Here is a 44773-nt window from a genome sequence, read left to right on the forward strand (position 1 = left end):
ATCTTCCGGTCAAGGCCAAGGCGGTCGAATACGTGAAGATCTGTTCGCTCTATGGCGCGGGTTTCTACTACATCCCGGGCAGCGACACCTGCATCAAGCTGGGCGGCTATCTGCGTGCCGAAGTGGCGCTCAATGCCGGCGGCAACTACAGCGCTCAGTACAACGGCGTCTTCGCGGCGAACAACCGCCTGACGAACTACTACTCGATGCGCGCTCGTGAGGATCTCAACATCGATACGCGCACCGCGACTGAGTACGGCGTGGTCCGCACCTATTTCGATGCGGTCTTCACCTGGACGACCGGCAGCTATGTCGGCACCGGCTCTGCCACAGGTGCGACCGGCTACAGTGCCACGACTGCTGGCTCGTCCACCATCAACCCGACGGACGGCGGCATCTCGGGCGGATCGCTCGGCGTCTACTACGCCTTCATCCAATTCGCCGGCTTCACCATGGGTAAGTCCGTGTCGCAGTTCGACGCGCCCTGGATCAATTATCCCGGCAACAACTTCGACCAGCTGGTCGGCGGCAGCGGCTCGACCAACGGCGTCGCCCAGTTCACCTACACGGCTGATTTCGGCCAAGGCGTGTCGGCGACGATCTCGGCGCAGGACCAGACTCAGTTCTTCACGACCAACATCTGGAACACGGCCGGCATGAGCACCACCGGCGTCCTCGGCGGCGCTTACGGCTCGAACGACATCGGCGGCACCCGGTCGCCCGACATCGTCGGCGTCGTCCGTGTCGACCAGGCCTGGGGCCTGTTCCAGGCGTCGGTCGCCGCGCACGACAATCACGTCGGCTACTACGGCGCCACTGAAGTCACCGGTCATCCGGAAGACAAGTGGGGCTGGGCCGTCCAGCTCGCTCTGTCGATCAAGAACATTCCGACCGGCGCAGGTGACGTGATCAACGTGTCGGGCGTCTACACCGAAGGCGCGAGCCGCTACAACTTCCAGTCGCTGGCTGCGACCAGCTACTCGATGTTCGGCAGCTCGAATGCGGCGTATCAGAGCATCGGCTTCGCCGGCGTGTCTGACGCGGTGTTCGGCCCCGGCGGCAACCTCGAGCTGACCAAGACCTACGGCTTCCGTGGTGCCTACACCCACAACTGGAGCCCCTACTGGAACACGGCGCTCTACGGCGCGTGGGCTGCGGTCAACCACAGCGGCACGGCGAAGGGTCTGATCTGCGGCAGCGCCGCGTTCGCGACCCTGACCGGCACCTGCAACCCGGACTTCAACATTGGCCAGGTCGGTGTCATCACCCGCTGGACGCCGGTGAAGAACCTGACGTTCTCGGCCGACTTCACCTACAGCCATCTCGACCAGAAATATTCGGGCGTGATCACGACCGGAGCGCTGACGAGTGTCGCCAAGCCCGCGGCGACGTATGAGCTGAAGGACCAGGACACCTACAGCCTGCTGCTGCGCGCCCAGCGCAACTGGTAAGCGCGCTCTTCGGACATGAAGCAGCCCCGGCGGGAAACCGCCGGGGCTTTTGTTACGAGAGGAATTCGGAAATCCGGCAAACACGCAGTCGATGAAGACGAGCCATGCGATTCGATCGTCCTCAGACTTATTTACTTACCTGAGTTACTAAGCTATATTGGTTCTCAGCCGATTACGAAAGTTGCGGCTCTTAGCTTCGCGCTAAGCCTCCAGAAACCTCCGGTGATGCCCCGCCGGAGGTTTTTCGTTTTGGGAATGGCTGTTTCAGCCGCGCATGGCGCGGCTGCGCGAGTTCGGCCGGTAGGCGAGGCGGCTGTGGCCGGCGCAGTAGGACTGGCCGTCGGGTGCAGCATTGCCGCAGAAGCAGAAATCGTCTTCGCCCGGCGTCGAGATCGGCCAGCGGCAGCAATTCTCGGAAAGCTCCAGCAGCGAGCAGCGGTTGGCCTCATCGATCGGCCCTGCGACCACGGGCATGTCGGTCTCGCCGTAAATCGTGGCGAGCATCTCATATTGCAGCCGCGGCACGGCCCTCGTCGCGCGCGCCGGCGCAAAGCCCCTGTCGTGAACCTTGCGCTCGTCGGCCGTCCGGCCCCGCGTCAGGTTTAATCGGGACAGCTTGCCGATCACGGCGTTGCGGCTGACGCCGATGTCGGCGGCGATCTCGCGGCAGGAGAGGCCGGCCTCGAAATGCCGCTTCAAGAGTTTAATGCGTTCGTCGGTCCAAGTCTGTGAAGCAGTCTGTGAAGCAGTCGGGGAAACAGCAGGCATGTGTCACGGTCCCAGGTTGCGAGATGTCGGCCATCCGCCTCTCGAGATCGGTCCGCCTCACGTCCGGCGCGCGCTCACGTCCTGCCATTGTCGCGGATCGACAAAAGCCCGTCCTTGATGGCGAGACGGATGCCTTCCTCGATCAAGGTACGGGCGACGCCGGGGACGCTGGTGCCGTGGGTGCCCTGTCTCACCAGTTTCTCCAGATAGGTGATGGTCGAGAGCGCCAAGGTTACGGGAATACGGTCAGTCTCGGCTTTTTCGGTGGCCATGGCCCGAACGCTAGCCTCTTACTCGGGTACATAAAAGTAACGATTAAGACTCTATTTAGGTTCGGGGGCGGAAGTCAAATCCGGGCCAGACCGGTGCACCAGCCCATTGGAATCGCTGGAGAAGTTCGGGCATGGCGCGGCGCGCCGCCCGAACGCCGGGCGGCGGGATGCATCGACACGTCAGGGAAGGGTGGCCGGCTCAGCCGTGCACGATCGCCTTTTCGATCATGCAATGGATGCCCTTGGCGCCGTTGACGGTCTGCGTCACCCGCAGATCGGCGGCTAGGCTGCACAGCGTGTAGGCGTCCTCGCGCGACAGGTTTCGCGTCTCGCCGAGCAGCGCGATCATGTCGCGCAGCGCGCGCACCACGCACTGGTCGAGGTCGGGGTCCATCGCCATGGTCATGTAGTGCGTCGCCGTCTCGGCGCGGGGATAGTCGAACTTGAGGTCCTTGCGCAGCGTCAGGCGGAAGCGGCCCCGGAGTGCGGTCTCGATCGCAGTGACGCAGACCTCGCCGTCGCCTTGCACGCCGTGGCCGTCGCCGCAGGAGAACAATGCGCCCGGCACGAACACCGGCAAATAGAGCGTCGCACCCGCACCTAACTCCTTGTTGTCGAGATTGCCGCCCATCGCACGCGGAATCAGCGAGGAGATGCGGCCCCAGCTAGGTGGCGGCGACACGCCCATCACGCCGAAGAACGGTTTGAGCGGCAGGTCCAGGCCCCATGGCATGCGACCGACCATTCGCGACCGGTCGAGCGGGATGTTCAGGATCCGCGTCTCGTGGAAATCGGCGGGCAGGGTGCCGGACAGCGGCTTGATCATGTTCCAGCCCCAATCCTGCCGGAGCTGGACGTCGAGGATCTCGACCGCGAGCACGTCGCCTGGCTCGGCGCCTTCGACCGCGATGGGGCCGGTGAGGATGTGGCCGGGTAGCATGCGCTCGTTCCTGGCATGAACCTCGAACATCTCCGGCGGAATGTGAAACTTGTTGCGGTCGGGCAGCATGTCCGGACCGCCGCTGATGGTGTCGACCGTCACCTCATCGCCGCTGGCGACGGTGAGGACGGGCTTGAGCGCAGCTTCGAAGAAGCCCCAATGACAGGTTTCGGGGCTGGAATGCAGGTGGTGATGGGTCATTTGCCGCGTCCGGTTGGTTTCATCGGCCGCGGGCTTGACCCGGCGATCGATCCTCTTTCAAGAAGATTTCTGAAGAAGGCCGGGCCGGTCAAGCCCGCGCATGACAGGCACGATCATTTCAGCGAGGCTCCCCTGTTTTTCGCTCTTTCCAAGACCCTCGGCGTCGCGCTGCTGCCGATCAATCTCCTGGCCGAGCTCGGAATCCTGTCTGTCGTGCTGATGGCGACGCGCTTTGCTGCGCTCGGCCGCAAGCTCGCCGTGACGACGCTGGTTCTGCTGGCGCTCGCGGCGTTCTCGCCGCTGGGCAATCTCCTGATCTATCCGCTGGAGTCGCGCTTTGCGCCGTGGGATCCGTCGCGCGGTGCGCCCGATGGCATCATCGTGCTCGGCGGCTCGGTCGACACCGATCTGTCGGCGGCGCATCGGACGTCAGTCGTCGCGCACGCGGCCGATCGTCTATTTGCGCCGGCCGAGCTTGCCCGCCGCTATCCCAATGCGCGCATCGTCTTCACCGGGGGCACGTCGAACCTGGTCTCGACCAACGCGAGGGAAGCAGATTATTCCGCGCCAGTCCTGGAGAATACCGGCATCGCGAAGGAACGCCTGATCCTCGAGCGGGACTCCCGCAACACCTGGGAGAATGCCATCTTCACGAAGCAATTGGTGTCACCGAAGCCAGGCGAGCGCTGGCTCCTGGTGACGTCGGCCTTCCATATGCCGCGCTCGATGGGAATCTTCCGCAAGGCCGGATTTGACGTCGAAGCCTATCCGGTGGACTGGCGAATGGGCGGGCGTGACGATCTCTTCTCCTTCACCAAGATGGGCGCGGACGGCCTTGGCCGAACTGACGTCGCCGTGCGCGAGTGGATCGGCCTCGTGGCCTACCGCCTGATGGGCAGGACCGGCGAGTTGCTTCCGGGACCCACCAAGGACTAGAACGAGAGCCGCAAAACAAGACAGACGGCGCGCGATCGCCGGCTCGGAGGACGCCATGCAACAGCAGAGTGCGGACAGGATCGATCTTGCCGGCCTCGTCGCCGATCTCAACAGCCTGCTGCGGCTGAAGACGACGGTGATCGGCATGAAACTGTTCGCGCGCGCCGCGGACATGGAGGCGATCCCAAAAATCCGGCGGCCGAACGCGATCCACACCACCGACCAGATCGTCAGCATGGCCGCGCGTCTGGGATGGACCGTCGGCATCACGGCCGACGATCTCGTGGGTGCGCAATGCCGCGCGGTTATCGGTCTTGCGCCGCAGGATGAAAAATGGCTCGCCGGCGAAAATTACGTCGGCGTGTGGCACGGCACGGCGGAAGATGCACGCAAGCGTCAGGAAGCGCTGGACGTTGTGCCGTTCGGGCAGTATCAGGCGCTCGCCGTCAGTCCGCTGGCGAGCGGCCGGCTCGATCCGCCCGACATCTGCCTCGTCTATGCGACGCCCGGGCAGATGATCATCCTGATCAACGGGCTGCAATATACCGGCTACAAGAAGTTCGAATGGGGCGTGGTCGGGGAGACCGCTTGCGCGGATTCCTGGGGGCGGGCGCTCAAGTCCGGCGAGCCCAGCCTGTCCTTGCCATGCTATGCCGAACGGCGCTATGGCGGCGTGCCGGACGAGGAGATGCTGATGGCCTTGAAGCCCGCGCATCTTGCGAAGGCGATTGAGGGCATGAAGGCGCTGGCCAAGAACGGCCTGCGCTATCCGATCCCGCCCTATGGCATTCAAAGCGACGTCCGCGCCGGCATGGGCGTGAGCTACGCGAAAAAGTAAAGGCCGATCATGAGCTCTGCGAAATTCGACATCGTGGTCTATGGCGCGACCGGTTTCACCGGCCAGCTCGTCGCCGAATATCTGGCGGCGCATTACAAGGACGACAAGGCGCTGAAATGGGCGATGGCGGGCCGCAGCCTCGACAAGCTGAAGTCCGTGCGCGAGGCGATCGGCGCGCCAGCGGATACGCCGCTGATCGTGGCAGATGCGGCCGATCCTGCATCGCTGAAGGCGATGGTGGCGCAGACCAAGTCGGTAATCACGACGGTCGGTCCGTACCAATTCTATGGCGAGGGCTTGCTCGCGGCCTGCGTCGCCGCGGGTGCGGATTATTTCGATCTCTGCGGCGAGCCGGTCTGGATGCGGCAGATGATCGACAAGTACGATGCCGCGGCCAAGGCGAGCGGCGCGCGCATCGTGTTTTCCTGCGGCTATGATTCCGTACCGTTCGAGCTTGGCACCTTCTTTGTGCAGGAAGAGGCCAAGCGCGTGTTCGGCGCGCCGGCAGCGCGCGTGAAGGGCCGCGTGCGCGACATGCGCGGCACGCTGTCAGGCGGCACCGCGGCGAGTGCGAAAGCGACCTTCGATGCGGTTGCCAAGGACCTCAGCCTTGTCGCCATTCTCAACGACCATTTTGCGCTGACGCCAGGCTTCACCGGTCCGAAGCAGCCGAAGGGCAACAGGGCGTCCTATGAGGAGGATCTGCAATCCTGGGCCGCACCGTTCATGATGGCGCTGATCAACACCCGCAACGTCCATCGTTCCAACATGCTGATGGGCTTTCCCTACGGCAGGGAGTTCGTCTACGACGAGATGGTTCTGACCGGTCCCGGCGAGAAGGGCGAGGCCAACGCGAAGCGCGTGATGGCGGCCAATGCCGAGAAGACCGGCCCGAACGCACCGAAGCCGGGCGAGGGGCCATCGAAGGAGGAGCGCGAGAACGGTCTCTTCAATCTGCTCTATGTTGCCATCGCACCGGACGGCCGCCAGGTGCGCGCCGGCGTCACCGGCGATCGCGATCCCGGCTACGGCTCCACCTCGAAGATGATCTCCGAATGCGCGATCTGCTTGCTGCGCGATGCGGCCGACGTTCCGGCCGGCTTCTGGACGCCGGGCGCAGCGATGCAGCACAAGCTGATCAAGCGGCTGGTCGAGAACGCGGGGCTGAGGTTCGGGGTGGAAGCCTAGGCGCAGTATCGTAGGGTGGGCAAAGCGGAGCGTGCCCACCACCTACGAAGCGATATTGCGGAGAGATGGTGGGCACGGCGCTTTGCGCCTTTGCCCACCCTACGGCAGCTGACATTTTAGGTAGAGAGTTAAGCGCGACGTGCGCGCCCAAATGACGGTGTCATCGTCCGGCTTGACCGGACGATCCAGTATTCCAGAGAAGGCATTGATTGAATCGAGAGGCCGCGGCGTACTGGATGCCCCGCCCGCCTTCGCGGGGCATGACAGCGTCCGCCGTCACACCGCCCGCGCGTCATACGCATACATGAAGTCCATGCCCTTGGCGCCGAGCGGCAGGAGCCATTTCAGCATCTGATTTCTGATCCACGCACCGGTCGCGCTGAACTCGCGCTTGCTGTTGCCGTTGCGGCGGGCCATGGCGACGATCTTTTCGGTGCGCGGGCGCCGCTCGGCCTCGAACGCCTGGAAGGTGGCGCTGAGCTCCTGGCCTTCCTGCATCAGCCGCGCGAGCCGCATCGCGTCCTCGAGCGCGAGCGAGGCGCCCTGGCCGGCATGGGGGCTGGTCGCATGCGCGGCATCGCCGATCAAGAGCGAGCGCTTGCGCGACCAGGTCGGTAAGGTCGCGACGTCGAGCGTGTCGGTGACGACGATGTTCTCGGCTGCTTCGATGATGTCGGGAATCGGATCGTGCCAGTCGCGGTGGAAACCGCGCAGATGCTGCTTCAGCGTCGCTGGGTCGAGCGCGCGGAACATCGCGGCGTCCATGCCGAGCGCCGGCTGCGTGCTCCACCACATCACGCCGTCGTTCGGATCGGAACTGCAATAGCCGTAACCGAAGAAGCCGCTTTGTCCGAACGTGGTCTCGACGTGCCGGCCGATCGGCCTGCCGTCGAGCACCACGTGCGGGACGAAGCCGCCGAAGCCGATCAGTCCGGTGTTGAACGGCTGCGGCCCGTCCGGCACCACCTGACGGCGCGCCACCGAGTGCACGCCGTCGGCGCCGATCAGGAAGTCGCCTTCGGCCGTGGTGCCGTCGGCGAAGTAGGCGATGATCGGCTGGTCGCCGCGGTCCTCGATCTTGATCAGGCGCTTCTCGAAATAGAGCGAGACGCAGGCACACCAGGCCTTGTCGATCAGGATTTCGTTCAGCGTGGCGCGACAGATGTTCACGGCCGGCTGGCCGAAGCGACGCGCCAAGTCGCGGTTAATCGAGCCCAGCTTCTCGCCGCCTTGCGAATAGAAATCGAAGGCCTCCGCGACCGAGCCGCGGCTGATCAGTTCGTTCGCGAGGCCGATCTCGTCCATGACGTGCATGCCGTTCGGCGCGATCTGGAGGCCGCCGCCGATGCCTTTCGAATAGGGCCAAGCCTCATAGATCGCGGACTCGATGCCGGCGCGGCGCAGCAGGATGGCGGCCACGGGCCCGGCGATGCCGGCGCCGATGATCAGGGCCTTGCGGGGACGGCTGGACATGGCTTGCTCCCGAGGTTTCCGTGGTGCTAGGAGAAATTACGGCCGCCAAATCTCTTAGTGGCTAAGATATATAATCGAGTAAGAGAAGAGGCCGACCTTGTCAAGGACGAAGGCGCGCACGGCGTTGTTGCAGGAGCTCGAGGCGGCGATGCGCAGGTCGTCCGCGCAGGGCGTGCTCTACGGCCAGACCGTTGCGAATGTTGCCGGAATTGCCAATTCCGACCTGGAATGCATGGACATCCTCTATCTCGAAGGCCGCGTCACCGCGGGCCGGCTCGCCGAGGTCACGGGCCTCACGACGGGCGCGATCACGGGCGTGGTGGACCGGCTCGAAAAGGCAGGGCTGGTGCGCCGCGAGCGGGACGAGACCGATCGCCGGAAGGTTTTCATCGCGGTCGTGCCGGACGCGGCGATGAAGATCGGTCAGTTCTACGTGCCGATGCAGCAAGCGATGGAGAAGGTGTTCGGCGGCTATACCGACGAGGAATTGCGCTTGCTGCTACGCTTCGCCAATGATGGCTACAAGGGCGTGCTCGCAGCCACAGAGGCGCTCAAGAGCCTGCTCGACACGCCGCCGGAAAAGCGGCCCTCTCTCAAGCTGAAGAAGCTTCGTCGCTAGCCGTCTTGTAGACCTGCGCGGCCGCGATCATGCCCCACATCGCGCCCAGCATCATCCAGAAGTGCCGCCAGTGGTCGGTGTCGATCACAAAACTTTCGCCGACAGTGCCGACGAAGGCGGAAAAGATCGCGAGATAGGCGCGCTGCCAGGGCACGCGGACGAAGACGTGGCGGAAGCCCATGATGAGGGTGGTGAAGACCAGCGCGGGATAGCATACGCCGGAGAGCCAGCCGCCGGACATGAAGGCGTTGAGGTAGGAGTTGTGGGTGTCCTCGGGGAAGTAGCGGTGGAATTGCAGGGGGCCGATGCCGAACGGCAGGTCGAGCGCCATCTCCGCACCGAGGATGTGGCGGCCGAACCTGCCGAAGCGGCCCTCGTCATAGCTCTGGTCGAAGCTCGCGCGCTGCTTGAACATCTCGGCAGTGGAGTCGAATGACAGCAGTGCTGCGATCAGCGCCAGCCCTAGCACCGCGGCGACGATCGCCATGACGATGATGCGCGAGCGCTGTGCGTTGGTGCGGCTGGTCAGCACCATCAGCGCCAGCATGAAGGCGGAGGTCAGCACCAGCCCGCCCCAGGCGGCACGGGAGAAGGCGAGCAGGATCGCCAGCGACATGATGCCGAAGGCGATGACGTTGCGGAAGGCCTTGCCCAGCTTGTCCGAAACCACGCTCTGGAGCGCAAACAGCGCCGGCAGGATCAGGAAGGCGCCGAGCACGTTCGGGTCTTTGAACGTGCCGCGCGCGCGTCCGTAGAGCGTGAGGAGGTCGTTGCCCCCGGGAACCAGGTGGAAGTAGCCGGCGACCGCCAATAGCGAGGCGACCATGGCGCCGACCACGAGCCCGCGGCGGAGCATGTCGAGCCGGGCCGCCGTATCCTCCGAGGTGACCATCGCGAAGAACACCACGGTCACCGCCATGTACCAGGAGGTCGCGATCCAGCTCACCACCTCGGACTGCTCGAACAGCGGGATCGCGCTGATCGTGTAACCGACATTGAGCAGGACCAGCAGTGCTAGCAGCGGCATCAGCGCGAGCCTCAGCCGCAGGCCGGTGGCGAAGAAGGCGACGGTCGCGAGCAGCGTCGCGATCTCGTAGGGGCTCGGCTCGATGAACACGATCGCGCCGGACGCGCCGACCAGCCACACCAGCGCGCGCTGCAGCGCCAGCACGCCGGGCGCAGCCGGTGCGGCTAATTTCACTTCACCGGCTATCGCCGCATAGGCCATCACACGCTCATACGCTTACGCTACTCGTCGTCACAACTTCCGCTGTCATGCTCCGCGAAAGCGGGGCATCCAGTACTCCGAGCCGTTCGTGGCAGTTCTCGCTGCCGGTGATTACTGGATCGCCCGGTCGAGCCGGGCGATGACAGCGTGGCTCGGGGGTAGCAACCTCAATACGCGTTCTCGTTCTTGGTCAGCAGCGAGATCGGCGTCTTCAGGAGAATGTAGAGGTCGAATAGCACCGACCAGTTCTCGATGTAGTAGAGGTCGAACTCGACGCGTTTCTGGATCTTCTCTTCATTGTCGATCTCGCCGCGCCAGCCGTTGATCTGGGCCCAGCCGGTGATGCCGGGCTTGACCCGGTGGCGGGCGAAATAGCCGTCGACGGCTTCGTCGAACAGCCGGCTCTGGAGCTTGCCCTGCACCGCATGCGGACGCGGGCCGACCAGCGAGAGATTGCCGGAGAGCACCACGTTGAAGAGCTGCGGCAGCTCGTCGAGGCTGGTCTTGCGGATGAAGCGGCCGACGCGGGTGACGCGTGGATCGTTCTTGGTCACGACCTTCGAGGCGGTCGGATCGGCCTGATGGTGGTACATCGAGCGGAACTTGTAGACGTCGATCCGTTCGTTGTTGAAGCCGAAACGCTTCTGGCGGAACAGCACCGGGCCGGGGCTGTCGAGCTTCACCGCCAGCGCCACCAATCCCATCACCGGCAGGGCGGCGAGCAGCGCGAGGCTGCCGACGATGCGATCGAACAGCCACTTCATCACCAGATCCCAGTCGGTGATCGGTGCCTCGAACACGTCCAGCGTCGGCACCTCGCCGAGATAGGAATAGGAGCGGGGACGGAAGCGCAGCTTGTTGGTGTGCGCCGAGAGGCGAATGTCGACCGGCAGCACCCAGAGCTTCTTCAGCATCTCCAGAATGCGCGTCTCCGCCGAGATCGGCAATGCGAACAGCACGAGGTCGACGCGGGTGCGGCGGGCGAACTCGACGATGTCGTCGACCTTGCCGAGCTTGCGCGCGCCGGCGCAGGTGTCGAGCGCGCGGCTATCGTTGCGGTCGTCGAATACGCCGAGCACGTGGATGTCGGAATCCTCCTGCGCCTTCAGCGCCTCGACGAGCTGCTCGCCGTTGCTGTCGGAGCCGACGATAATGGTCCGGCGGTCGAGCCGACCCTCGCGCGCCCAGGCGCGCACCAGCGAGCGCAGGACGAGACGCTCGGCCATGAGGGCGGCGAGCCCGAGGAAGTAAAAGGCGGCAAGCCACAGCCGCGACACTTCGCTGCCGAACTTGGCGAAGAACGAGATGCCGATGAACAGCAGGAAGACGACCGACCAGGACGAGATCATCCGCGTCAGCTGCCGGAGCTGCCCGCGGAACAACTGCACCTGATAGATGTCGGCGGCCTGGAAACAGACCACGGCGGCGACCGCCACCGCGATGATCTCCGCAGGATAGACCCAGCTGAAGGCACCGGCGAGCGGCATGACATAGCCGACATAGAGCGCAATGCCGACGAGGCTGAGCAGCGCGAAGTCAGCCAGGCGGACGAAGCCGGCGATCACGATCGGCGAATAGGCGCGGGCGACCTTCTGATTGACGACCTCGAGCGCAGCGGGCGAGAGCCGGCGGCGGCGCTCCACAAAGGGTTGGGCAGCGGGCGTCGCCGCGGCGCTGGCCGCGGCATCGAGCATCGAGCGTGCGTTGAGCGGTTCCACGGGCGTCCACGTCCATTCCAAAGCCCCGCGGCACGGCCTTGCGCGCCCGGGCGAGCATCCCCTGGGCCTTCGATTATCGAACAAATCGGAAGATTTTCTAAAGCGGGCTTAAGGATGGTTAATGATCGGCAAATGCGTCGCGATAGGCGGCGAGCACGCCGTCGACCATCGCGGCTTGCGAAAAATGCGCCGAGATGCGCGCGCGCAAGGCGGCCGCGCGCTGCGCCGTTGCTTGCGGATCGTCGAGGGCGGCCGCGATCGCCTCGGCCATGGCCTCTGAATTGCTCGGTGCGAACAGGGCCGGACTCTCAGCCCCGAAGATCTCGGGAATGCCGCCGATCCGGGACGCGATCATGGGAATGCCGGCCGCACCCGCTTCGATCACGACATAGGGCATGGAATCGCCGCGCGAGGGGACGACCAGCAACCGCCCCTTGGAGAAGCCGTAGCGCGCCTTGACATGGCCGATGAAGCGGATGGCCGTGGAAAGGCCGAGCCTCTCGACCTGAGACTTCAGCGCCGCGGTTTCCTCGCCATCGCCGCCGAGCGTCAGCGTGACCTTCTTGCCGCCCTCATGCAGGCGCGCCACGGCATCGACCAGCAGATCCGCGCCCTTGATGTGCCTGAACTCGCCGACATAGGCGAGGTCGGTGGCATCGTCGGCGATCACGACGGGCTCGAACTCTTCCGGGGTGACACCGTTGAAGACGCAATGGACCACACCCTTGGGCGTGCCGACGATGCGTTGATAGGTGTCGCGGGCAAAGGCGCTCTCGAACAGAAACAGGTCGGTCGCGTCCATCAGCGTGCGCTCGAGCCGCGCGTAGAACTCGCCCTTGAAGGTGTTGAGGGGATAGTGCAGCGAGCCGCCATGCGGGGTGTAGATGCGGATGGTGTCGTCCGAGCGCCGCCGCATGCGGATGAAGGCGCCGGCCTTGGCGCCGTGGCCGTGCATGACGTCGGGCTTGAGGGTGGCGATCAGGCGCCGCATGCGAAGCCACACCAGAACATCGCCAGGTGACGGTTCGCGGTGGATCGCGAGCCGGTGCACGCCGAGCTTCAGCCGCGGCGCGAGCTCAGCAAGCGCCTTGTCGGCGCGCTCGCCGCCGGTGAGGCTGTCGGCGAGGACGCCGACATGATGGCCGCGGTCGACCTGGCCATTGGCGACGTCGAGGATATGGCGGAAGATGCCGCCAACGGGTGCGCGCACGGCGTGCAGAATGCGAAGCGGCCGGTCGGGAGAGGGGGGCATGATCAAAACCAGCGCTCGACGGCGGCTACCGAACAATTCTCGCGAAATAATCGAGATGGATTAAGGGGCCTCGTGGTTAACAAACGGTGACTAGCGCGCGTGCGCCGGTCGCCGGACGTTGCGATTAACCCAGCGGCAACCTTAATGGAGTGTAATCGCTCCGGTTGAGATAGAGTCGCAGCGTTGCCCTGCGGGAGTGTTCGATGCGTTTAGCGTTCTGGCGTGCCGGCAAGGACAAGGCTGTGATCGAGCGGGCCGTCTCGAGGTCCAAAGCCGAAGCCGCGCCCAAGATCGAAGCCAAGATCGCAGCAGGGCCTGCGCCCGTTGTCGCGAAGCAGGCGCCAGTCGAATCCGGCGACATCGATTTGCATGCGCTCGGCGCGGCATTGGCGCGCAAGCGCGGCTGGATCGTCGTGCCGACGGTCCTGGTGCTCGTCGCATCCATCGCCACCGTCAACCTCGTCACGCCGCGCTATAAGTCCGAAGCCCGCATCCTGATCGACGGACGCGAGAACGTGTTCCTGCGCCCGAACAGCGATCGCACCGAGGAGCGGCAGGCGCTCGACGCCGAAGCCGTCACCAGCCAGGTGCAGCTCGTGCTGTCGCGCGATCTCGCGCGCGAGATCATCAAGAAGAACAAGCTCGCGGAGCGGCCTGAATTCGATCCGGTGCTGCAAGGCATCTCGCCGCTGAAATCGCTGGCGGCACTGGTCGGCATCGGCCGCGATCCGTTCTCGATGACGCCGGAAGAGCGCGTGCTGGATGCCTATTACGAGCGCCTCCAGGCTTACGCCGTCGACAAGTCGCGCGTGATCGTGGTCGAATTCCAGTCCGCCGATCCCGAGCTCGCCGCGCGTGTCGCCAACTCTATTGCCGACGGCTATCTCGTGCTCCAGCAAGGTGTACGCCAGGAGCAGGCCAAGAACGCCAGCCAGTGGCTCGCGGGCGAGATCGAGACTTTGCGCAAGAAGGTCTCCGACGCCGAGGCCAGGGTCGAGGATTTTCGTTCCAAGTCGAGCCTGTTCGTCGGCACCAACAACACCACACTGTCGAACCAGCAGATGGGCGAGATCAATACCCAGCTCAACAACGCACGCTCGATCAAGGCCGACGCAGAATCCAAGGCGCGTCTGATCCGCGAAATGCTCCAGAGCGGAAAGCCGATCGAGGCATCGGAGGTGGTGAACTCCGAATTGATGCGGCGGCTGTCGGAGCAGCGGGTGACGCTGCGTGCGCAGCTTGCCGAGCAGTCGTCCACGCTGCTCGGCAATCACCCGCGGATCAAGGAGTTGAAGGCGCAGCTTGGCGATCTCGACAACCAGATCCGCGACGAGGCCGGCAAGATTTCGCGTTCGCTCGAAAACGACGCTCGAATCGCCAGCGGCCGGGTCGACGGGCTGACGGCGAGTCTCGAGCAGCTCAAGAAGCAGGCTGCATCCACCAACGGCCAGGACGTGCAGCTCCGCGCGCTGGAGCGCGAAGCCAAGGCGCAGCGCGACCTCTTGGAAACCTATCTCGCCAAGTACCGCGAGGCCAACACTCGCGAGACCATCGATACCGCGCCGACGGATGGCCGCATCATTTCGCGCGGCATCGTCTCGAACACGCCGGCCTATCCGAAGAAGCTGCCGATCGTGCTGATCGCGACGATCGCGACGCTGCTGCTGTCGTCCGGTGTCGTCGTCACCGGCGAGCTGTTGCGCCAGACCGCGCCGCGCGCGGTAGCTGCGGTCCTCCCGTCGCGGGCTACGCTGCGTCATGAGCCGGTGGTCGAGCCGATGGTCGATCCGGTCGTCGACGAGCCCGGGCCGCTTCAACCAGCGATGACGGCTGAGGCCGACATCACCGAACTCGCCGAGATCGAGCAGCTGGCCGAGCGCCTGCGCGCAGCGGGCGCGGCGGCGAAGAAGATCACGGTGCTGGGCACCGCGGCCGGCACATCGATCACGCTCTCGGCGCTGACGCTCGCCCGGCATCTCGCGCGTGACGCACGTGTCGTCGTGGTCGATCTCGCCGCGTCCTCGCCGACCATTGCCGCGGTGGCTGTCGATGCCTCTGCGCCTGGCCTTACCGAGCTGATGCAGGGCGAAGCGTCTTTCGCGCAAATCATCACCCGGGACAAGCTGTCGCGGCTGCATCTGGTCCTGGCCGGCCGCCCCGGCTTCGATCGCAGCTTGCTGCAGTCGCCGCGGGTGACGCTCGCGATCGATGCGCTGCTCCGCGCTTACGACCACGTGCTGCTGGATGCCGGCAGCGCCTCCGACCTGCCGGCGGAATTGCTGACGACCCATGCCCGAGCCGTCGTGGTGCCTGAGGCGTCGATGGCGCCGGATGCGCGCACGCTGATGTGCGAGCAGCTGAGCGCCGTCGGCTTCAGCGACGTGACGATGCTGAGCAAGCCGGTGCAGCCGACGGATGCGATGCAGGCGCCGCGCGTCGTGGCGGCGTAGGCTTTTCTTTCTCTCTCCGCGCGCTCGGAATCGTAGGGTGGGCAAAGGCGCGCTTGCGCCGTGCCCACCGTCGATCCAATACCGCAACAGAAGTGGTGGGCACGCTTCGCTTTGCCCACCCTACGATACTTTCCTTTGCGGGAGCAGGGCAGCTCGCAAGCGGAGAATTGCTACCCGAACGCCTGCCGCAGCCTGCGCGCAAAATCGAACAGCATCTGGTTCTGCTTGACCATTCGCTTACCGCGGCTCAGTGAGGACATCGCCATCGCCGCGAGCTTTCCGCGTGAGGTCAACGGGACGAAGCTGTCGAAAATCTCTTCGTCGTCCTTGCAGAACATCCGCTTGTAGTCGTCCGAGCCGATGCCGAGGTCGAGCGAGCAATAACCGCGCTCGGCGCAGGCGTCGATGATGTAGCGCATCAGGATCAGGCCCGGGCTGTAGCGGGCGTGCTCGGACATCGTGTAGGTGTTGAACATCATCGAGAGGCGCTGGCCGTCGGCGACGCCGGCGAAGATCGCGATCACGTCCTCGTCGCATTCGAGCGCGTGGATGTCGACCACGCGTCCATCTCCGCGCCGGGCAAGGCAGGCGCTGCGGATGAACTGTTCGACGCCCGGTTCGGCGAAGACGTTCGGCAGCTTCTGCTCCGCCATCCGCGCCGGCTTGACGCGGAAGAACCAGTCGAGCAGGCGCACGATGTCCGCATCCTCGGTCGCAAGGTGGTAGCGGTAGCCGGCGAGGGCCTGGAGCTTCTTCTCCTTGCTCTTGAGACGGCGGCGGAAGGAATTGCTGATCCGCGATGCGGGCGGGCCGGCCGGCTCCATCGCCAGCAACGGGCAGCCGTTGACCGAGCTCTGCCGCGGCAGCAGCGCAAACGGGTTCTGCTGGTCGTTCCAGCGCTTGGGCTGCTGCGTTAGCGAGAGGACGTCGACATGCTCGCGCAGCGGCGCAAGCAGCGCATCGAGATCCGCGAGGACGACCTGTGCCGCGAATTCGGCGTTCCACAGACCCATGTTGAAGGTGGTATGCTTGCCGCCCATGAAGCAGGCCGTGTGCACGCCGTGGCTTTGGCGCAGCGACAACGGCAGCAGCAGGAGCGGCCTGTGCTCGGCGTCGCGAGCGATCACAATGAAGGCGCGGGCGCCCTCGCATTCGCCGACCAGCTGCTGCCAGGGAGCGAGCAGGTCAAAGCGCTGATAGGGCGTGAAGAGGTGGCCGCTCTCCTCGAAGGCGCGCCAGGCCGCCTCGGCCTCGCCGAGATCGGTGACGATGTCGACCTGGGCGATGCGGCTCGTTTTCGACCGCGCTGGCGCTTCTGCCGTCCGGCTTTGCATCGCCGCAGCCATGGTCATTCGCGAAACCTGTCGAGAAATCAAAAATATACGTATTTCGGCCCGTGGCCGACCTTTGCAAAGAAGTGTCAACAAAGGGTAATGATAATAGGCGGGGGGAACAGGCGCCGGAGGGAGGTGTAGACCTTGGCATCCGACGACAGATGGCCGGCGCGTCTGCGGCTTGAGCTGGCTTGGTTCAGCGGTCAGGCTGCGCTGCGCAGCCGTGGTGCCGGCGCCATCCTGCGCTTCGCGCATGTGCGGCCGCGGCGGCGTGGCCGATTTCAGCCGCTAGGCCAGCACGAGATCACGCCGCAGTTCCTCGATCGCGCCATTCGCGCGCTTAAGCAGTGGAAGTACGATTTCCTTGGCATGGACGAGGTCTGCCGCCGCGCGGTGACGCTGCCGGAGAAACGGCGCTTCGTGGCACTGACCTTCGATGGCGCCACTAAGGATCTCATCAACTTCGCCTATCCGGTGCTGTCGCGCCACGCTGTGCCGTTCACGATCTATGTGCCGACCGCGTTCCCCGATGGCGTCGGCGAAGCCTGGTGGCTCGGGCTCGAACGGATGATCGCGCGCGAGAGCCGCATCAGCCTGATCATGGACGACAAGGAGCAGCGCTTCACCATCACTGACAATGCCGAGAAGCAGGCGGTGTTTTCGTATCTCGAGGGCTGGCTGCGTTCGCTGCCGCCGGCGGATCTGTCGGCGGCGATCGCCGATCTCTGCACGCGCTACCGAATAGACCTCGCCGCGCTCTCGCGCGAAGCGTCGATGGATTGGGAAGACCTGACCAAGCTCGCCGCCGATCCGCTCGTCACGATCGGCAGCGCGACCGTAAACTATCCCGTTCTCGCCAACATGAAGGATGCGGCCGCGCTCCGCGAGATGACGATGGGCAAGGCGGTCGCGGAAGCGGCCTTCCGCCGCGAGATCAGGCATCTCGCCTTTCCGTTCGGCGATCGATCTTCGTTTCGGCGCAGCCACGTCGTGATGGCGGAGGAGGCCGGCTTTGCCAGCGCCGTGTCGACGATCCCTGGTATCGTAGATGCGGAGGGACGCACCAATTTGCGCGCGCTGCCGCGGATCTCCTGGGACGGCCGGGTCCAATCGCTGCGCAGGATGCGCGTGCTGATGTCAGGCGTTGCCTTTGCGCCGGTGAAACCGACGGGAAGCGCCACGAGATAGGCGCTATGAGCTGGATTTGGCGCGATCGGGACGCTGCATCCAGCTCACGATCGGCATCGCCGGCAGCACCCAACCCATGCCAACCACCACGTAGTAGATCGCCTGCCGCCAGCCGGACTCGGCGATCCATGGCATCTGCGCCAGTGCCATGCCGAGCAGAGCCCAGACCGTGGCCAGCACCAGGAGCAGGATGGCGCCGAGGAACTTGCGGGTGCGGATCGTCATGGCGGGAGCTTGCTGCTTTCGCGTAACTTGCGCTGCGGGAGCGGGGGACTATAAGGAGCGCGCAGTCCGGTTCAAGCCTGGTTTTTGCCCTCAATGACGACGATTTCCGCCCCGTCCCAACCGCATCGCGCCGTGCGCGTGTGGCTGATCGCCGTGGCCGCGCTGATCGCGCTGATGGTGCTCGTCGGCGGCGCGACGCGGTTGACGGAATCCGGCCTCTCGATCGTCGAATGGAAGCCTGTTACGGGCAGCGTGCCGCCGCTCACCGAGACGCAGTGGATCGAGGCGTTCGAGGCCTACAAGAGGATCCCGCAATATCGCGAGCTCAATGCGGGCATGAGCCTGTCCGAGTTCAAGGAGATCTTCTGGTGGGAATGGAGCCACCGGTTGCTCGGCCGTTTCATTGGCGTTGCCTATCTGCTGCCGTTCCTGTTCTTCCTGTGGCGCGGCGGGCTGCCGGGTGAACTGAAGCGGCGGCTGTGGCTGCTGTTCGCGCTCGGCGGCCTCCAGGGCGCGGTCGGCTGGTGGATGGTGGCCTCGGGCCTGTCGGAACGCATCGAGGTGTCGCAATATCGGCTGGCGACCCATTTGATGCTCGCGCTTCTGATCTTTGCCGGCATCGTCTGGACGGTGCGGCGGCTCAAGGAGCGGCCGCAGATCGCCGTGCCGCCGCGGTTGAGGTTCACGAGCGCGCTGCTCCTCGTTGTGACCTTCGTGCAGATCTATTTCGGCGCGCTGGTCGCGGGTCTGCGGGCCGGGCGTGCCTACAACACCTGGCCGCAGATCGACGGTGCGTTCATTCCCTCGGCGGATCGGCTGTGGTTCGAGACGCCGTGGTGGCGCAACCTGTTCGACAATGTGCTGACGGTGCAGTTCGAGCATCGCATGACGGCCTATGCGCTGTTCGTGCTGGCGGCGCTGCACGCGATCGACGCGGTGCGCTCACGCGCAGGTGCGGCGGCAAGCGGCGCGCTGTGGTTGCTTGCTGCGGTGAGCCTGCAGGCGGTGCTCGGCATCCTGACGCTGCTCACCCAGGTTCCGATCGGACTGGCGCTCGCGCACCAGGCGGTCGCGATCGTGGTGTTGACGCTTGCGGTAATGCAGGTGGAGCGTCTGGCTTCGCGGCAGCTGACTGAGGCGCGGCCGCGCGGTGTTCCGCTGGGTCAGGCCAGCTGATCAACAATAGCCGTAGACTCCGCACGCGTAAGGCAGGCGCCAGAAATAGTCGACCTGCTTCCCGCCGTAATACGAGCCCTGATAATCGTAGTCCCAGGGGCGACCGTAATAGCCCGGCAGCGTGTGCGCGCCGGGCAGGAGCGGGGTGCCCGGCAGGTTGCGGATGTAACTGCCGATGCCATAGGCCGGCGAGATCAGCGCATCCGGATCGGTCTCGACATAGGCTCTTGGTGCTTCCTGCGGCGGAACAGCGGCGCGTCGCTTCGGCGTGGCCGGCAGATCGGCAGCCAGCGCCGTTGAAACCGTCAGCATCGCCGCAAGGGCAGGCACCATCCAGCGCAGCATCGTCGGCTCCGAATCAAAGGGGCGATCCAAAGACGATGTATGCGGCAGATGTGGTTAATGACTGTTAACTAGGCCCGTCATTCGAGGGCGGCTTTGCACTCCGCCCCGGAATGACAAGAACTAAGCGCCCAGCGCCTGCTCCAGATCCGCGATCAGATCTTCCTTGTCCTCGATGCCGATCGAGAGCCGCACCACGTCGGGGCCGGCGCCGGACTTGACCTTGGCGGCGTCGTCGAGCTGGCTGTGCGTGGTCGAGGCCGGGTGGATCACCAGCGAGCGGGTGTCGCCGACGTTTGCCAGATGCGAGAACAGCTGCAACTTCGACACCAGGCTAACACCGGCGTCATAGCCTCCCTTGAGGCTGAAGGTGAACACGGCGCCCGCGCCCCTCGGCGCGTATTTGCGCGCGAGCTGATTGTACTTGTCGCTCGGAAGGCCCGCATAGCTGACCGAGGCCACCGCCGGATGGCCGGCGAGGAATTCGGCGACCGCCTTGGCGTTGTCGCAGTGCTTCTGCATGCGCAGCGGCAGCGTCTCGATGCCGGTCAGGATCATGAAGGCGTTGAACGGGGAGAGCGCCGGCCCGAGGTCGCGCAAGCCCAGCACGCGGCAGGCGATCGCGAAGGCGAAATTGCCAAAGGTCTCCTGGAGGCGGATGCCGTGATATTCCGGCCGCGGCTCCGACAGCATCGGATATTTGCCGCCTATGGACCAGTCGAACGTGCCGGAATCGACGATGATGCCGCCGAGCGAATTGCCGTGGCCGCCCAAGAATTTCGTCAGCGAGTGCACGACGATGTCGGCGCCGTGGTCGATCGGGCGGATCAGATAGGGCGAGGCCAGCGTGTTGTCGACGATCAGCGGCACGCCGGCCTTGCGCGCCACCGTCGAGATCGCCTCGATGTCGGTGATGCTGCCGGCCGGATTGGCGATGGACTCGATGAAGATCGCCTTGGTGCGCGGCGTCACCGCGCGCTCGAAGCTTGCGATGTCATCGGGATCGGCCCACACCACGTTCCAGCCAAAGCTCTTGAACGCGTGCGTGAACTGGTTGATCGAGCCGCCATAGAGCTTTCGCGCTGCGATGAATTCATCGCCGGGCTGGAGCAATTGCTGCAGCACCACGACCTGTGCGGCGTGGCCCGAGGCCACCGCGAGCGCCGCCGTGCCGCCTTCGAGCGCAGCGACACGCTCCTCTAGCACTGCGTTGGTGGGATTGCCGATGCGGGTATAGATGTTGCCGAACGCCTGCAAACCGAACAGCGAGGCGGCGTGGTCGGCATCGTTGAAGACGAAGGACGTCGTTTGATAAATCGGAGTTGCGCGCGCACCGGTGGTGGGGTCGGGCTGTGCACCGGCATGCACGGCGAGCGTGGAAAATCCCGGAAGGCGATCGCTCATTGAGGGCGTCCTGTTCTCTTGGTCTGAAATCGCGCGGCATGCTGATCGGCGCGGCGTCCGCCGTCAAGCTGCGGCTTCACATCGAAAACGATCGTGCTACGCATTGTCGCGATCGCGAAATGAATCCTACGCGATCGCGTCAGCTTTGCTCAGTCTTGTTTTTGGCGGCGCGATCTGATGCCGCGGTGTCGCCACCGCCGACACTCATCCGATTGAGGGATAGCCGCATGCCTTGCGTCGGGACCGGCGCGCGCTTGGAGCTGAGCGTGCGTGAATTCACGCCCATCCAGGAGATCTCGGACGACAAGCGGCCGTATTCGATCTTGGGACAGCGGTTCATCACCACCTTGATACCGACGGACTCTGCCTTCGCCGCCGCAGCATCGTCGCGCGCGCCAAGCTGCATCCAGATCACCTTCGGCAGTGGATCGAGCGTGAGCGCCTCTTCGACCACAGGCATGATGTGGCTGGAGTTACGAAAAATGTCGATCATGTCGATCGGACGGCCGATGTCTGAGAGCGAGGCGACGAAGGGCTTTCCGAGCAGCTCCTTGCCGACATGACCGGGATTGACCGGGATCATGTCGTAGCCGCGCTGCGCCAGATATTTGAACGCAAAGTAGCTCGGCCGCACGTTGACCGGCGAGGCGCCGACCATCGCGATCGACTTCACGCTGTTGAGGATGCCGCGGATGTAATTGTCGGGATAGGCGTCGTGGTTCATCTCATATCTTTTCTTGTTGTCATTCATCCCGCCATGTCGGCGTACGCTTTGCGATGAAGGCGCCAATGCCTTCCTCGGCGTCGCGCGCCATCATGTTCTCGGTCATCACCTCTGCCGCATGGCGATAGGCCTCGGCAAGGCTCATCTCGGCCTGGCGATAGAATGCCTCCTTGCCGAGCTTGACGGTGTAGGCAGATTTCAGTGCGACCTGCTGTGCGAGCGCAATCGCGGCCTCGCGCTCGGTGCCGGCGGGGACGATGCGATTGACGAGGCCGATCTCGCGGGCGCGCGCGGCCGGGATCGGCTCGCCCGTCAGCAGCATCTCCATCGCCTGCTTGCGCGGCACGTTGCGCGACAGCGCCACCATCGGTGTCGAGCAGAACAGGCCGATGTCGACGCCGGGGGTGGCGAAGCTCGCCGCCTCCGAGGCGATCGCCAGATCGCAGCTTGCCACGAGCTGGCAGCCCGCCGCGGTGGCGATGCCTTGGACTGCAGCGACCACGGGCTTGGGCAGGCGCACAATCGCCTGCATCATGGCGCTGCACGCCGTCATGATCTGCGCAAAATAAGCCCGGCCGCGATCCGGATCGGTGCGGCGCGCGGTCAGTTCCTTCAGGTCGTGGCCGGCGGAAAAAGCGGGGCCGTTGGCTGCGATGACGGCCGCACGGATGTGCTTGTCTTCCGCGATCGCATTGAGGCTTGCATGCAGCTGTCCGATCATCGCCTCCGAAAGGCTGTTGCGCGCGGCTGGTCGGTTCAGCGTGAGCACGGCGACGCTGCCGACGATCTCGCGCAGCAGGATCGGCGGTTGCGGGGAGGGGGCACGGGCGGCCTGGGCGGACATCGAAGCGTTTCCAGTTGGATTATTGCAATTGGATGATGCAGATAACTTAATGTAACAGGGCAAGCGAAGCGAGGGTGGGAACAGCATGGCGTTGGCGAAAATGAGCGTGGCGGAGGTCGAGCAGTTTCTGCGTGACGAGTTTCCCCAGGCCTTCAGCGGCGATGACATCACGATCGAAAGCGCCGATGGCCAGACCTGCCTTTTGCGCCAGCGCTACAGCGAAAGGATGCTGCGACCGGGTGGAACCGTGTCCGGACCGACGCTCATGGCGCTGGCCGATTTCGCGATGTACATGGTGCTGCTGTCCGCAATCGGGCCGATCGGGCTCGCGGTCACGACCAATCTCAACATCAACTTCCTGCGCAAGGGCCAGCCCGGGCAGGACGTGCTGGCCGAGGCCCGACTGCTCAAGCTCGGCAAGCGCCTGGCAGTGGGGGAGGTGAATCTCCTGTCGGGCACATCAGCCGACCCAATCGCCCATGTCACCTCGACCTATTCCATTCCAAATATTTGAACTTTTTGCAGGTAATATAGAACCATATTTTTAAGTTATTGATTCTACGAATATAAATTCCGTCTTGGGGCATTGACCGCTGCGCCTCTCTTCTCTAGAAACCCGCCCAGTCCGGTGCGGTGTTCGCGCCGATGTCTCCCTCACGGAAATTCTGACATGAAAACCTTTTCGGCAAAGCCGGCCGAGGTGACGAAGAAGTGGGTGCTGATCGACGCCAAGGGTCTGGTCGTCGGCCGTCTCGCCACCATCGTCGCCATGCGGCTCCGCGGCAAGCACCTCCCGACCTACACCCCGCACGTCGATTGCGGCGACAACGTCATCATCATCAACGCGCAGCATGCGGTCCTCACCGGCCGCAAGCGCGAGCAGAAGACCTACTACAAGCACACCGGCTACGTCGGCCACGTCAAGGAGCGCACCGCGCGCCAGATCCTCGAAGGCCGTCATCCCGAGCGCGTGCTCGAGAAGGCCGTCGAGCGCATGATCCCGCGTGGTCCGCTCGGCCGCGTGCAGATGGGCAACCTGCGTGTCTACGGCGGCGCCGATCATCCGCACGAGGCGCAGCAGCCCGAGAAGATCGACATCGCCAAGTTGAACCGCAAGAACACGAGGGCCGCATAACATGGCCGAATCCATCCAGTCGCTCGACCAGCTCTCGCAGCTCAAGACGGCGGCCGCGCCCGAGGCGCCCAAGCACGAGAAGAAGGTCGACAAGTTCAACCGCGCCTACGCCACCGGCAAGCGCAAGGACGCGGTCGCCCGTGTCTGGATCAAGCCGGGCGCCGGCAAGGTCACCGTCAACTCGCGCGAGGTCGAGGTCTATTTCGCCCGTCCCGTGCTGCGCATGATGATCGAGCAGCCGTTCTCCGTGGCCCAGCGTTCCGGCCAGTACGACGTGATCTGCACGGTCGCCGGCGGTGGCCTATCCGGCCAGGCTGGCGCCGTCCGTCACGGCATCTCCAAGGCGCTCACCTATTTCGAGCCGGAGCTGCGCAGCGTGCTCAAAAAGGGCGGCTTCCTGACCCGCGACTCCCGCGTGGTCGAGCGTAAGAAGTACGGCAAGGCCAAGGCCCGCCGGTCCTTCCAGTTCTCGAAGCGTTAATCGCTTCGATCACATTCGCCGCGAAAGCGGCTCCAATGAGATGCAAAAGGGCGCTGTTTTCAGCGCCCTTTTTGTTGTTCGTTTGTACGCAAATTGATGACGTGTTTCCCGAAAACTTGGGTCCACGCGAAAACCTGAATGGAACCCGCGAGACATAGCGTCACATTCGGAAGGGCGCGCAAATCGGCTGGGCCGATCGCGTAACTGCTATGTTTTAGAGGGGGCCGACATGATGTCGCTCGATAGCATCACGCTCTATTTGGTCGCCACCATGGTTGCCGCACTGCTCGGCGCCATGATGGTGTTTTTCGGCAGACAGGAGAACAGCCCCGCGCTGAAATGGTGGGGCACCGCCTATCTCCTCGGTGCCGCCTCCGTCGCGCTCTGGACTGCGGCCGGCGACAGGCTGGGGCCGCATCTCTATCTGGCGTTAAATGCCGTCGGCTTCGTCGCCTGCGGCATGGTGTGGAATGCGGCGCGCGTCTTCCATGGCCGCAAGCCGAACTGGCCCGGCCTCGTGCTCGGCGCGCTCGCCTGGGTCGCTGCCGTCACGCTGCTCAACGCCGAGGCGTCCGTGCTGCGTATGATCATCGGCGCCGGCATCGTCTCGGTCTATGCGGCGCTGACCGCGAGCGAGCTCTGGACCGAGCGGCGCAAGAGCCTGCAACGGCGCTGGCCAGCCTTCCTGATGCCGGTGATGCACGGCTGCGCGTTGATGCTGCCGATCGTGCTCGGCAGCTTCCTGCGCCCGCACGACGCCGGCTTCTCGTCGAGCATCTGGGTCACCGTGTTCGCGGTCGAGCTCGTGCTCTATGCCGTCGGCACCGTGTTCGTGATCTTCATGCTGGTGTCCGAGCGCACGGTGACCGCGCACCGGACCGCCGCGTCGACTGATCCCCTGACCGGCATGCTCAACCGGCGCGGTTTCTCCGAGGCCTGCAGCCGCGTGATCGAGCGCGAGGCCAAGGCCGGGCGGCCGGTGACCGTGATGATCTTCGACATCGACCACTTCAAGTCGATCAACGATCGGTTCGGTCATCCCGCCGGCGACGAGATGCTGAGACTGTTCTCGACTGTCGTCGTCAGCAACTTGCGCATCTCCGACCTCTCGGGCCGCATCGGCGGCGAGGAGTTTGCGGCCTTGCTGCCGTGCTCGCTGGAAGAGGGGGTGCTGGTCGCCGAGCGCGTGCGCGAAGCGTTCGAGACCTCCGGCGTCGTGGTCGATGAAGGTCCGGTCGATACTACCGTCAGCATCGGCGTCGCCGGCGGTCCGGCCGGAACCGAGCTCGAGGTGCTGCTGGCTTCGGCCGACACCGCGCTCTACCAGGCCAAGCGCGGCGGCCGTAACCGCGTCGAGGCGGCGGAGGAGCTGCCGCTGTCGCTGGAGAACTGGCGTCGCCAGAGCGCTGCGCGGCCCGGTGCGCCGCAGGCGCGTCCGGCTACCGCCTGAGACGACAGGCGGCCTTGCGGTAATCCTCTGTTTACCATTCGATCCCTACCATCATGGTCATGGAATCGATCCGTCGACAGACCCCGCAGGCCGCCCTGATGTCACTCGAAGCCCAAGCTGCCTCGGCACGCGGCGGTTTCGCCTGTCTGTTCTCGACGGCGGACGAATACGAGAGCGCGCTGATCACGGAGCGTCGTGCGCAAGGACGATACGGCCAAGCCCGCAGCTACTGGCCGTTCGTGCTGTTCGTCGGCTGCGCGTTCATCGTGGCGGGCACCGTGCTGCTGCTCGCCTGAGAGGCTTGCATTTAAGAGACCTGCATTTTGCAGCCGTCCAGGCGCCGTTTCGGCGCCTTTTTCTTTTGCGCCGTCTGCGGTAGACACGCCCATCGAACAGAAATGGGTGGAAACCGATGATCACCGAGATCGCGCAAATCGACGTCAAGCCGGGCAGCGAAAAGGATTTTGAGGCGGCCGTCGCCAAGGCCAAGGCCGCCTTCGGCCGCTCCAAGGGCTTTCACGGCTTCGAACTGCACAAGTCGATCGAGAAACCGCAGCGCTACCGGCTGATGGTGAAGTGGGCGACACTGGAGAGCCACACCGTCGATTTCCGCGGCTCCGAAAACTTCACCGAATGGCGCGGCCTCGTCGGGCAGTATTTTGCTTCGCCCCCCGAGGTCGAGCACACCGAGACCGTGCTGACGACCTGAAGCAGGCTCAGGCCGCCTCGGCCAGAGACGGCGCCTCATACGTCTTGAAATGGTCGATCATGACCTTGGCGATGGCGACCAGTGGCAGCGCCAGCGCGAGGCCCCAGATTCCGAACACGACGCCGAGCAGGATCTGGAACGCGAACAGCGTGGCCGGCGGAATGTCCAGGGCCTGGCGCTGGAGGATCGGCGTCAGCACGTAGCTTTCCATGGCGTGGACGCCGAGGAACAGCAGCAGCGCGGACAGCGCCGCGATCCAGCCCGACGCAAGGCTCGCCAGCACCACGATGACCCCGGCGATGATGGCGCCGACGGTCGGGACAAAGGCGAGCAGGCCTGCCTGGATTCCCAGGATGAACGCGCCGGGGATGCCGATGACGGCAAGGCCGATCCAGGTCACCGCGCCGACCGCGAGCATGACCGTAATCTGCGCGATCAGCCAGCGCTCGAGCGTCTCGCTGATGCGGTCGATGATGAGGGTGATGCGCGTGCGATGTCTGGCCGGCGCGAGGAACAACAGGCCGTCGTGATAGACGCTGGGCTGGGCGGCGAAGGCGAGACCCAGGAACAGCACGATAAAAATGTTTCCGACACCGTGGATGGTGCCAAGCAGCAGCTTGAAGGTCTGGCTCACGATCGCCCCGCCGCTGGAGGCGAGCGCGCCGGCGCCGGGCAATGCACCGCGCGGGGGCGCTGCTGGTGAGGGCGTCGAGTCCGATGTTGTCGCCGCCGTGGCGTCAGGCGCCGCGTTGCCGAGATCGAAGAAGCTGGTGTCGATGCCGTGGCCTTCGAGGAAGGACCGGACGTTGGTGATCTGCGACTTGATGGTGTTGCTCAGCAGCGAGGCCTGCTCGGCGATGGTGGCACCGCCGAGATAGGCGACGCCCGCGAGCATCAGGGCGAGGGCGATGCAGACGATCGCGAGCCGGACGGGATGCGGCAGGTGCACGCGGCGGCCGAGCGCGCCCGTCAGCGCATTGAGGCCGAGGCCGAGCAGCATGCCGGTGAAGATCAGCAGCAAGGTGGCGGCAAAATACCAGGTGAAGACCAGCATTGCCGTGAACAGAACAACGCCGATGCCCCCGACCGAGATCGCCCAGGCGAGATCGGCACGAGGGCGGGGCCGTTCATCTGCGGGGATGGTCACATCGGGTCCTTTCGCCGGCTGCGGGGGAGGCACTTTTTCGCGAAATTCCGCCTCGGATCAAGCCGGTCGAAAACCGCCGGTTTGACGTTGTCCACGGTCTCATCGGGCGAACGCCACCGGCGTGAACGGCGCCGCGGCCGCCCTCCGACCGGGCATTTGCGCGAAAATAGCATTGCCGTCCCGCGATCCCTTCTGTTGAATTTGTTCCACCCCAAGGGCATGTTTGGAGAATCTTCTTACGGAGGAGGTCGGAACGGGAGATGAGAAAGCCGGTCGTCGGCGTGATCGGGAATGCCCATCGCGTCGAAAATCGATTTCAGGTCCAGATGGTCGGCGAGCGAAATCTGCGCGCCGTGGCCGAGGTCTCCGGTGGCTTGCCGGTGATGTTCGCGGGCTCGCCCGACATCACCGATATCGGGGCGCTGCTCGATACCGTCGACGGCGTCATCCTCACCGGCGCCCGGGCCAACGTGCACCCGACGCGTTTCAACGTCGATCCCTGCGAGAAGCACGAGCCCTACGACATCCACCGCGACGAGGTTGCGCTGGCGCTCTCGGTTGCCTGCGTCGCCCGCGGCATCCCGCTGTTCGGCATCTGCCGCGGCCTCCAGGAGATGAACGTCGCATTCGGCGGCTCGCTGCACCCCGAGATCCGCGAAATCCCGGGCCGCATGAATCACCGCATGCCCAGGCTCGAGAATGGCGAGATCCATCCCGATCCGACCGTGGTGTTCGCCGACCGCCACGACGTCGACCTGACGCCGGGCGGGGCGTTCGCGAAGATCCTCGGGTGCGAGAAGATCCGGGTCAATTCGCTGCACGGCCAGGGCATCCTGGAGCCCGGCAAACGTGTGCTGATCGAAGGCGTCGCCGAGGATGGCACCATCGAGGCGATCCGCATCGCCGAAGCCCCGACCTTCGCGCTCGGCGTGCAATGGCACGCCGAATACGATCCGCAGCACAATCCGATCAACCGCAAGCTGTTCGAGGCCTTTGGCGAAGCGCTCGTGGCGCGGCAGAAGGCGGTGGCGTAGGCTAAGCACACGTCGAGGCTTTGGGGGCCGACTCTCGGCACGCCGTCATTGCGAGCCAACGGGTCCGACGAATTCAATTCATCGAGCTCATGCTAGGCATGTGCGCTGATGAGCCGATCAATTCGATCTGCCGGAACGAGCCCATTAGGTCTGCATGGCTGCTACACCATCGATGGCTGCGGGCCTATAGAGGGGATGGACCGCCGTGCGCGGTGAGCGCTCGTGCGTACCACCATTTTCATAGAACTAGATTGTAACTGCCCCACGTAGCTTAATTCGGTTGTGAGGGCTCAACTCATGACGAAGTACTTTTCGAAGCGCATCGTGACTGATGTGTTCGTAGTCGTCATATCGGTGGTGACAATCACGATTGCAGCGACATCGTTGGGCGAGCCCATTGTTGCAGGGATTGCTGCTTCTGTTCCGGGCCCATTCCATCTTGCGACGGAAAGGACACTTGCAGGTGCCGGGCCGAGCAAACCGACGCTCGCCCGCGCGCCAACGGGTTGTCGGCTTCGATCTGCTCCTCTGCAATGGAACGTGGACTGGCTTTTCCGTCCGCCTGCCGCTCCCACACGATGAATGCGATCCCAATTGAGGGCGCGGCAAAGATGGGCGGCCCGTGTTTCGCCCATGCGCCTTCCAAATCTCGGGCGGCATAAACCAATCAGTAGGAATTGGTCCGCTCCGATTTTTGCGGCTCTGATTTGTTCTTTGAGAACGAAGTGGAGTCAGATGCAGAACGAAAGCTGGCGGTGAGGTGCAAAGTTCATCTTTCCAGTGCGGTTGAATCGTAGACGCGCTCAGTTGGTCGTCTGGTGTCAGCCTCACACCGTCCGCTCCATCCGCCGGGTGCGGTAGGCCTGCGGCGACATCAGGGTCAGCTTGCGGAATGCCTTGCGAAAGCTGCTTTCGTCCTCGTAGCCGGCCGCCCGCGCGATGGTCTTGACCGGCTGCGCCGTCGTCTCCAGCAGCGTGCGCGCGTGCTCGACGCGGCGGCGCGTGATGAAGGCCCGCGGCGGCTCGTGCGTGAGCTCCTGAAACTTCCGGTTCAGCGTGCGCTCGCTGAGGCCGAGTGCGTCGGCGAGGCGCTTGACCGTCATCGGACGCTTGCCCGCGCGCCGAACCAGCAGGTCGGCCCTGGTCAGCAGCGGATCCTGCGACAGCAGGTAACCGACGGGCATGAAGATCGACTGGCTGCGCTGCGCGGTGTCGATGACGACGTAATCGGCGCACAACTTTGCGATCTCCTTGCCGTCGACCATCTCGATCAGTCTGAGCAGGAGGTCGACCCACGACATCGGTCCGGCCGCGCAGACGAGGCGGTCCGCGCAGGTGATGACGGCGTCCGGGGCGAGGTCGATCGCGGGATGGCGTTGCCGCAGCTCGTTTTGCAGCCACCAGGTGATGGTGGCGCGGCGGTTGTCGAGCAGGCCGGCGCCGGCCAGCAGAAATACGCCGCTGCAAAATGCACCGATCAGCCGGCCATTTGCGTGCTGCTGCCGGAGCCAGGCGCCGGCGCGGGCATATTGCGGTTGCAGGCGCGCGGCCGTGACGTGGTCGACGAGATTGCCGGGGACGATGATCGCGTCGAAGCTGCCGCGGCTCGTGGTCGCGCCATCGACCGAAACCAACTGGCCGCCGCCGGCGCGCACCGCCTTGCCATCGAGCGAGAGCGTCTGGCAGGCGAACCGGGATTTTGCTCCGCTCTGCTGCATCACGTGGTTGGCGAGCGACAGGACGTCGGCGACGCCGGCGATCGCCGAATGCATGCAGCCTTCCAGCGCCAGAATTGCGAGCTTCATAGGACCTCCGGGCGATGCGACGATCCTATCCGATCGGCGTGCGGGTGCGTGGCGGAAATTGCCCGATCTCTGTCTTATCCGCCACTGCCTGGCCGCCAGTGTCCGGTCCAATCTGCCGCCGTCGTCACACGACATGATTGGAGAAAGACATGCCTTACGTCACCATTTCCACCGTCCGCGGCATCCTGGACGCTGTGCAGAAGAAGACGCTGCTCGAACGCGTCACCGACCTCCTGGTCGAGGTCGAAGGGCAGGGCAACCCCGATTTCCGCCGCAACGTCTGGGTGAGGATCGAGGAGCACGAGCCCTCGCACTGGTCGCTCGGCGGCATGCAGCCGACGAGCGAGATCATCGCGAGCACGTTCGGACCGATCGGCGCGGACGGCGTGAGGGTGGCACGCTAGCAGCGCCTGGCGCGGGGCGGATCAGCCGTAGGCAGGTCCGCCACTGCCTCTGCTCAACCGATCACATCGCCATCCTACTGGCCATTTGCATTGCGTTGCACAATCGCAACGTTGGTCTCCATGCGCAGCATTGAGGTTCACAAGGGGAACACCATATGCTCTGTAAGGGAGCCCTTGCCGTGCAAACCATGAAGGCGGCCCTCGTTGCGGCGATCACCGTCGTGGCATTGATCTGCTGCCTCCTTCCCAGCTCAGCGGAGGAGAGCAGCCGCCTTGCACTGATTGTTTCGATCGACGGGGCCATTGGCCCTGCGTCAGCCAGCTATGTGCGGGAGGCTTTGGCCAAGGCGAGCGAACGGCGCGCCGAGATCGTGCTTCTGAGAATGAACACGCCCGGCGGTCTCAATTCGAGCATGCGCGAGATCATCGCGGATGTGCTCGCCTCGCCCATCCCCGTCATCGGCTACGTCGCTCCCTCCGGCGCCCACGCGGCGAGTGCCGGGACCTATATCCTTTATGCGACCCATATCGCGGCGATGGCACCAGGCACCAATATCGGTGCGGCGACGCCGGTCCAGATTGGCGGACCGCTGCCGGGCCTGCCGAGCGGTGCACCCGACAAGGATGGCAAAGACAAGAAGGATGAGCCGAAGGACGCGATGACGGCGAAGGCCACGAACGACGCCGTTGCCTTTATCCGCAGCCTCGCCGAACTGCGCAGCCGCAATGCGGACTGGGCGGAGAAGGCGGTCCGTGAGGCCGCCACTCTCTCTGCCAACGGCGCGCTAGAGGCCCATGCCATCGATCTCGTCGCGCGGGACCAGGCTGAATTGCTGCGGCAGCTCGATGGCCGTGTGGTGGAGGTTGCAGGCGGCAAGACGCAACGCCTCGCGACGAAGGATGCGGTCGTCGAAGCCATCGAGCCGGGACGGATATCCCGCTTCCTGGCGGTCATCACCGATCCGAACGTGGCGTTCATTCTCCTGATGGTCGGCATCTACGGTCTGATCTTCGAGTTCATGTCTCCCGGAGCCGTCGCTCCCGGAGTCGTCGGCGCGATCTGCCTGCTGATCGGCCTCTACGCGCTCAATTTGCTGCCGATCAACTATGCCGGCCTCGCCCTGATGCTGGTCGGACTCGTGCTTCTCACCGTCGAAGCCTTCAATCCAACAGTGGTGATCGGTCTCGGAGGGATCATCGCTTTCGTGCTGGGTGCGCTGATGCTGTTCAGGGTCGAGGCGCCCGGCTACCAGCTGTCGTGGTGGGTGATCGGCATCACTACAGCTGTGTTCGTCGGCTTTGCACTGGTCGTGCTTGGTTCGCTTCGGCGGGCCGCCAAGGCTCCTGAACGGGTCGGCGCGCAGGCCATGCGAGGCTTGTCCGCCGAAATTCTCGACTGGAACGGGAACGAGGGTCATGTGTTCGCCCATGGTGAACGCTGGCAGGCGCGCGGCGCCGACACGTTCGAGCCCGGAGAGACGGTCGAAGTTGCCAGCGTCGTCGACCTGACGCTGCTGATACGGCGCGCACCGGCGAGGACCGGTGAGGGAGGTACATCATGATGCTGGAATATCTGACCTATGCGGCGCTCGCGCTGCTAGTCGTCATATTTCTGTCCCAGGCCATTCGAATCCTGCGCGAATATGAGCGCGGCGTCGTCTTTACGCTCGGCCGCTTTACCGGCGTGAAGGGCCCGGGCCTCATCCTCCTCATTCCGGTCGTGCAGCAACTCGTCAAGGTCGATCTACGGGTGATGGTGCAGGTCGTGCCGCCGCAGGACGTGATCTCGCGGGACAACGTGTCCGTCAAGGTCAACGCCGTTCTGTACTTCCGCATCGTCGACCCCGAGCGCGCCATCATCAAGGTCGGCGATTTCATGGCGGCGACCAGCCAGCTCGCCCAGACCACGTTGCGTTCGGTGCTCGGCAAGCACGAGCTCGACGAGATGCTTGCCGAGCGCGACAGGTTGAACGCCGACATCCAGGAGATCCTCGACAAGCAGACCGACGTCTGGGGCATCAAGGTCACCGGCATAGAGATCAAGGACGTCGATATCAACGAAACCATGGTTCGCGCCATTGCCAAACAGGCTGAGGCCGAGCGCTTGCGGCGGGCCAAGGTGATCAATGCGATGGGCGAGCAGCAGGCCGCCGAAAAGCTCGTCGAAGCCGGCCGGATCCTCGCGCAGGAGCCTCAGGCCATGCAGCTGCGTTATTTCGCGGCTCTGCACGACATCGCCGGTGAAAGGTCGTCGACCGTCGTGTTTCCGCTACCGATGGGCTTGCTCGACCATTTGATGCCGCGGCCTAACAACCCGTAGCCGTAAGCGGCGAAGATGACCCATCTTCGGCCTAAATGGGCGTGTCGAATGTTGATGCCTACTTAAACGGGAGCAACATTCGATGACCAAGCACGCCGTTAGCCCACCAAGCCGCTGCCAACGCCGGACATTCATGCTTGCCGTTCCGCTGGTCGCCTTCGCACTTTGTTCGTGGCCGATCGGCGGAGCGGCGCAGGCCGCAGAGCCCGGTAAGGATACCCCTGCCGCCAATCTGCCCCGCATTCTCGTGCTGGCGACGGGCGGCACCATCGCGGGCCAGGCCGACCCGCGCGCGACGGGCGCGTACAAATCCGGCCAGATCACGGGCGAGCAGCTGATGCAGTCAGTGCCGGGCCTGGACAAGCTGGCGAAGCTGAACGCCGAGCAGATTTCGTCGATCGGATCCCAGGACATGAACGACAAGGTCTGGTTTGCGCTGGCCCGCCGCATCCAGGAGGCCTTCGACAAGAATGAAGCCGATGGCGTCGTCATCACCCATGGCACCGATACGCTGGAGGAGACCGCATTCTTTCTCGACAACGTGGTGCGCGGCGACAAGCCCGTGGTGATCGTCGGCTCGATGCGGCCGGCCACGGCGGTGAGCGCGGACGGCCCCGGCAATCTCTACGAGGCCGTGCAGGTGGCCGCCGATCCGCGCTCGCGCGGGCGGGGCGTCATGGCGGTGCTGAACGACAAGATTCAGGGCGCCCGCTCGGTCACCAAGACCAACACCACGAGCATCGAGACGTTCAATACGTCCAATGACGGGCCGATCGGTTATGTCGACACCGCCGGCGGCATCCGTTTCATGACCCAGGCCGCCGGCCTCAAGCGCGCCACCTATCAGCTGCCGGCAGGGGAGCAATTGCCGCGCGTCGCGATCGTCTACTCTCACGCCAACATGGACGCCGTTCCGATCGAGGATGCCATCTCGCACGGCGCCAAGGGCATCGTGCTCGCCGGCGTCGGCGACGGCAATACGTCCAAGCCCGCCCTCGAAGCGCTTGAAGCGGCGGCGAAGAAGGGCGTCATCGTCGTCCGTTCGACGCGGGTCCGCTCCGGCTTCGTCACCCGAAACGTCGAGGTCGATGACGACAAGAATGGGTTCGTCGTGTCCGAGGACCTCAATCCCCAGAAGGCGCGCGTTCTCACCCAATTGCTGATCGCGAGCGGTGTGACGGCGCCGGCCGAATTGCAGAAGGCTTTCACCGCGACTTGGTAGCGGCTGGCTCGTATCTTGTAGGGTGGGTTAGCTTAGCGGGTTGCGCGAAGCGCAAATCGCTAGGCGTAACCCACCAATTTCGTTCCGTATTTGCTGAAGCATGGTGGGTTACGCCAGCGGACTGCGCTTCGCAGCCGCCAGCTAACCCACCCTACAGACCCAACGGCCCAAACGAAAAGGCGCTCCTTTCGGAGCGCCTTTTGCTTGTCGTATTCTGTTCGAGCCGATCAGCCTGTAGGATGGGTTGAGCCCTTGCGAAACCCATCGCTTCCTTCTCTAATCACATTCCATTATGACGGGTTATGGGGGCAGCTTCTTCTTCACCGTCAATCTGGCGGAGCGGAGGCGTTCTTTGCTGACAGATCATGTTGACGTACTACGCGCGGCGTTTCGCGAAACACGCCAGCGTCATCCATTCACGATGGATGCCGTCGTTGTGCTACCAGATCATCTCCATGCGGTATGGACGCTGCCCGAGGGCGACGCCGATTTTGCAACACGCTGGCGACTGATCAAATCCGCCTTCTCCCGCGGCGTCGCGCGCGGCGAGCGGATATCCTCGAGCCGCGCCGCAAAGGGCGAGCGCGGCATCTGGCAGCGCCGCTATTGGGAGCACACCATTCGCGATGAAGACGACTTCGTTCGGCATGTCGACTACGTCCACATCAATCCCGTCAAGCATGGGCTCGTTCCGCGGGTGCGCGACTGGGCATTGTCCTCGTTTCATCACCATGTGAAACTTGGAAACTATCCGGTGGACTGGGCGGGCGATCATTCCGAGGACACCCACGAATACGGTGAAAGACGACGGGACAAATGATGGGTTTCGCAAGGGCTCAACCCATCCTACGAATTCCGACAACTCCCGAAACGAAAAGGCGCTCCTTTCGGAGCGCCTTTTGCTTGTCGTATTCTGTTCGAGCCGATCAGCCCGAATAGTACATGTCGAACTCGATCGGGTGCGGGGTCATCTCGAAGCGCTCGACTTCGGTCATCTTCAGCTCGATATAGGCATCGATGAAATCGTCGTCGAACACGCCGCCGGCCTTGAGGAAGGCGCGGTCCTGGTCGAGATTCTCGAGGGCTTCACGCAAGCTGCCGCACACCGTCGGGATCTGCTTCAGCTCTTCCTTCGGCAGATCGTAGAGATCCTTGTCCATCGCCGGACCCGGATCGATCTTGTTCTTGATGCCGTCGAGGCCGGCCATCAGCATCGCGGCGAAGCCGAGATAGGGGTTGGCGAGCGGATCGGGGAAGCGCACCTCGACACGCTTGGCCTTCGGCGAAGCGGTGTAGGGGATGCGGCAGGAGGCCGAGCGGTTGCGCGCGGAGTAGGCGAGCAGCACGGGGGCCTCATAGCCCGGGACCAGACGCTTGTAGGAGTTGGTCGAGGGATTGGTGAAGGCGTTGATCGCCTTGGCATGCTTGATGATGCCGCCGATGTAGTGGAGGCATGTCTCCGACAGGTCGGCGTATTTGTTGCCGGCGAACACCGGCTTGCCTTCCTTCCAGATCGACTGGTGCACGTGCATGCCCGAACCGTTGTCGCCGTAGACCGGCTTCGGCATGAAGGTGGCGGTCTTGCCGTAGATGTGCGCGACCTGGTGGGTGCAGTATTTGTAGATCTGGAGGTGGTCGGCCATCAGCGTCAGCGTGTCGAACTTCATGCCGAGCTCGTGCTGGGCGGAGGCGACCTCGTGGTGATGCTTCTCGACCTTGACGCCCATCTTGGCCATGGCCCCGAGCATCTCCGAGCGCATGTCCTGCACGGAGTCCTGCGGCGGAACCGGGAAGTAGCCGCCCTTGGTGCGGACGCGGTGGCCGAGATTGCCGCCTTCATATTCAGTGTCGGAGTTGGTCGGCAGCTCCGAGGAGTCGAGGCGGAAACCGGTGTTGTAGGGGGTCGAGGAGAAGCGCACGTCGTCGAACACGAAGAACTCGGCCTCGGGGCCGACGAAGACGGTGTCGCCTACGCCCATCGACTTCACCATCGCCTCCGCCTTCTTGGCGATGCCGCGGGGGTCGCGGTTGTAGGGCTCGCCGGTGGTCGGCTCGAGCACGTCGCAGGTGATGACCATCGTGGTCTCGGCGAAGAACGGATCGATCGTCGCAGTCACCGGATCGGGCATCAGGCACATGTCGGACTCGTTGATCGCCTTCCAGCCGGCGATCGAGGAGCCGTCGAACATCGTCCCTTCGGCGAAAATGTCCTCATCGATCATGCTGACGTCGAACGTCACATGCTGCCACTTGCCGCGCGGATCGGTGAAGCGCAGGTCGACGTATTTGACGTCGTTGTCCTTGATCGATTTCAGGACGTCTTTGGCGGTCTTCATGCATACCCCTTTTGGCTCTGCGGGTCGGTTTCCAGATGAGCAAGATTATTCTCGCTTGGGCGAGTTTGGCGCGACCGCACAAACGAAATCAGGCCGCCGAAGCAGCCTTATTTCCTGTCAGAGTGTCGCAAAATGCGGGATAGCACCCGGCTCAGATAGCGTCCAGCCCGGATTCGCCGGTTCGGATGCGGATCGCCTCTTCGACGTTGGAGACGAATATCTTGCCGTCCCCGATGCGCCCGGTCTGCGCGGCGCGGCGGATCGCCTCGATGGCGCGCTCGACCAGATCGTCGCCGATCACGATCTCGATCTTCACCTTGGGCAGGAAGTCGACGATGTATTCTGCGCCGCGGTAGAGTTCGGCGTGACCCTTCTGCCGGCCAAAGCCCTTGGCCTCGGTGACGGTGATGCCCTGAAGGCCGACTTCCTGAAGCGCTTCCTTCACCTCGTCGAGCTTGAATGGCTTGATGATGGCTTCGATTTTCTTCACTGCGCGCCTCCCGGCCTCTCGATCAAATAGCAACGTCTTCGTCAGGATGCGCTTTGTCACGCACGATCTTGTCTTCGCTATGCCGGGATGCCTGACCAGCCCGGCAACAACGGCCGGCCACACCCTGATGAATGCCAGTGAGCACGACAAACCGAAGCGGCTTCCTCGAAAGCAGGGTCTATGCCAAGTTGCAAATGCCCTGATTATTGGAGCGTTATCAGCCTTTTAACGAGCACAATCTGATAGGTGGCGCCGACTGGCCCAAAATACCGCAGACTACGAAATAGGCAAACGGTTCAATATATGTGCAGATCGTTGTTCCGTGGGATGGGTCGGCGCGGAACGTGCCCGTTGAACGGGCGTTTGGACCAGGGAAGTGGCATGGAAGTTCTGACCAACGCTGAAATGCAGCGCGCCGATCAGCTCAGTATCGCGGCAGGCACGCCCGGCTTCAAGCTGATGCTCAGCGCCGGCCAGGCGGTCGCCGAGGCGGCCAATGCGCTGGTCGAGGAGGGGCCGATCCTGATCGTCGCCGGCCCCGGCAACAATGGCGGCGACGGTTTTGTCGCAGCCGCCGAGCTCGCCGCCCAGGGCCGCGAGATCTCGGTGATCCTGATGTGCGAACGCGACCAGCTCCAGGGTGACGCCGCCTCCGCCGCGCGGGGCTGGAAGCACCCGGTGCTCCCGTTCAATCCGCAGGCGATCGGAAAGCCGGCGCTGATTATCGATGCGCTGTTCGGCGCGGGCCTCAGCCGTCCCGTCGACGGCGAGGCGCGCGCCATGATCGAGGCGATCAACGGCAACGGCGCCTTGGTGCTGGCCGTCGACCTGCCGAGCGGCATCAACGGCACCAGCGCCGCCGTGATGGGCGCGGCCGTGAATGCCACGGAGACCGTGACCTTCTTCCGCAAGAAGCCGGCGCATCTGTTGCTGCCGGGCCGCATGCATTGCGGCCGTGTGCGCGTCGCCGACATCGGCATCGACGCGAGCGTGCTGGATGAGATCGCCCCGCAGCTCTTCGAGAACGATCCGGATTTCTGGGGCGCCGCCTTTCCGGTTCCACGCATCGACGGCCACAAATTTGCGCGGGGCCATGTACTGGCCGTCTCCGGTGACGCAGCCGCGACAGGCGCTGCGCGGCTCGCCGCGCGCGGGGCGCTGCGGGCCGGCGCGGGCCTCGTGACGCTGGCGAGCCCGCGCGATGCGCTCGCGATCAATGCCAGCGCGCTGACCGCGGTGATGGTTCGCCCGGTCGACACCGCGATCGAGTTCGGCGAGATCCTCGGCGACAAGCGCTATAACACCTGCATGATCGGCCCCGGCGCGGGCGTCGGCGAGCGCACCTGCGATCTCGTTCATACCGCACTGACGGCGCAGCGGCATCTGGTGCTGGACGCGGACGCGCTGACGAGCTTTGCCGCAAAGCCAGAGCGACTGTTCGAATCGATCAGGTCCTCGCAGGACAATGCGGTGGTGCTGACCCCGCACGAGGGCGAATTTCCGCGGCTGTTCTCGGATCTCAGCAACAAGCATCCCGGCCGGTCCAAGCTCGAGCGCGTGCGCGCCGCCGCCGAGCGCTGCGGCGCTGTCGTGCTGCTGAAGGGACCGGACACGACGGTCGCGGCCCCTGACGGCCGCGCCACCATCGCCGCCAACGCGCCGCCCTGGCTCGCCACCGCCGGCGCCGGCGACGTGCTCTCGGGCATCATCGCAGGCCTCCTGGCGCAAGGCGTGCCGGCCTTTGAGGCCGCCAGCATCGGCGTCTGGATGCATGGCGAGGCGGGAAGCGAGGCGGGGCCGGGGCTGATCGCGGAAGACCTGACCGAGACGCTGCCGGCCGTGCACCGGCGGATCTATGATGCGCTCGGGGTGGAGTACTAGTGCTGAGGCAGCTCGCACTCGCGGACATGGGTGCGGCCGCCCAGGTCCATCGGATTGCGTTCGACCAGGCGATGCCGTGGCTCGCCGGGTTGCACACGCCGGACGAGGACCGCTGGTTCTACCGCGAGCGTGTTTTCCGACATGCCGCGTGTGGGGACGCTTCCACGACGAAGTGCTCGGCGGGATCATTGCATTCCGTGAGGGCTGGATCGAGCAGCTCTACGTGCTTCCGGTTGCCCAGGGTCGTGGTGTCGGTACCGAACTCCTTGACGTTGCCAAAGAGGCCTGCGATCGACTCGAGCTCTGGACCTTCCAATGCAACGCGCCGGCCGGGCGCTTCTATGAAGCGCGCGGATTTGCGCTGGTCGAGCAGACCGATGGGGTGCGGAACGAGGAACGGGAGCCCGACGCTCGGTACCTCTGGACGCGCCAATAGGCGCTCACTCCACCGCGTACCAGCGCACGAGCCGCGGGGCGGCCCAGTCGGTCAGAACGGATTCGATCAGCCATCGTCCGGATGAGGTCGCCGCGAATGCGATGCGCTGGGTCTGGCCGGGCTCGATCGCGAGCGTATCAAGCCAGTAGGGCTTCCAGCCGTCGTCGAGCTTGTCGAGCAGGCGGAAATGGTGGCCGTGCAGGTGGAACACGGTCGTGACCGGGGCGGGGTTCTTCAGCGCCAGCACGATCGTGCGGCCGGCCTTGGCGCGGAAGGTCGGGGCGGAGGCGGTGGAGAAATTGACGGGCCGCGTCCAGCCGGCGTCGGCTGCGCCGAGCGCGACATCGAACCGCAGGGCGCCTTTCAGGTCGAGGTTGTCAGGCAGCCCGTTGGAGGGCAGCGGCTGCGGATCAAATAGCGGAGCGCGCCGCTCCCGATAGCCTGATATCGTCAGCTTGCCGACCTGGCGGGCCTCCTTGCCGTCATGCAGCAGGAATGCGGCCGATGTGGCCGTGTCCACAAACGCGTCGGCCCGCGCGCCGGGGGCCAGCACCAGCGCCCCGCTGCGCGCCGAAAACGGCTCGGCCGGTTGTCCGTCCAGGGCCATCACGCGGACGTCGTGGCTTTCCAATTTGATCGCCAGAACAGTACGTTGGGAGCCGTTGATAAAGCGCAGCCGCAGCCGCTCATTGGCCGCGGCTGAGAGTTCGAATGAAGTCTGTCCGTTGATCGTATAGAGCGGCGTCGTGTCCTTGGGATCGCGCCCCGGAGGAAGCGCGGTCCCATCCGGCCGCACGCGCCATTCCTCGATCAGCAAAACCTCGTCACGATCGACAGCGACCCGATCTGTCTCCTCGGCGATGACCGGAAGCGGGCGCGCGGGTTGCTTCAGGCCGTCCTCGAAGAGGCGGAAGTCGGCCAGCAGGGTTCCTGCATTAGATATTGAAATAATTGATGTTTCAGTCGCGTCCGGGGCCGTCGGCGCGCGCCCCCGGAGAGGATCGGAAGTGGCCGGGCCGGTCAGGCCGTACCAGACTGGTGCAAGCGGCACACGCAGCTCGTTCCGGAACACCACCTCGCAGCGGTTGCCGCGCTTGAGACGGACGTTTCCCAGGTGGCTTACCGCGGCCAGCTCCCAGATTGGTGTCGGCGGCTGACCCGGCGTCAAGGCCAGCGTGGCCGGTCGTGCCTGGAGCGCGAGCTGGGCGGTCACGAGCGGGCCTGCGCCGCCGCCGATCAGCCCGGCCGCCGAGGCGCCAAGTCCAGTCAAAAGTCCGGTCAAAACCTCGCGTCGGCTCGGGTCAAAAATCCGCGTTGTCATGGCCGATCCGGATCACGCCGCGCTGGATAAGTCCAGCCGTCGTGCCTACTTGAAGCTTGCCTCCAACCGGCCATTTTTTTGCTGCGAACAGTCAGGCACATGCTATAAGCCCGGCCGCCCGCGGCATCGCGGCCGGTCTTGATGCAAATTCACGCGGGCGTGGCGGAACTGGTAGACGCGCTGGATTTAGGTTCCAGTGACGAAAGTTGTGGGGGTTCGAGTCCCTCCGCCCGCACCAAGCGCTTTCAGCGTTTGCACGGATTACGAGACCTGCTTCCGCGCGGATTTTGTCCGCTTGGAGCCGGTCCAATGAACCACCGGCGTTGAGGCGTTTGCCTCGCGTCGGATCGATTAATGACAGCGTCCCGACGCATGCGCGCCGGGACCGAACGAGAAGATTGGACGCCATGCAGGTCACAGAGACCCTCTCGGAAGGTTTGAAGCACGAGTTCAAGATCAGCGTCCCTGCGTCAGATCTCGACGCCAAGGCCGATGCCAAGCTCGTCGATCTCAAGGACAAGGTCCGTCTCAACGGCTTCCGTCCCGGCAAGGTGCCGGTCGGTCACCTGAAGAAGGTCTATGGCCGCTCGGTGATGGCCGAGACCATCGACCAGACCATCCGCGACACCAACACGCAGCTGTTCTCCGAGCGCGGCTTCCGCCTCGCGACCGAGCCGAAGATCACCATGCCGACCGAGCAGGCTGAGGTCGAGGAGCTGCTGAGCGGCAAGACCGATCTGACCTACACCGTCGCGATCGAGGTGGTGCCGGCCATTGCGCTCGCCGACTTCAAGACCTTCGAGGTCGAGAAGCCCGTCGTCGACGTCACCGAATCCGACGTCGACGAGGCGATCAAGCGCATCGCCGATTCCAATCGCACCTTTGCCGCCAAAGGCGAGGGCGCCAAGGCCGCCTCCGGCGATCGTGTCACCATCAACTTCAAGGGCACCATCAACGGTGAGGCCTTCGAGGGCGGCACCGGCGAGGGCATCCAGGTCCTGATCGGCTCCAACACCTTCATCCCCGGCTTCGAAGAGCAGCTGACCGGCATCGGCGCCAACGAGACGCGCACGCTGAAAGTGTCGTTCCCGAAAAACTACATGAACGACAAGCTTGCCGGCCAGCCGGCCGAGTTCGAGACCACCGCGACGCTGATCGAGGCGCCGCAGGATCTCGCGATCGACGACGAGTTCGCCAAGACGCTCGGCCTCGAATCGCTCGACAAGCTGAAGGAAGCCGCGCGCGAGCGGCTGGCCGCCGAGTTCGCGACCGCGACGCGTCAGCGCGTCAAGCGCGCGCTGCTCGACCGCCTCGACGAGGCGCATCGCTTCGATGCGCCGCCCTCGCTGGTCGACGAGGAGTTCAATCTGATGTGGAACTCGGTCAAGGCCGAGATGGCTTCGGCCGGCAAGACCTTTGCCGACGAGAACACCACTGAAGACGCCGCCAAGGAAGAGTACCGCAAGATCGCCGACCGCCGCGTGCGCCTCGGCCTCGTGCTCTCCGAGATCGGCGAGAAGAACAAGATCACCGTGACCGACGACGAGGTCGGCCGCGCCGTGATCGAGCGCGCGCGCCAGATGCCCGGCCGTGAGAAGGAAGTCTGGGACTATTACCGCAACAACGCCCAGGCGCTGGCCCAGCTTCGTGCACCAATCTATGAGGACAAGGTCGTCGACTTCATCCTCGAACTCGCCAAGGTGACCGAGAAGAAGGTCTCGCGCGAGGAGCTCTACAAGGATGACGAGGCGGAAAAGAGCGCTGCCTGAAGGCGTTGAGAAAGCCTTCCATTAAGAATGATCAGCGAAGGGGCTCAGCTAGCCAGATGGCCGGCTGGGCCTCTTTGCGCGAATCAGCTTCAACTGCCCGACGGGTTAAGCCTTAATGCGCTCCGCACTTGTCAGGCGCGAATTGGGCTATATCTGTCGGTACACCCTGTACTCAATGTTCTACCTCTACCAAGTTCCTGCATCACAGGACGTCCATCCGCCTTCCGGCCAATCCAGCCAAACTGGCAGCCAGCCTGGCGATGTCCGTCTCCGAAACCCTAGGTGACTCATGCGCGATCCGGTTGAAACCTACATGAACCTCGTGCCCATGGTGGTCGAGCAGACCAACCGTGGCGAGCGCGCCTACGACATTTTCTCGCGCCTGTTGAAGGAGCGCATCATCTTCGTGACCGGGCCGGTCGAGGACGGCATGTCGACGCTGATCGTCGCGCAGCTGTTGTTCCTTGAGGCGGAAAATCCGAAGAAGGAAATCTCGATGTACATCAACTCGCCGGGGGGCGTGGTGACGTCGGGCCTTGCCATCTACGACACCATGCAGTTCATCCGTCCGCCGGTCTCGACGCTGTGCACGGGACAGGCGGCCTCGATGGGCTCGCTGCTGCTTGCCGCCGGCGAGAAGGATATGCGCTTCTCGCTGCCGAACGCGCGCATCATGGTCCACCAGCCCTCCGGCGGCTTCCAGGGCCAGGCCACCGACATCATGCTGCACGCTCAGGAAATCCTGAACCTGAAGAAGCGGCTCAACGAGATCTACGTGAAGCACACCGGCCAGACCTACAAGTCGATCGAGGACGCGCTGGAACGCGACAAGTTCCTGACTGCGAACGACGCCAAGGAGTTCGGTCTGGTCGACAAGGTCATTGACAAGCGCGCCGAGGAGCCGACGCCGGCGAGAACCCCATTATAGCACTACCGGGGCGTTACGGCGATCCCTCGGGATCGCCGCGTGGCGTCAGTGCGGTGTTCACGTTAAGGGCGCGTGCGCGCGCCGCACAACGCGGTTTTGCGCCCTGCGGCAGGCGGAAAGTTCCGCTTTCGTGCTTGTTTTTCGTGGCAATCCAGCAACGCCGGGGTGATTTCGATCACTTCGCTCGTGCCAAGACCGGAAATCACGGTATTGTCACGGGTAGCCGGCGAGCCCCGATTAGCGAATTCTTGATAGTCGGGTGACAGCATGGTTGGCTACGATTGATCGGCTATGATCGCGGAGAATCGAGCGACCGTGATTCGCACGGGATGTAACGCGTAGGGTCTTTTTTGGTACGGAATTTGCTCTACTTAAGCTTCATGCCGGCCATCGTGTCGGAATGGAGCGATCGAGCGGAACGGGATCGAACCGCGGACGGAGACATGAATGAGTAAGGTCGGCACGAGCGACTCCAAGAACACGCTATATTGCTCGTTCTGCGGCAAGAGCCAGCACGAAGTCCGCAAACTGATCGCGGGTCCCACGGTCTTCATCTGCGACGAGTGCGTTGAGCTCTGCATGGACATCATCCGCGAGGAGAACAAATCCTCGCTGGTCAAGTCGCGCGACGGCATTCCGACGCCGAAGGAAATCTGCAAGGTGCTGGACGACTACGTAATCGGCCAGAGCCATGCGAAGAAGGTCCTGTCGGTCGCGGTGCACAACCACTACAAGCGCCTCAATCACCAGACCAAGCACAACGACGTCGAGCTCGCGAAGTCGAACATCCTGCTGATCGGTCCGACCGGTTCGGGCAAGACGCTGCTCGCGCAGACGCTCGCCCGCATCCTGGACGTGCCGTTCACGATGGCGGACGCGACGACGCTGACCGAAGCCGGCTATGTCGGCGAGGACGTCGAGAATATCATCCTGAAGCTGCTTCAGTCCGCCGACTACAATGTCGAGCGCGCCCAGCGCGGCATCGTCTACATCGACGAAATCGACAAGATCAGCCGCAAGTCCGACAATCCCTCGATCACGCGCGACGTGTCGGGTGAGGGCGTGCAGCAGGCGCTGCTCAAAATCATGGAAGGCACGGTGGCTTCGGTCCCGCCGCAGGGCGGCCGCAAGCATCCGCAGCAGGAGTTCCTGCAGGTGGATACCACCAACATCCTATTCATCTGCGGCGGCGCCTTCGCCGGCCTCGAGAAGATCATCTCGGCGCGCGGGCGGTCGACCTCGATCGGCTTCGGTGCCCAGGTGCTCGCGCCGGAGGACCGCCGTACCGGCGAGATCTTCCGTCACGTCGAGCCTGAGGACCTTCTGAAATACGG

The 44773-nt window shown here is 64.2% G+C and carries 43 protein-coding genes, 1 tRNA gene and 1 pseudogene (1 of these 45 cut by a window edge); 26 read left to right on the forward strand and 19 right to left on the reverse strand.

Annotated elements, in window-relative coordinates; all coding sequences use genetic code 11:
- Positions 1-1451: the 3' portion of a porin gene (locus tag BLV07_RS30405; RefSeq protein ID WP_091893303.1), read on the forward strand. The gene continues 73 nt to the left of window position 1, outside the view; only the last 1451 of its 1524 coding nucleotides appear in the window; the start codon falls outside the window, past its left edge; its stop codon occupies positions 1449-1451.
- Positions 1452-1715: 264 nt separating this feature from the next.
- On the opposite strand, the gene BLV07_RS30410 is transcribed toward BLV07_RS30405, so the two are convergent.
- The 3 genes from BLV07_RS30410 to BLV07_RS30420 all read right to left on the reverse strand — a co-directional run bounded on the left by BLV07_RS30410 (position 1716) and on the right by BLV07_RS30420 (position 3632).
- Positions 1716-2219 carry a GcrA family cell cycle regulator gene (locus BLV07_RS30410; RefSeq protein WP_091893305.1) on the reverse strand — a complete coding sequence of 168 codons (504 nt, stop codon included), beginning with the start codon at positions 2217-2219 and terminating at the stop codon, positions 1716-1718.
- A 74-nt stretch (positions 2220-2293) separates the two neighbouring features.
- A complete protein-coding gene (locus BLV07_RS30415) occupies positions 2294-2491 on the reverse strand; it encodes a hypothetical protein (protein ID WP_007603456.1) in 198 nt (65 codons plus the stop codon).
- Positions 2492-2690: 199 nt separating this feature from the next.
- Positions 2691-3632: an acetamidase/formamidase family protein gene (locus BLV07_RS30420; protein ID WP_091893307.1), complete on the reverse strand. Its 942-nt coding sequence runs from the start codon at positions 3630-3632 to the stop codon at positions 2691-2693.
- Between the two features lie 168 nt (positions 3633-3800).
- Here BLV07_RS30420 and BLV07_RS30425 point away from each other — a divergent pair, with 168 nt between their 5' ends.
- From BLV07_RS30425 to BLV07_RS30435, 3 genes are read left to right on the forward strand one after another with little or no spacing between them, the layout of a single operon-like run.
- Complete coding sequence (locus BLV07_RS30425; protein WP_176945865.1) at positions 3801-4568, forward strand: YdcF family protein; 768 nt, start codon at positions 3801-3803, stop codon at positions 4566-4568.
- 55 nt (positions 4569-4623) lie between these two features.
- The gene (locus tag BLV07_RS30430) at positions 4624-5406 is read left to right on the forward strand and encodes a DUF169 domain-containing protein (protein ID WP_091893310.1); all 783 of its coding nucleotides are present in this window, start codon (positions 4624-4626) and stop codon (positions 5404-5406) included.
- A 9-nt stretch (positions 5407-5415) separates the two neighbouring features.
- Positions 5416-6594, forward strand: coding sequence for a saccharopine dehydrogenase family protein (locus BLV07_RS30435; RefSeq protein WP_091893311.1), 1179 nt, complete (start codon positions 5416-5418; stop codon positions 6592-6594).
- A gap of 276 nt (positions 6595-6870) precedes the next feature.
- On the opposite strand, the gene BLV07_RS30440 is transcribed toward BLV07_RS30435, so the two are convergent.
- On the reverse strand, positions 6871-8067 hold the full coding sequence (locus BLV07_RS30440) for an FAD-dependent monooxygenase (protein WP_091893313.1): 1197 nt from the start codon (positions 8065-8067) through the stop codon (positions 6871-6873).
- Between the two features lie 148 nt (positions 8068-8215).
- Here BLV07_RS30440 and BLV07_RS30445 point away from each other — a divergent pair, with 148 nt between their 5' ends.
- Positions 8216-8686, forward strand: coding sequence for a MarR family transcriptional regulator (locus BLV07_RS30445; RefSeq protein WP_176945866.1), 471 nt, complete (start codon positions 8216-8218; stop codon positions 8684-8686).
- On the opposite strand, the gene BLV07_RS30450 is transcribed toward BLV07_RS30445, so the two are convergent.
- From BLV07_RS30450 to BLV07_RS30460, 3 genes are all read right to left on the reverse strand, one after another.
- Positions 8661-9914: an O-antigen ligase family protein gene (locus tag BLV07_RS30450; RefSeq protein ID WP_176945863.1), complete on the reverse strand. Its 1254-nt coding sequence runs from the start codon at positions 9912-9914 to the stop codon at positions 8661-8663. The two genes, BLV07_RS30445 and BLV07_RS30450, sit on opposite strands and share 26 nt — an antisense overlap.
- 167 nt (positions 9915-10081) lie before the next feature.
- Complete coding sequence (locus tag BLV07_RS30455; RefSeq protein ID WP_091893320.1) at positions 10082-11632, reverse strand: undecaprenyl-phosphate glucose phosphotransferase; 1551 nt, start codon at positions 11630-11632, stop codon at positions 10082-10084.
- A gap of 118 nt (positions 11633-11750) precedes the next feature.
- Positions 11751-12884, reverse strand: coding sequence for a glycosyltransferase family 4 protein (locus tag BLV07_RS30460; protein ID WP_091893386.1), 1134 nt, complete (start codon positions 12882-12884; stop codon positions 11751-11753).
- 203 nt (positions 12885-13087) lie between these two features.
- On the opposite strand from BLV07_RS30460, the gene BLV07_RS30465 reads away from it, so the two are divergent.
- A complete protein-coding gene (locus tag BLV07_RS30465) occupies positions 13088-15334 on the forward strand; it encodes a GumC family protein (protein ID WP_091893322.1) in 2247 nt (748 codons plus the stop codon).
- 170 nt (positions 15335-15504) lie between these two features.
- On the opposite strand, the gene BLV07_RS30470 is transcribed toward BLV07_RS30465, so the two are convergent.
- Positions 15505-16686 (reverse strand): GNAT family N-acetyltransferase, encoded by a 1182-nt coding sequence (locus BLV07_RS30470; protein ID WP_091893324.1) that lies wholly within the window; start codon positions 16684-16686, stop codon positions 15505-15507.
- A gap of 126 nt (positions 16687-16812) precedes the next feature.
- Between BLV07_RS30470 and BLV07_RS30475 the strand changes: the two genes are divergently transcribed.
- Entirely contained in the window at positions 16813-17856 is a 1044-nt protein-coding gene (locus tag BLV07_RS30475) for a polysaccharide deacetylase family protein (protein WP_091893326.1), read from the forward strand.
- 3 nt (positions 17857-17859) lie between these two features.
- Here BLV07_RS30475 and BLV07_RS30480 read toward each other — a convergent pair whose 3' ends face one another.
- Entirely contained in the window at positions 17860-18081 is a 222-nt protein-coding gene (locus tag BLV07_RS30480) for a DUF2842 domain-containing protein (RefSeq protein ID WP_027529931.1), read from the reverse strand.
- A gap of 93 nt (positions 18082-18174) precedes the next feature.
- On the opposite strand from BLV07_RS30480, the gene BLV07_RS30485 reads away from it, so the two are divergent.
- Positions 18175-19257 (forward strand): COX15/CtaA family protein, encoded by a 1083-nt coding sequence (locus BLV07_RS30485; protein ID WP_091893328.1) that lies wholly within the window; start codon positions 18175-18177, stop codon positions 19255-19257.
- Here BLV07_RS30485 and BLV07_RS30490 read toward each other — a convergent pair whose 3' ends face one another.
- The 4 genes from BLV07_RS30490 to BLV07_RS30505 all read right to left on the reverse strand — a co-directional run bounded on the left by BLV07_RS30490 (position 19258) and on the right by BLV07_RS30505 (position 22571).
- Positions 19258-19602, reverse strand: coding sequence for a hypothetical protein (locus BLV07_RS30490; protein ID WP_091893388.1), 345 nt, complete (start codon positions 19600-19602; stop codon positions 19258-19260).
- 120 nt (positions 19603-19722) lie between these two features.
- On the reverse strand, positions 19723-21003 hold the full coding sequence (locus tag BLV07_RS30495) for an O-acetylhomoserine aminocarboxypropyltransferase (RefSeq protein WP_091893330.1): 1281 nt from the start codon (positions 21001-21003) through the stop codon (positions 19723-19725).
- A gap of 139 nt (positions 21004-21142) precedes the next feature.
- Positions 21143-21727, reverse strand: a complete 585-nt coding sequence (locus tag BLV07_RS30500; RefSeq protein ID WP_091893390.1) for a CoA-binding protein — start codon at positions 21725-21727, stop codon at positions 21143-21145.
- A gap of 19 nt (positions 21728-21746) precedes the next feature.
- On the reverse strand, positions 21747-22571 hold the full coding sequence (locus BLV07_RS30505; RefSeq protein WP_176945864.1) for an enoyl-CoA hydratase: 825 nt from the start codon (positions 22569-22571) through the stop codon (positions 21747-21749).
- A gap of 85 nt (positions 22572-22656) precedes the next feature.
- Here BLV07_RS30505 and BLV07_RS30510 point away from each other — a divergent pair, with 85 nt between their 5' ends.
- The 6 genes from BLV07_RS30510 to BLV07_RS30535 all read left to right on the forward strand — a co-directional run bounded on the left by BLV07_RS30510 (position 22657) and on the right by BLV07_RS30535 (position 26346).
- On the forward strand, positions 22657-23085 hold the full coding sequence (locus BLV07_RS30510) for a PaaI family thioesterase (protein ID WP_091893334.1): 429 nt from the start codon (positions 22657-22659) through the stop codon (positions 23083-23085).
- Between the two features lie 156 nt (positions 23086-23241).
- Positions 23242-23706 (forward strand): 50S ribosomal protein L13, encoded by a 465-nt coding sequence (gene rplM / locus BLV07_RS30515; protein ID WP_018642440.1) that lies wholly within the window; start codon positions 23242-23244, stop codon positions 23704-23706.
- 1 nt (position 23707) lies between these two features.
- Positions 23708-24187, forward strand: a complete 480-nt coding sequence (gene rpsI / locus BLV07_RS30520; protein WP_018642439.1) for a 30S ribosomal protein S9 — start codon at positions 23708-23710, stop codon at positions 24185-24187.
- Between the two features lie 229 nt (positions 24188-24416).
- On the forward strand, positions 24417-25637 hold the full coding sequence (locus BLV07_RS30525; RefSeq protein WP_091893336.1) for a GGDEF domain-containing protein: 1221 nt from the start codon (positions 24417-24419) through the stop codon (positions 25635-25637).
- Between the two features lie 59 nt (positions 25638-25696).
- On the forward strand, positions 25697-25933 hold the full coding sequence (locus BLV07_RS30530) for a hypothetical protein (protein ID WP_091893392.1): 237 nt from the start codon (positions 25697-25699) through the stop codon (positions 25931-25933).
- A gap of 116 nt (positions 25934-26049) precedes the next feature.
- A complete protein-coding gene (locus BLV07_RS30535; RefSeq protein ID WP_091893338.1) occupies positions 26050-26346 on the forward strand; it encodes an antibiotic biosynthesis monooxygenase family protein in 297 nt (98 codons plus the stop codon).
- A 7-nt stretch (positions 26347-26353) separates the two neighbouring features.
- On the opposite strand, the gene BLV07_RS30540 is transcribed toward BLV07_RS30535, so the two are convergent.
- Positions 26354-27493 carry an AI-2E family transporter gene (locus BLV07_RS30540; RefSeq protein ID WP_091893340.1) on the reverse strand — a complete coding sequence of 380 codons (1140 nt, stop codon included), beginning with the start codon at positions 27491-27493 and terminating at the stop codon, positions 26354-26356.
- Positions 27494-27753: 260 nt separating this feature from the next.
- Here BLV07_RS30540 and BLV07_RS30545 point away from each other — a divergent pair, with 260 nt between their 5' ends.
- On the forward strand, positions 27754-28527 hold the full coding sequence (locus BLV07_RS30545; RefSeq protein ID WP_091893342.1) for a gamma-glutamyl-gamma-aminobutyrate hydrolase family protein: 774 nt from the start codon (positions 27754-27756) through the stop codon (positions 28525-28527).
- Between the two features lie 827 nt (positions 28528-29354).
- Here BLV07_RS30545 and BLV07_RS30550 read toward each other — a convergent pair.
- The gene (locus BLV07_RS30550; RefSeq protein ID WP_091893344.1) at positions 29355-30332 is read right to left on the reverse strand and encodes a GlxA family transcriptional regulator; all 978 of its coding nucleotides are present in this window, start codon (positions 30330-30332) and stop codon (positions 29355-29357) included.
- A gap of 149 nt (positions 30333-30481) precedes the next feature.
- On the opposite strand from BLV07_RS30550, the gene BLV07_RS30555 reads away from it, so the two are divergent.
- The 5 genes from BLV07_RS30555 (at position 30482) to BLV07_RS30575 (ending at position 35098) form a co-directional block, all read left to right on the forward strand.
- A complete protein-coding gene (locus BLV07_RS30555) occupies positions 30482-30736 on the forward strand; it encodes a tautomerase family protein (RefSeq protein ID WP_091893346.1) in 255 nt (84 codons plus the stop codon).
- A 179-nt stretch (positions 30737-30915) separates the two neighbouring features.
- Complete coding sequence (locus BLV07_RS30560) at positions 30916-32298, forward strand: NfeD family protein (protein ID WP_091893394.1); 1383 nt, start codon at positions 30916-30918, stop codon at positions 32296-32298.
- The gene (locus BLV07_RS30565; RefSeq protein ID WP_091893348.1) at positions 32295-33056 is read left to right on the forward strand and encodes a slipin family protein; all 762 of its coding nucleotides are present in this window, start codon (positions 32295-32297) and stop codon (positions 33054-33056) included. Before BLV07_RS30560 ends, BLV07_RS30565 begins: the two co-directional genes overlap by 4 nt.
- Positions 33057-33138: 82 nt before the next feature.
- Positions 33139-34278: an asparaginase gene (locus BLV07_RS30570; RefSeq protein WP_091893350.1), complete on the forward strand. Its 1140-nt coding sequence runs from the start codon at positions 33139-33141 to the stop codon at positions 34276-34278.
- A gap of 292 nt (positions 34279-34570) precedes the next feature.
- Positions 34571-35098, forward strand: coding sequence for an REP-associated tyrosine transposase (locus BLV07_RS30575; protein WP_091893352.1), 528 nt, complete (start codon positions 34571-34573; stop codon positions 35096-35098).
- Positions 35099-35204: 106 nt separating this feature from the next.
- On the opposite strand, the gene glnA is transcribed toward BLV07_RS30575, so the two are convergent.
- Entirely contained in the window at positions 35205-36614 is a 1410-nt protein-coding gene (gene glnA / locus BLV07_RS30580; protein ID WP_091893354.1) for a type I glutamate--ammonia ligase, read from the reverse strand.
- 151 nt (positions 36615-36765) lie between these two features.
- A complete protein-coding gene (locus tag BLV07_RS30585) occupies positions 36766-37104 on the reverse strand; it encodes a P-II family nitrogen regulator (RefSeq protein WP_091893396.1) in 339 nt (112 codons plus the stop codon).
- Between the two features lie 381 nt (positions 37105-37485).
- Here BLV07_RS30585 and BLV07_RS30590 point away from each other — a divergent pair, with 381 nt between their 5' ends.
- A complete protein-coding gene (locus tag BLV07_RS30590; protein ID WP_091893356.1) occupies positions 37486-38985 on the forward strand; it encodes an NAD(P)H-hydrate dehydratase in 1500 nt (499 codons plus the stop codon).
- Positions 38985-39421 (forward strand): annotated as a pseudogene (locus tag BLV07_RS30595) (GNAT family N-acetyltransferase). Before BLV07_RS30590 ends, BLV07_RS30595 begins: the two are co-directional and overlap by 1 nt.
- A gap of 4 nt (positions 39422-39425) precedes the next feature.
- On the opposite strand, the gene BLV07_RS30600 reads toward BLV07_RS30595, so the two are convergent.
- Positions 39426-40742 (reverse strand): multicopper oxidase family protein, encoded by a 1317-nt coding sequence (locus BLV07_RS30600; RefSeq protein ID WP_091893358.1) that lies wholly within the window; start codon positions 40740-40742, stop codon positions 39426-39428.
- A gap of 153 nt (positions 40743-40895) precedes the next feature.
- On the opposite strand from BLV07_RS30600, the gene BLV07_RS30605 reads away from it, so the two are divergent.
- The 3 genes from BLV07_RS30605 (at position 40896) to BLV07_RS30615 (ending at position 43439) form a co-directional block, all read left to right on the forward strand.
- Positions 40896-40980: transfer RNA gene (locus tag BLV07_RS30605), tRNA-Leu, on the forward strand.
- Between the two features lie 169 nt (positions 40981-41149).
- Entirely contained in the window at positions 41150-42511 is a 1362-nt protein-coding gene (gene tig / locus BLV07_RS30610) for a trigger factor (RefSeq protein ID WP_091893360.1), read from the forward strand.
- Positions 42512-42800: 289 nt separating this feature from the next.
- Entirely contained in the window at positions 42801-43439 is a 639-nt protein-coding gene (locus BLV07_RS30615; protein ID WP_091893362.1) for an ATP-dependent Clp protease proteolytic subunit, read from the forward strand.
- 62 nt (positions 43440-43501) lie between these two features.
- Here the strand turns inward: BLV07_RS30615 and BLV07_RS46620 are convergent, their stop codons facing one another.
- Complete coding sequence (locus BLV07_RS46620) at positions 43502-43708, reverse strand: hypothetical protein (protein WP_128933418.1); 207 nt, start codon at positions 43706-43708, stop codon at positions 43502-43504.
- A gap of 178 nt (positions 43709-43886) precedes the next feature.
- Between BLV07_RS46620 and clpX the strand changes: the two genes are divergently transcribed.
- Positions 43887-44773 (forward strand): ATP-dependent Clp protease ATP-binding subunit ClpX (clpX, locus tag BLV07_RS30620; protein ID WP_091893364.1); only part of this gene is annotated, 887 nt, incomplete at its 3' end.

The organism is Bradyrhizobium sp. Rc2d (assembly GCF_900099855.1).
Classification (GTDB): Bacteria; Pseudomonadota; Alphaproteobacteria; order Rhizobiales; family Xanthobacteraceae; genus Bradyrhizobium.

Bases quoted from the DNA above. Each gene is read 5' to 3' on its own strand.
- BLV07_RS30410 (WP_091893305.1), bottom strand. From the start codon at position 2,219: ATGCCTGCTGTTTCCCCGACTGCTTCACAGACTGCTTCACAGACTTGG.
- BLV07_RS30415 (WP_007603456.1), bottom strand. From the start codon at position 2,491: ATGGCCACCGAAAAAGCCGAGACTGACCGTATTCCCGTAACCTTGGCG.
- BLV07_RS30420 (WP_091893307.1), bottom strand. From the start codon at position 3,632: ATGACCCATCACCACCTGCATTCCAGCCCCGAAACCTGTCATTGGGGC.
- BLV07_RS30430 (WP_091893310.1), top strand. From the start codon at position 4,624: ATGCAACAGCAGAGTGCGGACAGGATCGATCTTGCCGGCCTCGTCGCC.
- BLV07_RS30435 (WP_091893311.1), top strand. From the start codon at position 5,416: ATGAGCTCTGCGAAATTCGACATCGTGGTCTATGGCGCGACCGGTTTC.
- BLV07_RS30440 (WP_091893313.1), bottom strand. From the start codon at position 8,067: ATGTCCAGCCGTCCCCGCAAGGCCCTGATCATCGGCGCCGGCATCGCC.
- BLV07_RS30445 (WP_176945866.1), top strand. From the start codon at position 8,216: ATGCGCAGGTCGTCCGCGCAGGGCGTGCTCTACGGCCAGACCGTTGCG.
- BLV07_RS30450 (WP_176945863.1), bottom strand. From the start codon at position 9,914: ATGGCCTATGCGGCGATAGCCGGTGAAGTGAAATTAGCCGCACCGGCT.
- BLV07_RS30460 (WP_091893386.1), bottom strand. From the start codon at position 12,884: ATGCCCCCCTCTCCCGACCGGCCGCTTCGCATTCTGCACGCCGTGCGC.
- BLV07_RS30465 (WP_091893322.1), top strand. From the start codon at position 13,088: ATGCGTTTAGCGTTCTGGCGTGCCGGCAAGGACAAGGCTGTGATCGAG.
- BLV07_RS30470 (WP_091893324.1), bottom strand. From the start codon at position 16,686: ATGACCATGGCTGCGGCGATGCAAAGCCGGACGGCAGAAGCGCCAGCG.
- BLV07_RS30480 (WP_027529931.1), bottom strand. From the start codon at position 18,081: ATGACGATCCGCACCCGCAAGTTCCTCGGCGCCATCCTGCTCCTGGTG.
- BLV07_RS30485 (WP_091893328.1), top strand. From the start codon at position 18,175: ATGACGACGATTTCCGCCCCGTCCCAACCGCATCGCGCCGTGCGCGTG.
- BLV07_RS30490 (WP_091893388.1), bottom strand. From the start codon at position 19,602: ATGCTGCGCTGGATGGTGCCTGCCCTTGCGGCGATGCTGACGGTTTCA.
- BLV07_RS30495 (WP_091893330.1), bottom strand. From the start codon at position 21,003: ATGAGCGATCGCCTTCCGGGATTTTCCACGCTCGCCGTGCATGCCGGT.
- BLV07_RS30500 (WP_091893390.1), bottom strand. From the start codon at position 21,727: ATGAACCACGACGCCTATCCCGACAATTACATCCGCGGCATCCTCAAC.
- BLV07_RS30505 (WP_176945864.1), bottom strand. From the start codon at position 22,571: ATGTCCGCCCAGGCCGCCCGTGCCCCCTCCCCGCAACCGCCGATCCTG.
- BLV07_RS30510 (WP_091893334.1), top strand. From the start codon at position 22,657: ATGGCGTTGGCGAAAATGAGCGTGGCGGAGGTCGAGCAGTTTCTGCGT.
- rplM (WP_018642440.1), top strand. From the start codon at position 23,242: ATGAAAACCTTTTCGGCAAAGCCGGCCGAGGTGACGAAGAAGTGGGTG.
- rpsI (WP_018642439.1), top strand. From the start codon at position 23,708: ATGGCCGAATCCATCCAGTCGCTCGACCAGCTCTCGCAGCTCAAGACG.
- BLV07_RS30525 (WP_091893336.1), top strand. From the start codon at position 24,417: ATGATGTCGCTCGATAGCATCACGCTCTATTTGGTCGCCACCATGGTT.
- BLV07_RS30530 (WP_091893392.1), top strand. From the start codon at position 25,697: ATGGAATCGATCCGTCGACAGACCCCGCAGGCCGCCCTGATGTCACTC.
- BLV07_RS30535 (WP_091893338.1), top strand. From the start codon at position 26,050: ATGATCACCGAGATCGCGCAAATCGACGTCAAGCCGGGCAGCGAAAAG.
- BLV07_RS30545 (WP_091893342.1), top strand. From the start codon at position 27,754: ATGAGAAAGCCGGTCGTCGGCGTGATCGGGAATGCCCATCGCGTCGAA.
- BLV07_RS30550 (WP_091893344.1), bottom strand. From the start codon at position 30,332: ATGAAGCTCGCAATTCTGGCGCTGGAAGGCTGCATGCATTCGGCGATC.
- BLV07_RS30555 (WP_091893346.1), top strand. From the start codon at position 30,482: ATGCCTTACGTCACCATTTCCACCGTCCGCGGCATCCTGGACGCTGTG.
- BLV07_RS30565 (WP_091893348.1), top strand. From the start codon at position 32,295: ATGATGCTGGAATATCTGACCTATGCGGCGCTCGCGCTGCTAGTCGTC.
- BLV07_RS30570 (WP_091893350.1), top strand. From the start codon at position 33,139: ATGACCAAGCACGCCGTTAGCCCACCAAGCCGCTGCCAACGCCGGACA.
- BLV07_RS30575 (WP_091893352.1), top strand. From the start codon at position 34,571: ATGACGGGTTATGGGGGCAGCTTCTTCTTCACCGTCAATCTGGCGGAG.
- glnA (WP_091893354.1), bottom strand. From the start codon at position 36,614: ATGAAGACCGCCAAAGACGTCCTGAAATCGATCAAGGACAACGACGTC.
- BLV07_RS30590 (WP_091893356.1), top strand. From the start codon at position 37,486: ATGGAAGTTCTGACCAACGCTGAAATGCAGCGCGCCGATCAGCTCAGT.
- BLV07_RS30600 (WP_091893358.1), bottom strand. From the start codon at position 40,742: ATGACAACGCGGATTTTTGACCCGAGCCGACGCGAGGTTTTGACCGGA.
- tig (WP_091893360.1), top strand. From the start codon at position 41,150: ATGCAGGTCACAGAGACCCTCTCGGAAGGTTTGAAGCACGAGTTCAAG.
- BLV07_RS30615 (WP_091893362.1), top strand. From the start codon at position 42,801: ATGCGCGATCCGGTTGAAACCTACATGAACCTCGTGCCCATGGTGGTC.
- BLV07_RS46620 (WP_128933418.1), bottom strand. From the start codon at position 43,708: ATGCTGTCACCCGACTATCAAGAATTCGCTAATCGGGGCTCGCCGGCT.